Raw genomic sequence first — 56680 nt, 5'->3', positions numbered from 1 at the left:
GCCGCTTGCATCGCCGCTCCACACGCCGGTCACCACCAGGGTCAGGCCGGTCATGGTGCAGATGATGATGGTGTCGATGAAGGTACCTGTCATGGAGACCAGCCCCTGCTCCACACACGAATCGGTCTTGGCCGCCGCCGCCGCGATGGGTGCAGAGCCCAACCCTGACTCGTTGGAGAAGACCCCGCGCGCCACCCCGGACTGAATGGCCAGCATGATGCTGGCGCCGACGAAGCCGCCGGTCGCCGCATGGCCGGTGAAGGCACTCTCGATAACCAGCATGACGGCATCGGGCAGGGCGCTGGCGTTGTTCACCAGCACACCCAGACAGGCGACGATGTAGAAGATGGCCATGAAGGGCACCACCTTGCTCGACACGCTGGAGATGGATTTGATCCCTCCTAGGGTCACCAGCGCCACGATCAGGGTCAGCACCACGGCGGTCGCTTCACGGGGCACCGAGAAGGAGAGGCTCATGGCGTCGGAGATGGCATTGACCTGCGGGAAGGTACCGATCCCGAAGAAGGCGACGCCGATGCCAAACAAGGCAAACAGCTTGGCCAGCGGCTTGGAGCCAAGCCCCTTCTCCAGATAGTACATGGGGCCACCCGCCATCTGGCCGTTGGCATCCTGCTCGCGATACTTCACAGCCAGCAGACACTCGGCGTACTTGGTGGCCATGCCGAACAGCGCCGCCATCCACATCCAGAACAGGGCACCGGGGCCGCCGAGCTTGATGGCGGTAGCCACCCCGACGATGTTGCCGGTACCAATGGTGGCAGAGAGGGCGGTACAGAGGGCGCCGAAGCTGGAGACATCCCCCTGCTTGCCCTGCCCCTGATCGCGGCCAAAGACCAGCAGCAGAGCGAGCGGCAAGCGCACCACCTGAAGCAGACCCAGACGCAGGGTGAGATAGATACCGGTCCCGACCAGCAGGATCAGCAGGGGTGGACCCCAGATAAAACTATCGATGGCGGTTAACGCCGATTGAATTGATGACATGCATCCTCCTTAAGAAACAGAAATTAAGGAGGAGAAGGATGATCTTCCCATTGGTGTCGCGATCGGCCAGAGGCGATCGGATGCGGGCCAAGCCCAGGTACAACCATCCCATCCCCTCTGTCCTTTTGCCTGAGAGTTTCCGGCGCCAACCTGCCCTTGCGGGTAGTCATGGTGCCTTGCTCCTTCGGCGCCCGATTTAACGGGTCTCTCCAGAGTATCGTCCAGTAGCAGTCCACACCGGTTTCCCGGTACCTGAAAGATTCACTTCTTCGGTGGATGGTTGCCCATCGCTCTCCTGCTACCTTCATCCGAACTAGTTTGGATTAGGAAGTCGGCATGTTAATCCAAAAAATGTGAGCTGTCTCGCACTTGGCCGCCCCCATTTATATTTTTTTAGTGACCGCCAGAACCGCGGCAAGAATGTTAAATGTTAGTTAACTATCAACAAGTTAGGCTCTCACGAATCAAATGTGGCCCAAACGGGAAAAATGGCGGATAGAGAACAGTGATCCCTCTCGTTTCGCCAAGAAAATCTTGCCGACATATCCAATCAAAATGCTTGCACACAGAATCAATAAGCCGATAATCCGCTGCATAACCAAGCACTTTGCCATCAATTTATGCACTGTGTTCGGTTGGTCCCACCGGACCGCTCGCCTGACCCGGCCGTCGCCGGTTCAATCGCATATGGCTTGGGCATATCACGCCCCCTAAGGACTTTCAAAAGAGAATGAACGACGCCCTGGTTGCAAAAGATGTGGTCGCACAAGATTACCGTCAGCTGGTTGAACAATTCGGCTCCCCCCTGCTGCTGCTCGACAAGGCAGCCGTCCGCAAACAGTATCGGGCCCTGGCCGCCGCCCTGCCCGATGTACGATTGCACTATGCACTCAAACCCCTGCCCCATGAAGCGGTGGTCTCTGTCTTGAAGGAAGAGGGGGCCTGTTTCGATCTGGCCACCAACGGCGAAGTGGATCTGGTGCGCAGTCAGGGGGTTCGCCCGGGACGTTGCATTCATACCCATCCCATCAAGCGCGACAGCGATATCCGTTATGCGCTGGAGTTTGGCTGCACCGTGTTTGTCTATGACAACCCGCTGGAGCTGGAGAAGTTCATTCCCTACAAGGACGAAGTGAAACTGTTGCTGCGGGTCAGCTTCCCCAACCCCGAGACCAAGGTCGACCTCTCCAAGAAGTTCGGCTGCACTCCGGAGCAGGCGCTGCCGCTGCTGCAACTGGCCCACGCCAAGGGGATCAAGGTGATGGGGCTGTCGTTCCACGTCGGCTCGCAAGTGCCTCATGCCCGTCGCCATGTGCAGGCCATCGACGCCTGCCGCGAGATCATGGAGCAGGCCTGGGCGCTCGGGCTCAAGCCCTGGGTGCTGGATATCGGCGGCGGTTTCCCGGTCGATTATGAGGGGGGCGAGTTCGATATCGACGGCTTCTGCGCGCCGATCCGCGAAGCGCTGGCCAAGTTGCCCGCTACCGTGCAGAAAATTGCCGAACCGGGCCGCTTTATCAGCGCACCGGCCATGACTTCGGTATCCAGCGTAATGGGCAAGGCCCACCGCGGCGACAAGATCTGGTACTACCTGGATGACGGTCTCTACGGCAGCTACAACGGCCAGCTCTATGACCACGTTACCTATCCGGTGAGCACGCCTTATGCCAGCGGCGAGCAGCACAACTCGGTGCTCTCCGGCCCGACCTGCGACAGCGTGGATGTGATCCGCGATGGCATCATGCTGCCGGATCTGGCTATCGGCGAACTGGTGATTGGCAAGGTAATGGGCGCCTACACCTGGGCCTCCGCCTCCACCTTCAACTTTTTCCCCAAGGCCAGCATCCTCATTCTGGACAGCAGCCAGAAGGGGCAAAAGCTGGTGGCAGTAGCCTGAGCACACCGCTCGCTCGCCAACAGGTTCACTGGGCAAAAACAAGAGGGGGAAGCTTGAGCTTCCCCCTCTCTCATTTCACCAACCCCTATCAGATAAACTGACTGGTCAGCAGCCAGCCGGTGTAGGCAACGAAGCAGGTGAGCAGCACGCCCCCCTCCAGCCGGTTGATGCGGCCCTGCCCCTTGCGGCCCAGACACATCACCAGCAGCAGCAGGGTCAGCCCCATCATGATGCTCCAGTCACGGGTGAGCACTTCCGGCGCCACATCGAGCGGGTGGATGCCCGCCGCGATCCCCACCACCGCCAGGGTGTTGAACAGGTTGGAGCCGAGCACGTTGCCAAGGGCCAGATCATGCTCGTTCTTGCGAATGGCGATGAGGGACGAGGCCAGCTCCGGCAGGGAGGTTCCTACCGCAACTATGGTGAGACCAATCACCAGATCGCTGATACCGAGTGCCTGAGCGATGGTCACCGCCCCCCAGACCAACAGGCGGGAAGCGCCGATCAGCAGCACCAGCCCTACCACCAGCCAGAAGATGGCGCTCTTGAGGGACATCCCCTCGCTCTCGATATCCTCGGCGGTCTCGGTATCCAGCGCATCTCCCTTGCCATTCATGCCAGCCCAGATGGACCAGCCCATCAGGGCAACGAAGACAGCCCCCAGAATGACCGCATCCATCCGGCCCAGATGACCATCGATCAGCAGGGCGCCGGAGAGCAGGGTAATACCGAGCAGAATGGGGATCTCCTTGCGCACAACCTGAGAGGCCACCGCGATAGGGCTGATCAGTGCCGTCAGACCCAGGATCAGCGCGATATTGGTGATGTTGGAGCCATAGGCATTACCAAGCGCCAACCCGGGATTGCCCTGGGACGCCGCCAGCGCCGAGACCACCATCTCCGGGGCCGAGGTACCAAAACCGATGATCACCATGCCGATCAGCAGCGGCGGCATCCCCGCATAACGGGCAGTGGCGGCGGCACCGTCGACAAACTTGTCTGCACTCCAGACCAGCAGCGCCAGTCCGGCAATCAGGGCAACAAAAGCCAGGGTCATAGGATCTTCATCTCTTGTTATCAGCAACGAAGCGCCAGCCCAAACGGGCAGGCACCATGGGAAAGTGGCGCCAGTGTAGCTGTGCCACCTCCCATTTCAAGGGGAAATCAAACCGTGATTAACATTTCACAGTGCAGCCAGCAGGCTCGCGGCATCGGAGACCTCAAACTTGCCCGGCGCCTCCACAAACAGCTGCTCGACCACACCATCGTTGGCGATCAACGCAAAGCGCTGGGCACGGATGCCGCCAAAGGCGCCGGTATCCTTGGCCAGATCCAGCGCCCGGGTCCAGCTGCCATCGCCATCCGCCAGCATGGTGATCGCCTCGGCATTCTGGGCCGTCTGCCAGGCCCGCATCACGAAAGCATCGTTGACCGACAGACAACAGATGGCATCCACCCCTTTGGCCATAAACTGATCGGCCAGCACCACATAACCGGGCAGATGAGCATTGGAGCAGGTGGGAGTAAAGGCGCCGGGTACCGCAAACAGCACCACTTTTTTACCGGCGAACAGCGTCTGGCTATCCCGCAGCTGCTTGCCCTCGGCGGTGATAAAGGTAAATTCGCCCGCAGGCAGGGGGTGTCCTACAGCAATCATGATTTCTCGTCCTGAGTCGTGATGGGAAGTCGCCAGTTTATCCCAGAGTGACGATGCCGCCTAACAGCGGCTCTGAGCCTGACCATGGATAGCGGCAGGCATTTTCCCCTTGGGCAGACTACTCTTGAGCTGGTTTCACGGCGCCAGGAGGCCCCATGCAACACTATTACGATGGTCTGGAAATTCGTCCCCCCGCCATGCGCGAACAGCAGCAACTGGACCAGCTCAATCATCAGCTTACCCATGTCAGTCAATATTGCGCCGGTTACTCCAGCGCCTATCGCCAGTGCCGCCTCGAGGATCTGGCAGATCTGGCCACCCTGCCACTGCTCGACAGCAAAGAACTCTTTGCCGCCCAGCAGGCTCATCCCCCCTTTGCCGGTCTCACCGGCCGCCCCGCCAGTCAGGCGCTGCGGGTATTCTCCTGTCCGGGCCAGCTGACCATCCCCGAGTATGCGGGAGCAGACTGGTGGGGCGCCGCCCGGGCGCTGTTTGCCGCCGGTTTCAAGGCGGGGGAAGTGATGCTCAACGGCCACGACTATCATGCTGGCCCCACCGCCTTTATCTTCGATAACGGCGCCCGCCAGCTGGGGGCTCCAGTGGTACCCTGCGGGCCCCACGATACCCAGCGCCAGCTGGAGGCACTGCTGCGCTATCAACCCACCGGCTACGTCGGTCCGCTGGTGACCCTGCTCGACCTGCTGGAAGCGGCCGAAGCAGCGGAGATCCCGAGCGACTCGCTGCGCCGCGCCCTATTGTGCGAAGCCACCCATCCTGAAACCGCGCCACTGCGCGCCATTCACGGCATTGCGGCCCTCAACTGTCTGGTGTGGCAGGATGTGGGGGTGGTGGCCTACGAGAGTCAGCCCGGTCAGGGCTTTATCGTCAACGAGAGTTGCATCGTCGAAATCATCGATCCCGCCAGCGGCAATCCCGTGAGTGGAGATGAAACGGGCCAGCTGGTGGTGACCCGGCTCGATCTGGAGTATCCGCTGCTGCGGCTAGCCACCGACTGGCAAGGTCACTGGCTCGCCAAGCCGAGCGCTTGCGGGCGCACCAACCGACGCCTCAAGCTGGTGTAGCAGACCAACTAAATGCACAAAGGCAGACGGGCAGCCATCAGGCTGCCCGTCTTGTCTCTGAACTGGAAAAGAAAATATCTAAAGAGAGACGTTAGCGTCTCGCCTGCCAGGTGGCGATGGCGAGCAGGGAGTCAGGGGTAAATTCGCTGGCACGCTCGGCAATCTCGGCCAGGCTCATCCAGTGCACCGCGCTCACCTCTTCGGCCTGCAACTGCAGCGGCCCCTGATAACGGCAACTGAAGAGGCCACCCCAGACCCGGTAGCCCTCCCCTTCCGCATAAAAGCTGCCAAAGCCCTGCAGGGGAACATCCATAATCCCCAGCTCTTCGGCCAGCTCGCGGCGGGCGGAGCGCTCCATCTCCTCACCGGTGGTGACCACGCCACCGGCGCAGGCATCCAGCATGCCGGGGCAGAAATCCTTGCTGAGGGTGCGCCGCTGCACCAGGATCCGATCCGCGTCGTCGAGCACCAGAATATAGCTGGCACGATGGCAGAGATTCTCTCGCCGCACCTTGGCTCGCTCGGCCACGCCAATCACCCGGTTATTCCCGTCCACCACATCAACCCATTCCACGCACAGGCCCTTTCGTTTGTTCCATTCAAGCCCGCAGTATATCGGTGCGGTGGTTTGTCATGGCACAACTTTTTCGATGACGCCGTCAATTTGCCGAACTCACTGGCAAAATAAGGATTCATGCAAATCTTTATAAACCGTCATATCAGTGTCATCGACCGACACCATAGTGTGCCCTGTCCAGGCAATCAGGGAACCGTGTGATGAAGGTATTCAAGCAGTTATCCCCACGGCAGATCGCTCGCTACATCAAGAGCTTTCATCGAGGCTATTTTGCCATCGAGTCGCTGGGGACATTTGAATTCAACGCGGGCAGGATCAGCCTCCATGGCCTGACCTGCCGCCAGCGGCTAAGACTGGCTCGCCAGATCAATCTGGCGGTCAGACAACTTGGTCACCGCGACCCCTTGCCGGACATGTGAGTCAAAGGGTCTTGCCCTACTGTCTGTTGTGCATCCATGCTTTGCCCGCCGGCTACTGGCCGCGCGGGCCGTTTTCGATATCGGTAATGATGCCGTTGCGCACCGTCACAAAGCGCATGAACTCGTTCTTGCCGAAGTTGTAAGTCCAGCGTTCACCATATTTGACCTGCACCATGTTGCCAAACTGGTTCTCCTCGTTGCGGTTGAGCTCTTCACGCAACATCGGCTCACCGCACTTGAGCAGCATCTCGGCGGTGGTGTCTCCCTCGGTGATCAGGGCGTTCTTGCAGCGCATGGCATCAGCACTGGCCGGAATACTCAGCAGCAACAGAGCAAGCCCCGCTACTTTCTTCATCTTCTTGCTCATCGGGTTCTCCTTATCCTCTCTAATGAGTCGCAGTATGCCTGTTCCCGTTTCTGAAAAAACCAGTAAAAAGCGCAAAAGTGCCGCCCTTTTCTGCTCTCCAGCCCGCTGGTCGCGACAAATGCTGTCTATCACATAGCCCAAAAACAAACGGCGACCCGAGGGTCGCCGTTTGCATCAAGCCAGCAGGATCACAGGATGTCCAGCAGCTCGACTTCAAATACCAGTGCAGAGTAAGGCGGGATGGAGCCCGCGCCACGGGCACCGTAGGCCAGATCGTGGGGGATGTAGAGCTTCCACTTGGAACCAACCGGCATCAGCTGCAGCGCTTCAACCCAGCCAGCGATCACGCCGGTTACCGGGAATTCAGCCGGCTGGCCGCGAGCGACAGAGCTGTCGAATACGCCACCGTGGGTGAAGGTTCCGTGGTAGTGCACACGCACGGACTGACCGGCTACCGGAACGGCACCGTTGCCTTCTACCAGCACTTCGTACTGCAGACCGGAGTCGGTCACCTTCACTTCAGCGCGCTTGGCGTTATCAGCCAGGAAGGCTTCGCCGTCAGCAGCGGCGGCCTTGGCGGCGGCTTCCTGCTCTTCTTGCATACGCGCAGTGATCACCTGGAAGGCATCATTGATATCGTCACGGCTGACCGCGAACTCCAGACCATTCAGAGCATCTGCCAGACCTTGTTGCAGGGCCGGGATATCCAGACCGGCGAAGGCTTGCTGCGCCAGCTGATCACCCATGTTGCGGCCGATGCCATAGCTGGCCTTCTGTTCGATAGAGTCGTATTGGGACATTGAGATGTTGCTCCAGATCCATGTAGTAAAGAGGCGGGATAATATCAGACTTTTAGCCGGGGTGCTGCCGGGGGCGCCCCTGATTTCCCCGTCAGTGGGAGGAACTTCACACAAGATGCGGATAAACGCCGCCCAACGGCGGCGATCTGCTTAACCGCGATCCAGCAACGCTCTGACCGCAGCCACCTTGGCGCCATCGGTGATATTGACCCGGCCATCATCCGAAGTGCCCATATTCACTCCGTGCGGCACCATGCCGCCGCGCCAGCCCATACCGGACATATGCACTTCGCTCACCCCGGTGAACTCGATGATGGTCCGCACGTTGTCGGCATTGACCCCGGCGCCCGGCATCAGGCTGGCACGCCCCGCCAGCGCCTGCTGCATCTCCTGCAGGGTCTCCAGCCCCGCCAGCGCGGTCGGCGCATGGCCCGAGCTCAGAATGCGCTCGCAACCGGCCGCGACTATGGTCTCCAGATCGAGGCGCCAGTCGGAGGAGAGGTCGATGGCGCGATGGAAGGTGACCCCCAGGGTGCCAGCGGCATCCACCAGCTGTTTGAGCTTGGCGGCAGGCACCCGCCCCTCCTCATCCAGCAAACCGACCACCACCCCTTGCAGACCGGCAGCGCGGGCCGCCGCGATATCTTGCAGCATCATCTCGAACTCGCCGTCGTTGAAGCAAAAATCCCCGGCGCGCGGGCGGATCATGGCGTAAACCGGCACGCTGGCGTGGCGGGCTGCCTGCTGCATAAAACCGTAGGAGGGGGTCAGGCCGCCCAGACCCAGCGCAGAGCAGAGCTCGATGCGATCCGCCCCGGATTGCTGGGCGGTGAACAGGGATTCCAGGTTGTCGATACAGATTTCAAGATGGGTCATGAGGACTCCTTTTTCGGGGAGATCAGACCCCACATCTGATCTCATAGATTGAGCAAGGCTGCGCCGCGCACACCACCGGCACCGCCGAAGCGGGCCTGGCGGATCTCGGGCAGGGCGACCCCGGGCAGCAAGTGACCGGGCAGACGCAGCGGCAGCTGTTCATAGAGGGCCGGCAGGCCGCTCAGGCCGCCCCCCAACACCACCACTTCGGGATCAATCACCGAAATGGCGGTGGCAAGCCCGGCGGCCATGATCTCCAGCCAGCAGTCGACCGTCTCGACCGCATGGGGTTCATGGGCCTCGAAGCGTCCCACAATCTGGTGACCCGTGGCGCGCTGGCCATGGAAATGATGATAGAGACGCTCCAGACCGGTACCGGAGGCATAGGTTTCAAAACAGACCAGACGACCGCAACCGCAACGGGGACGGGGCAACTCGGGGTACTTCATCAGCATGGTCGCGGGCAGGGGGTAGTGACCAATCTCGCCAGCCAGCCAGTTGCGCCCCAGAATAAGCTTGCCCGCCAGATAGACGGCGCCGCCGATACCGGTGCCGATGGTGATGCCGAGCGCACTGCCTGCACCGTCGGCTGCCCCTTGATGCACTTCGGACCAGAGGAAGCAGTTGGCGTCGTTATCCACCTTGACCGGCCGCTCCAGCAGCTCGGCCAGATCGGCACCCAGATGGCGACCATTGATGGAGGGCAGATTGGCCGCCACTATGCTGTGATCGTGGCTGTTGATGACACCGGGAAAACCGATACCGACCGAGCCCCGAGCCCCGAAGCGGGCATCCGCCAGCTCGACCCGGGAGCGGATCAGCTGCTGCAGCCCCTCATAATCGTTGCCAGGGGTGCTCATGCGCTCCTCGTGGCATAGGTTCAATGCACCGTCATAGACCGCGAAGGCGATCTTGGTGCCACCGATATCAAAGCCGTAATACATGCCAGCACTCCCTTGTCAGCCCGTGTTTATCCAACTCTGTTTCAAGGGGGACATTGTATTAATTCGCAAAAAAAATAAAGTGACCGAAGGCGAAAAACGGGAGAGTGATCAGAGCAAACGGCTCATTTGTCGCTGCAGGCAGGGCTGCCCGAGGCTTATCAGGGTGCGCTCCTCGCCATCAAAGACGAAGCCACGGCGCAGGTAGAACCCCTCGCCGATGTGGTTGCCATCGAGCAGCCACAATTTGACGCTATGGCAGCCGGCGCGGCGCATCTGCATCGCCACCGCCTGCCACAGCCGTTTGCCATAGCCTTGTCGCCAATGGTCGGGATGGAGGTAAAAGGCGCGGATCAGGGCGCTGCTCTGCCCCGCTTCCTGCTGTGGTTGCCAGTAGAGCAGGCCAATCACCACCTCATCGAGACAAAGCAGCATGGGCCTTGGGCCCGGCTCGGCCAGACGGCTCTGCCAGATCTGCAGATGGGCGGTGACGTCCAGCTGCTCCAGCAGGTCGGCACCGAGCACCTTGCCATAGGCAGCGAGCCAGCTGGCTCGCTGCATCACCGTCATGGCGGCGGCATCGTCGCTGCGCGCCATGCGCAGGCTTATGCCTTGCATTGGGGCACCAGACCGTTGGCGCGGGCCTGCTCATAGAGCGGCAGCACTTGCGCCTGTTGCGCCTGCAACTCGGCGATCCGGTTCTCGTTGCTCGGGTGGGTGGAGAGCAGTTGCGGCGGCGTGTTGCCACCGGCGGCGGCACTCATGTTTTGCCACAGGGGGATTGCCTCGGCCGGCTTGAACCCGGCGCGCGCCATCAGCTCAAGTCCGAGCCGATCCGCTTCGCTCTCCTGAGTTCGGCCATAGGGCAACATCACCCCCACCTCGACCCCGAGGCCAAGGGCGGCCATGGTGGCGCCGCGATACTCGCTGGTGCCCATGGCAATGTCCGCAGCCGCCAGACCAATCCCCGCCAGCTGGCTGCGCGAGAGTCGTTCGTTGGAGTGCTGGGCCAGTACGTGAGTCAGCTCGTGACCGATGACGGTCGCCAGCTGATCCTGATTCTTGGCCACCTTGAGCAGACCGCTGTAGACACCAATCTTGCCGCCGGGCAGGGCGAAGGCGTTGACCTGTTTGGAGTCAAACACCACCACTTCCCAGTTGGTGATGCCATAGCTGGCCGGCACCTGAGCGGTCACCGCCTTGGCGACACAGGAGACATAGGCGTTGAGTTTGGCATCCTTGCTCACCTTCTCCTGCTTCTTCATCTGTTCGAAGGAGTCGGCGCCCAGCTGGTTCATCTGCTGGGGAGAGTAGAGCAGCATCTGGCTGCGGCCGGTCGGCGACTGGGCGCAGGCGACCAGCAGGGAACTACAGAGGGCTACCATGCCAAACTTGGTGAGGGACGCAATCATGAAGGGATCCTTTGCCATAACGTTGCCCTATTCTCGGAAATGCCGCCCGGCTACGCAAGGGAGCCAGCCCCCGGCTGGCGGAAAATTATCCATCCAGCGCTATTAACAAAACTGACAACCGCCAAAAACAAAACGAGCCCGCTTGGGGCTCGTTTTATCAGGGCATGCTGACTGCAGGCAGTTACATGATACCCAGCTTTTTCAGGTCAGCCTGTACCACCTTGGCCGGAACCGGCACGTAGCCATCTTTGGCAACGATGTTCTGGCCTGCTTTGGAGAGCATCATCTTGACGAACTCTTGCTCCATCGGGGAGAGCGGCTTGTTCGGATGCTTGTTCACGTAAACGTACAGGAAGCGTGACAGCGGATACTTGCCAGTGATAGCGTTATCGGAGGTCGCTTCGATGAAGGTCTTGCCATCTTTGGAGAGCGGTACGGCACGCACGCCGGAGGTGACATAACCGATACCGGAGTAGCCGATGCCGTTCAGGGAGGCAGAGACAGACTGCACCACGGAGGCAGAACCCGGCTGCTCGTTTACGCCACTCTTGAAGTCGCCGTTACACAGGGCGTGCTCCTTGAAGTAACCGTAGGTACCGGATACGGAGTTGCGACCGAACAGTTGCAGATCCTTAGAGGACCAGTTGCCATCCAGACCCAGATCAGACCATTTGGTGGCAGCCTTGGCTTCGCCGCACTTGAGGGTGCTGGAGAAGATGGCGTCGATCTGCGGCATGGTCAGCCCCTTGATGGGGTTGTCCTTGTTGACGAACACCGCCAGGGCATCGACTGCAACGCGGATGGCAGTCGGCTTGTAGCCGTAACGCTTCTCGAATGCTTCCTCTTCACCGGCCTTCATGGCACGGCTCATCGGGCCGAACTGGGCAACACCTTCGGTCAGGGCAGTCGGGGCGGTAGAAGAACCGGCGGCCTGGATCTGCACGTTGACATTGGGGTACAAACGCTTAAATTCTTCGGCCCACAGGGTCATCATGTTGGCCAGGGTGTCCGAGCCGACAGAGGACAGGTTGCCCGAAATGCCGCTGGTCGGTGTGTAATCCGGCAGGTCTTTATCCACACCGGCAGCCAGGGCGCTGACAGAAAACAGGGTTGCTGCGGTGAATCCGATTACACCAGCCAGTTTGTTGAGTTTCATCCAATCTCTCCAAAGTTACAGAAGGTCCGTTCTTAAGACGGCGCCAGTATCTGACCTGGCAGTGACAAATTTATGGATTTAATGTGACACTTTAATGACATGGCGACAGATTTGAACAAATGAAAAGAGGGTCCGTTCAAAGGCCCTCTTTTTGCAGCTAACCCATTGCCATAAAAGACTATTTAATCACCACCATGCGACTCGGAATGAGAAAGCTGAAGCGGCTGCCAAGGCCGACCCGGCTCTCGATATCGAGCTGGCAGTCGTGATGACTGAGGGCATGCTTGACGATGGCAAGGCCCAAGCCTGAACCGCCGGTGTGGCGCGAGCGTGCCTTGTCGACCCGATAGAACCGCTCGGTCAGCCGCGCCAGATGCTCGGGGGCAATCCCCTCCCCTTCATCGCTCACGGCAAACAACGCCATCGCCCCCTGCTTGCGCCACTCCACGGTAATTTTTCGCCCCGCCGGGGTGTAGTGGATGGCGTTATAGACCAGGTTGGAGACGGCACTGCGCAGCTGCTCCTGATCCCCGCGCACCAGCAAATTGGGCTGCACCACAAATTCGAGCTGGTGGGCCCGTTCGCCCGAGAGCGCTCGCGCCTCCTGCTCCAGCAGCCCCAGCATGGCAGGCATGTCCACCAGATGGGAGAGATCCACGGTCGGGGCCGCCTCGATACGGGAGAGGGTAAGCAGCTGATTGACCAGATTATCCATCCGGATGGTCTGCTCCATCATCACCCGATGCGCCTTGGCCCACATGGCGGGCGGGGGCGGCTCCTCGGTCATCTCCAGATAGCCCTTGAGCACGGTCAGCGGGGTACGCAGCTCGTGGGAGACGTTGGAGACGAAGTGCTTGCGGGTCTTCTCGAGACTGCGCAAGCGGGTGACATCCCGTACCACCAGCATCGCCTGATCCGAGGCGTAGGGCATGATGCGAAACTCGAGAAACTTCTCCTCGTTGACCGGGGAGTGCATCTCGAGGGGCTCGTCATATGCCCCCTTGCCCAGATAGGCGTTAAAGGCCGGATTGCGAATGAGGTTGCCGATATGCTGGCCGGCATCCTCCGGCCAGCGAAAACCGAGCAGTTGCTCCGCCAGCCGGTTGCACCAGAGGATGCTGCCATCGGTGCGAAACACCACGGCGGCATCGGGCAGCGCCTCGGCACCCTCCCGGAAGCGGCGGATCAGCCCCGCCAGCTCGCGGCGACGGGCGCGGTGACGCTGCTGCAGCTTGTAGATACCGTTGAATATGTACTCCCAGCTGCCATTGCCGCTGGGGGGCACCAGGCTGCGGTCGTGCCACAGCCAGTCAGAGAGCCGCTTCTGGAAGCGATAGTGCCAGCCCAGATGCAACACGGCCGCCACCAACAGGCAGAGGGCAAGATGATCAATCAACCAGCCAACCAATGCGAAGGGGGCGTAAAAAAACGCCATTCGCCACAACTGTCGCCGCCAGGCGTAAGGTTGCAACATAACTGCCTCTAGAGACGGGTTGAGAAGCGGTATCCGGCTCCACGCACCGTCTGGATCAATCTGTCGTGCCCTGTCTCTTCAATCGCCTTTCGCAGGCGACGAATATGCACATCCACGGTTCTGTCCTCGACGTACACATTGGTACCCCAGACATTATTGAGCAGCTGTTCACGGCTGTAGACCCGCTCGGGGTGAGTCATGAAGAAGTGAAGCAGCTTGAATTCGGTCGGCCCCATGTCGAGCGCCTTCTCTTCGGCACTGACCCGGTGGGAGACAGGATCGAGTTTCAGCCCCTGCACCTCGATCACCTCGTCTACCGAGGTGGGCGACACGCGGCGCATCACCGCATGGAGGCGAGCGGTCAGCTCCTTGGGCGAGAACGGCTTGGTGATATAGTCGTCGGCACCAGCCTCCAGACCACGCACCTTGTCCTCCTCTTCACCGCGAGCGGTGAGCATCACCACCGGGATCTGGCGCGTCACCTCATCCTGCTTGAGCTGCTTGATAAACTGGATGCCACTGCCGCCCGGCATCATCCAGTCGAGCACGATGAGTTCGGGGTAGGGTTCGCGCACCTTCGCCAGTCCATCGGCGTAATCTTCCGCTTCAATCGTCTCATATCCCTTCTGCTCCAACACGAAGCAGAGCATTTCGCGGATCGGTGCTTCGTCCTCGACCACCAGAATTCGCTTAGCCATTCCCTTCTCTCTCCTCTGTGAAGATGGGTGCGCCAATTATTAGAATTTTCTGTGACACTTTTATGACTTTATGACAGGCGGGATGATAAACGTTTTCAGATTCAGTTGGCAGCAGTACGTTGCAACAAGTCCCACCGGTTGCCGCTGATATCCTCAAACACCACCACGGTGCCATATGGTTCATCGCGGGGCTGTTCACAAAAATGAACACCGTACGCCTGCATACGCTGGTAATCCCCCCAGAAATCAGTGGTCTCGAGGAACAGGAATACCCGACCACCGCCCTGCTGGCCGATGGCGGCCTGCTGCTGCGCATTGGCCGCTTGTGACAGCAGCAACGCGGAACCGGGGGCGCCTTTGGGGGCAACCCGCACCCAGCGCTTGCCCGGTTTGCCCGGTTCATCGAGCCGAGTGTCCTCCAGGAGTACAAAGCCAAGTCCCTCGGTAAAAAAGCGAATAGCCTGATCGTAATCAGCCACCAGCAGGGTCAGCGCCCCTATGTGTTGTGACATGGCAGAAAATCCTCAACGGATGAGTCAACGGGCGCAATGCCCCGGCCAGGGCGCATCATAGCGGCTGGATGGGCAGGGCTCCAGCCGTCATGTGCGTCTTGAAAACAACCGGTGAGGGGGAGTGAGCACTCAGGGGGCTTCGCGCAGCGTCCGGTAGAGGGTGGTGCGGCTGATCCCCAGCTGGCGCGCGGCCTCGCTCACATTGCCGCCGCATGCCGCCAGCGTTTGCTGCACCTGCCGCCGGGTTTGTTCACGCAAGCTGGTCGCCTCCCCCATCGGCAAGGCGCCGGGCTCTGTGGCCACACTGGGCAGATGCAGGTGGGCGGGTTCTATCCAGCCCAACCCCTCTGCCAGCACACAGGCCACTTCCAGTGCCTGCTTGAGCTGGCGCACGTTGCCGGGCAGCGGATGGGCCAGCAGCTGTTGCTCCGCATCGCGGGTCAGACGCAGGGTCGGGTCCATCTCCGCCAACAGTCGCTGGATCAGCTCCAGACGCTCAGCGGCAGGCCAACGGCGCAGCGGCATCAGCTGCTGACGCCAGCCGCAGATCCGGTAATAGAGGTCTTCGCGAAATGCGCCACTCAGCACCATGGCCGCCAGATCCCGGTGGCTGGCACTGACCAGCCAGAAATCCACCGCCTCCGGCTTGTGACTGCCAACCGGCGTCACGCTGCGCTCCTGCAATACCCGCAGCAGTCGGGTTTGAGCCTGCAGCGGCAGTTCGCCAATTTCATCGAGCATCAGCATGCCGCCATGGGCTGCACGCAGATAACCCTGACTGCCCTGGCTGCGGGCACCGCTGAAGGCCCCGCCCACATACCCAAACAGCTCGGCTTCCACCAGATCTGCTGGTAACGCGCCACAGTTGACACACACCAGTGGCTGCTCCCGCCGACTGGACGCTCGGTGCAGGGCCCGCACCAGATGCTCTTTACCGCTGCCGGTCTCCCCCTCGATAAGCAGCGAAATGCCGCGCTCCAGCATCTTGAGCGGCACCTGCTGCGGATGTGGCACCGGGCTTGAGTGACCCGGCAGCGCGGTGCAGGAAGAGGTCACGTCCGCTGCTGGCACCAGCCGCAAGCCACGCCCCTCGCGCAGCAGTTGCCTGCCATCGAAAGGGTGCTGGCCGAGCCAGAGTCGGCCTGCCCGGTTGGCGCCGAGCAGTTCCCCCTCCTCTCCCAGCAACAGGCGAGCGGACCAGAGGCTCTGGGGATCGAGATCCACCAGCCAGCCCGGCTGACGCGCCAATAGTGCGTTTTCGAGGGTCATGGCCAGCAGCCGCACCGTGCCCAGCATGTCGCCATCGTGATGGGCCGCATCGGTGGAGATATCGAGCACCCCGAGCAATTGCCCATCCGGCCCGAGCAACGGACAAGCGCTGCAACTGAGGAAGCTGTGCTGGGCGAAGAAGTGCTGATTGCCGAGCACCTGTACTTCGCTCTGCTCGGCCAGCGCGGTACCGATGGCATTGGTGCCCTTGCTCGCCTCACCCCAGCGGGCGCCACTGCGCAAAAAGATACGCTCGGCATGGCGGGCGAACCCCTCATCACCGCTGGCGGCCAGAATGGCTCCCTCACCGTCATACAACAACAGGCGACAGGGGCGACCCGCCAGCAACTGGGCAAACAGCGGCAGCACGAAGCGCTGGAAGCAGGAAATCAGAGCCCTGTGCTGCTCCTGACGGGCCGACAGCTCCCCCTAGGGCAGCAAGTCCAGATCGGCACTCTGCTGGCGGCTCAGCCCCTGATGCAGGCAGCGCTGCCAGGAACGCTGGATCGGACCGGGACCGGGTTGAAGTGACTCACTCATCACGCCTCCTGTTCACAAACAGCACGACTGTCTCGGCCACTGTCCAGAAACGGTACAGTTTTATCGCAATAGCCGTGGTCATTGGTTAACCAAGATACGCCGCCACACCCCATTTGATAACGTTTTTGTAACCTTTTACCTGCTGGTCAGACCCTTTGGCACGCCCCTTGCGATATCAGCTGGCAACCGGTCTGTCTGCCAGCCCGGTCAGGATCACACACATAAAGGATGATGAGATGATTTATACCGCTCCCGGTCAGGCAGGTGCCCTGGTCAGCTTCAAGTCCCGTTACGACAACTTCATCGGTGGTGAGTGGGTGGCTCCTCGCGCCGGCCGCTACTTTGAAAACATCTCGCCGGTGGATGGCAAAGTATTCTGCGAGGTCGCTCGCTCCGACGCCGCCGATATCGAGCTGGCGCTGGATGCCGCCCACAAGGCGTTCACCAGCTGGAGCAAGACCAGCGTCACCGAGCGCAGCAACCTGCTGCTGCGCATCGCCGATCGCATCGAGCAGAACATCGAAAGGCTCGCCATCGCCGAAACCTGGGAGAACGGCAAGGCGGTGCGTGAAACCCTGGCGGCAGACCTGCCGCTGGTGGTGGATCACTTCCGCTACTTCGCTGGCTGCATTCGCGCTCAGGAGGGCTCGGCCGCCGAGCTGGATCAGAACACCGTCAGCTACCACTTCAAGGAGCCCATCGGCGTGGTCGGCCAGATCATCCCGTGGAACTTCCCGCTGCTGATGGCCGCCTGGAAGCTGGCTCCGGTGCTGGCGGCCGGTTGCTGCAGCGTGCTCAAACCCGCCGAGCAGACCCCGGTCACCATCATGCTGATGATGGATCTCATCAAGGACATCCTGCCCCCCGGCGTAGTCAACGTGGTCAACGGCTTCGGCGCCGAGGCAGGTCAGGCTCTGGCCACCAGCAACCGGATCCAGAAACTGGCCTTTACCGGTTCGACCGAAGTGGGCGCCCATATCCTGCGCTGCGCCGCCGACAAGCTGATCCCCTCCACCGTGGAGCTGGGGGGCAAGTCCCCCAATATCTACTTCGCCGACGTGATGCAGCACGAGAGCAGCTACATCGACAAGGCGGTAGAAGGGATGTTGATGACCTTCTTCAACCAGGGGGAAGTGTGTACCTGTCCCTCCCGCGCGCTGGTGCAGGCCAACATCTATGACGACTTCATGGACAGGGTGCTGGCCCGTGCCCGCACCATAGTGCAGGGCAACCCCCTCGATACCGCCACTCAGGTGGGAGCGCAGGCGTCTCGCGAGCAGTTCGACAAGATCCTGGGCTACATGGAGATCGGCCGCGGCGAAGGGGCCAAGATGCTGATCGGCGGCGGCCCGGCCAAGGTGAGCGGACTGGAGGGGGGGTTCTACATCCAGCCCACCATCTTCTCCGGTCAGAACAAGATGCGGGTGTTCCAGGAGGAGATCTTCGGGCCGGCGCTCGGGGTCACCACCTTCAAGGACGAGGCGGATGCTCTGGCCATTGCCAACGACACCCAGTACGGGTTGGGGGCAGGCCTGTGGACCCGCGACAGCAATCTGGCCTGGCGCATGGGGCGTGGCATTCAGGCTGGCCGGGTCTGGGTCAACTGCTACCACGCCTACCCGGCACACGCCGCCTTTGGCGGCTACAAAAAGTCGGGGATCGGCCGCGAGACCCACAAGATGATGCTGGACCACTACCAGAACACCAAGAACCTGTTGGTGAGTCACGACATCAACCCGCTCGGCTTCTTCTAACGCAAGCAGATGTCATAAGAAAGGGCGCCTGCGGGCGCCCTCCTTGTTTTGCTTCACCAGATGACATGTCCGGCGATTTGTTATCGACCTGACTGCTGGCGATAACGCTGGGGGGAGCAGCCCAGCTCCCGGTTGAACATGGCGATAAAGGCCGAGGTGGAGCCGTAACCGAGCCGCCAGCTGATCTCCTGAATGGGCATGTCCCCCTTGAGCCAGGCCAGCGCCTTGAGCAACCGCAGCCGCGCCCGCCACTGGCCGAAACTCATCCCCAACTCCCGCAGGCAGCGCCGCGCCAGGGTGCGCTCTGTGGTGTGCAGTTGTCCAGCCCACTGAGCCAGAGTACGGGGATCGGCAGGATCGCTGTGTAACGCCGCCAGCATGGGAGCCAGCAGCTTGTCCTGACTCATCGGCAGGTAGCTCTCCTGACAACGGGTGCGCGCCAGTCGCTCCACCAGCAACTCGGCCTGACGCTGATCCCACTCATCCACCATATGGCTTACCCGCCGTTCGCAAAAGTCGCTCAGCAGGGCGCGGATCAGCGGGGTGAGCAGCAGCAATCTGGGCTCTGGCGGCAGCTTGGCCGCCAACTCGTGGCTGACGTAGATGGAGGTGTAGTCGAGGGTCTGCTCGTTGTAAGAGGTGTGGTCGAGATCCGCCGGTACCCAGATAAGGTAGTCGGCAGGGGCCACCAGTCGCTGATCCCCCAACTCTATCTCCATGATCCCCAGGCTGATCATGTTGAGCTGGCCCCAGGGGTGGGAGTGCAGCACGGTCGCGCTGTCGGCCAGCATCTGCTGGTAACTGAAAAAGAGCGGATTGGGAGCGGGCAGAACGACATCTACCGGCTGAAAGTGGTGAGTGGCCATCAGCGCCCCTTGTCAGCGAGAGAGAGGAGCAGGCGTGATGCAACGCCCTGTTGGCTCGGTCTCCGGCACAGGCCAAAAGCCGCCATCAGTTGCGGACTGACGCAGCCCGTGTGGGCCGGAATAAGGTACATCAGAAAGAGTTGTCTTTTCTGCTGGGTCATCTGTCTGTTTTACGCTACTTGATAATATAAAGACAAGGGTAGACTTGGCCCCCTGTTAATAAGGAGCCTCTGATGCGAATCTTTTCCCCTCTTCTCTTTCCGCTGATGGCTGTGCTGATCTGGGCTACCAATACCGTGGTCTCCAAAGCGGCCGCCAGCGTGCTCGACCCCGCGGCTATCTCCTTCTATCGCTGGGTGATTGCCGCCCTGGCGCTGACCCCCTTCTGTCTGCCCACCCTCTGGCGGCGACGCAGTGAGGTTCGCCCCTGGCTCGGCAAGCTGCTGGTGCTGGCGGCGCTCGGTATGGTGCTCTACCAGTGCCTAGCCTATTACGCCGCCCACAGCACCTCGGCCACCAATATGGGGGTGATCGGCTCCCTCATTCCGCTGCTCACACTGCTGCAAGGGGCGCTCTTCTTCGGCCAGCGTCCCGGCAAACAGGCACTGCTCGGCATGAGTCTCTCCCTGTTCGGGGTGCTCTGGCTGCTTGGCAAGGGCGAGCCGCTCGCCCTGCTCCATAACGGCATCAACCCGGGGGATGGCATGATGTTGCTCGGCTCCGCCAGCTACGCCCTTTACGGCCTCTTGATCCGCCGCTGGCACCTGCCGTTTGGCCCCTGGCTAAACCTCTACATGCAGATCCTGCTGGCGGTACTGCTGCTGGTGCCGCTCGCCCTCAGTGCCGACTCGATGGCGGTGCCGGCAGAAGGGTGGGGACTGGTGCTCTTCGCCGGGCTCGCCTCCTCCCTGCTGGCAGCCTACTGCTGGATGCGCGGCCTCGCCTGCATGGGCGCCGAGCGCACCTCGGTCTTTATGAACCTGATGCCGCTCTGTACAGCACTGATCGCCGTCGTCGGTCTGGGTGAGCCGATCCACGGCTATCACCTGCTGGGTGGCGGGCTGATCCTGGGCGGGGTGATGGCCTCCCAGCTGAAGGGGCGTGTGCCGGTAGCCGAACGGGAAGCCGCCTGAGAACCAACATCGTCCGGAAACAACAAGGGAGCCCATGGCTCCCTTGTTGTTTCTGCAATACACGCCTGTGAGCATCTCAACCGGCCCGGCGCCAGCGGTAGCGCCGCTCCGGCCGCCCCCGCTGACCATAGTTAAGATCCACATCCACCCGGTCTTCCGACTCCAGATACTCCAGATAGCGGCGCGCCGTGGTGCGGCTGAGGGAGAGTCGCAGCGCCACCGTGTCGGTGGAGAAGACGTTCTCCGGCTCACCCGCCAGCAGATCCAGTACCTGACGCAGGGTGATGCTGTCGATCCCCTTGGGGGTGACGCGCATCTCCTTGATCTGGGAGCGCCCTCCCTTGCCCAGCAGCTTGTCGAGATCTTCCTGCTCCAGCCGACCCCGCTCGCAGAGGCGGCTGTGCAGTTGCAGGATCTCATCCAGACTCTGCTGGATGCGAAACAGCCGCAATGGTTTGATGACGTAGTCATGAACCCCCAGATTGAGGGCCTGCTGGATGGTCTCCACATCCCGCGAGGCGGTCACCATGATGACATAGGCTTCGCGGTTGTGGCTGCGCAGGCGGCTCACCCACTCAAGGCCGGAGCCATCGGGCAGGGAGACATCCACCAGCAGCAGTTGGGGCACCACACCGGCCATCATGGCATCGGCCTGGGCCAGGGTGCCGGCCCGCCCCAGCAGGGAGAAACCGGGGGTCGCCGCCACCAGTTCTGACAAGATGGCACCGATCCGATCGTCATCTTCAATAACAAGCGTGATTATTGGGTCCATGGCTCACATTAATTGGTTTTTATTCAAGTAGATACCAAACAGGGTGGTCTGCTCGGCGGTTCGCCGCCATTCTATCACACCCTCGTGCCGACCCACGGTCTCCTTGACCAGGAACAGACCCACCCCGTGATCGCCGCTCTGGCGACTCACCCCGTAATCGAACAGGTGATCGGCCAGCTCCTCATCGACCCCCTCGCCGCTATCCTCCACCTCGATCACCAACCGCCGCCCCACATCGCACAGAGACAGCAGCACCCGCGGCGGCCGCTGCTGGCGGTTGCGCCAGGCCGCCTGCAGGCCGTTATCCAGCAGGTTGCCAATGAGGGTGATGAGATCGGCCGAGACCGAGGCCGGATACTCCGCCAGCGCCGAGTCAGGATCGAGCTCCAGGGTCACCCCCAGCTCGCGAGCCCGGCTGAACTTACCGAGAATAAGCCCCGCCACCGGCTTGTTGTCGATCAGCCGCAGCAGCTCCTGCAGCATGGTCTGGCACGCTTCGTTCTCCTGCTGGATCAGCTCCACCGCCTGATCCACATGGCCCAGCTGCAACAGGCCGGAGAGGCTGCTCAGCTTGTTGGCGAACTCGTGGCTCTGCATCCGCAGCATCTCAGCATACTGACGCAGATGGGTCACTTGCACCCCCAGACTGGCGGCCACCTCCGGACGGCTGAAGATCAGCAGCCGCCCCGGCGCCTTGCCCTGCACCGCCTGCCAGCGACCGACAAAGGACTCCCCCTGAATGGTGAAGCTCACTTCCCCCCCCTCCTGCTCCAGACAGGGGGCAAGGGGCGGCACCAGCTCCGCCAGCGACTGCCCCTGCAGGGCGTGGCGCCCAGTGACCGGCAGCCGCAGCTGATAGCTGGCGGTGCTGTTGATCATGTTGATATTGCCGCGGCCATCGAGGGCGATGACCCCTTCGGTGATGTGCTCAAGTACCAGATCCTGCAGGGTAAAGCGGCGCACGATCGCCTCCGGCTCCAGATCGAGCAGGGTCTTGCGCAGCAGGTATTGCACCCAGAGCGCCAGCAACAGGCCGCACCCCAGCACCGCCACAATGGCGCTGATGAGCAGGGCCACCCGCTCCATATAGATGCCCTCCACCTGCTGCATCAGGTAGCCCACCACCACGGCCCCCATGACGCGCCCATCCCCGCCCACCACCGGGGAGAAGCAGCGGATCGCCGGCCCCATGGTGCCCCGATCCTTGGAGCAGTAGCTGCGTCGCTCCTGCAGCGCGGGCCAGATATCCTCGCCGCGAAACTTCTGTCCCACCAGCTCGGGGTTGGGGTGGCTGAGGCGGCGACCATGCTCATCGGTCACCACCATATAGGTGGCGTCGGTGCGGTTGCAGACCGCCTCCACGTAGTCGCGCAGGGTAGGATCACTCCCCTGACGCAGAGCTTCGACCACCCGGGTATCCGCCGCCATGACCCGTGCCAGATCGCTTCCCTTATCCTGCAAGTTGCTCTCCAGCAGATGACGGATAAATAGGGCCAGCAGGCTGCCTAAAATGAGGATCAGCAGCAGGGAGAGCCCGAGAGAAAGGGTGACCAACTGGTGGCGAAGTTTCATGCACATACCTTAAAACGTCAGGACGCTGCCCAATAGTGCGGATGCCACCAGGTCTGGTCAATCAAAGGAGCCGGATCGCCGACAAAATCGGCCAATCCTTCCTCGCGGGCGCAGAGCGCCACCGCTCTGGCGACGGCGCGGGCCACCTCTCCCACCTGCTCAATCGGGGGCAACAGCCGGCCCGCCACCAGCGGATAGGCGCCGACAGCCCGCACCGCGGCCAGCAACATGCCATCGCTGATGCGGCGCGCCTTGACCGCGCAGGCCCCGAGACCAATCCCCGGGAAGACATAGACGTTGTTGCACTGGGAGACTACCCGCCGCTCCCCGGCCACCGTTACCGGCGCAAAGGGGCTGCCGGTGGCCAGCAGGGCGCGGCCATCGGTGGCGGCCCACACCTGCTCGGGGGTAGCCTCGGCGCTGCGGGTCGGGTTGGAGAGTGGCAGGATCACCGGCTGATCGCACACCTCCCCCATCGCCTGCAACACCTCGCCAGTAAAGAGGCCGCCCTGACCGCTCACCCCGATCAGCACCGCCGGGCGCACCTGACGGATGGTCTCCAGCAGCGAACTGCTCCCCTCCTCCACGGATCGAGCAAACGGCTGTTGGGCGCGAGTCAGATTGGGACGATCGGCGCAGACCACCCCGTCCTGATCAAACAGCCAGACGCCGTCGTGACTCCCCGCCAGCTGGGCCAGCATGGCGGCAATGCCGCAACCGGCCGAGCCCGCCCCGACGATCAGCACCGGGGCATCGCACAGGGCCGTGCCCGCCTGTTGCAACCCGGCCAGCACGCAGGCGGAAGCCACAGCCGCCGTACCCTGAATGTCGTCGTTGAACATGCAGAGCTCGTCGCGATAGCGGGCCAGCAGGTTGGCGGCGTGCTTGCCGGCGAAATCCTCAAACTGCAACACCACCTGCGGCCAGCGCTTGCGAATGGCGGCCACCACCTTGTCCATGAAGTGGTAGTAGCTCTCGCCATCGATGCGCGGGGATTGCCAGCCGAGGTAGGAGTCATCCTCCAGCAGCTCGGGATTGTTGGTGCCCACATCGACGCAGAGCGGCAGGGTGCGGGCCGGATTGATGCCGCCGGCAGCGGAGTAAAGCGCCAGCTTGCCGATACAGATCCCCATGCCGCCGATACCGAGATCGCCGAGTCCCAGCACCCGCTCACCATCGGAGATGACGATCACGTCTACCTCCTGCTCCACCGACTCGAGGATGTCGTTGAGATCGTCCCTGTCATGCCAGGAGAGATAGAGACCGTGGCTGCGCAGATAGAGATCGCTGTGGCGCTGGCACGCCTCCCCCACCACCGGGGTGTAGATGATCGGCAGCAACTCCGGCAGGTGGTGACGCACCAGATCGTAGAACAGCACCGGGTTGTCCTCCTGCAGCTGGCGCAGCAGCAGATGCTGGTCAAACGGACTCTGCATGGCACTGACCAATCGGTAGATCCGGCGCCGCTGCTGCGAGAGGGACTCCTCCTTGTGGGGCATACGCCCCCGCACGCCCTGACGCTTGCGCTCGGCATAGGGCAGGCTGGTGCCCATCATGATGTCGTTCATCTTGTTTGTTCCTCAATCCGGTATCAGGCGAGCAGGGAGATAAGGGCGGTGGCCAAGATCAGCATCACGGCGCCGCCAAGGCGAGAGGAGATCTGGGCAAAGGGCATCAGCTTCATGCGCTGGGCCGCCGAGAGCACGGCCACATCTCCGGTCCCCCCCATGTTGGCCATGCAGAGCCCGCCGGTGATGGCCGCCTCGATGGGATAGAAGCCGATCAGCTTGCCGACCAGCGCCGCACCGAGAGCCCCGCCAATTACGGTGACCATGACCAGCACGAAGTAGCTGATGGAGAAGGCGCTGATGAGCTCGGGAATACTGGTATAGGCGACGCCGATCCCCACCAGCAGGGAGGGGGTCAGGTTGCTCACCACAAACTGATACCAGTCGGCTGCCGCCTGCTCATAACGGCGCGGCAGCAGGCCACTCACCTTGATAAAGGCAACCGCCAAAATCATCAGGGCGAAGGGGTGCATGGGGATAAAGTTGCCAAGCAGGGAGCCCAGCACAAACATGCTGGAACTGATAAAAAGACCCATGCCCAGACTCTGCAGGGTCGGCGATTCGGCCTGCTCGTCAGCAATGCTCTGGCTATTCTCTTTGACCATCAGCTTGCCGTTGCCAGTCAGGGAGGGGTAACGGCGACCGAGCCGCGCCAGCAGGGAGCCCACCAGAATGGCCAGGGTATTGGCGATCACCACCGCCGGTACCATGCGCGACAATAGATCCGCACTGGACATCTGCATCGGGCCGGAGAGGATCTCCACCAACGGCACCGCACCGGCGCCCATGCCACCGCCCATGATGGGCAGGCCGATCAGCAGCACGGCATTCTTGAAGCCATATCCCATCAGGGAGCCGACCAGCCCCACGCTCAGCAGCGCCAGTGCGACGCCGCCGAGAATGACCGGCAGGTAGCGCATGGCGGCATTTTTCAGCAGCGCGCCGCTCATGCCGAACACCGAACCGGTCACCAGACTGGCGATAAAGAAGTTGAGAAAGCCCCCCTCCTTCATGAAGTGGGTGATGACCTGCCCCGCCTGCACCGGCAGCAGCTGATATTCGAACAGGGCGGCGCCGCCAAAGATGGCGAGGATGGTGCCGCCCCCCAGGTATTCGCGGATCGGCATGATCCGCTCCCCCAGCTCGGTCAGCAGGGTGCCCAGCACGAACATCAGCGCCAGCGCACCGACCATGCCCAGCGGCAACGAGCCATTCCAGCCGGAAAAGAGAACGCAGGTCGCCAGCCCCAGAAATATAAAGAGCGGCATACCGGCAATTTGTTGGCCGCCCATAAAGGCGGCCTTTTCTTGTGTGGTTTGTAGGGGTGAGAGGTTTTTCATTGTTATGTACTCTGCGTGTGATTGTGGCCGCTACTTTATTGATCCCCCTCGCTTCTGTCGGTTAGCCAGACTGCAAAGCCATATAAAAACATTAAAAACTTAAACATCATGGTGCCGCCAACGTGCGCTGCACAATAGAACACCAGACCATCGATGCCCTGCTCGACCAGGAAATTGGGCGATAAAACGAGCGAGCCCAATGGCGGATATTTGGGTGATCAGCAGTAATAACGATGCGATGATCTCCCCCCCTTCGGGGAAATAACAGAGCCAGATGACAAGCTCTGCGACCATTTATCGCCACAGCTCCTGTGAGTGATAATCAGCGGGCAATGTAATCGCCATAACGCAAGTGCCACATCAGGGTTTGAGTCAGCGTGCAGGAAGCACGCACGATGGAAAATGGTGAGGAGAAAGATGCAAGAAGGGGAGATTGAAATAGTGATGAGTCAAGCCAGCGAATACCAGAGCGCTGGCTTGAACTCACAAGGAACACACACGGTCAGGTCTATTCTGCCAACAGCAATGGAATATTGGCGGGGTCAAAATCATGACTGATATCGGTACTTCTGATAGCGCCTTCCCGATTCACGCCATGGTGTGACTCTGCACCATATTCTCCATCACTCAACAGCGTTTCAATTGCCAGATACACACATCCACTGTCATATCTATCCACAACCCGTTTCCCCCTTGTTTTATAACCCCATCAATATTAGCGGATAAAAAAAGAGCTGCTCGCTGAAGCTGAAAATTTCATGAAAATAACCACCGGATATCCTCCATTCACGGTGCAATATCCGAATCGGCAAGAGAGCTTCGAGTGGATCAGCCCCGAGAATAATATCAGGGGCTCGAATGCTGCCAACTCGCACCAGCGAAAAATCCGACCAGAAACATGATCCGCATCACACTATTTACTTAGCCTGCTAAACAAGTATGATAGTTAGCAGGCTAAGTACATTGAGGATGAGAAGATGACGGATCTGGAAAGGTTGCGCGAGCTGTCGCTCGCCGAGCAGATAGCGCGGATGCACCGGCTATGGCGTACTGCCGCCGACCTGGAGCTGGCTCCCCTTGGCCTCACCCATCCCCGCTGGACCGCGCTGTGGAAACTCTCCCGCATGGGGAGCCATGTCAGCCAGAAGACCCTGGCCGAAGCCCTCGAGATAGAGCTCCCCTCCCTGATGCGCACCCTGGGCCAGCTGGAAGAGCAGGGTCTGATTGAGCGCCACTGCTGCAGTCAGGACAAGCGGGCCCGCATCGTCTGCGTGACCCCGGCTGGCCAGACCCTGCTCGACCAGATCGCCGACCGCATCATGAATATCCGCCGCGAGCTGCTGGGGGGCATCGACGAGCTGACCCTGCAACTGTTTGAAGTCACGGTGCAGCGGATCTCGGCCAACGCCCTCAGCAAAATTGAACAACACCACGACCGACAAGCCGGAGGCGATACAAGCCCTCCCGAGAGCGACACAGAGAGAGAATAAGATGACCCCGGATCAACAATTTACCCGCTGGATCAAATGGTCCATGGCGGGCTTTGCCACCCTGTTTGCCTATTTTCTGATAGCCGACCTGCTGATGCCCCTCACCCCTCAGGCGATGGCGACCCGGGTGGTCACCAAGCTGGCCCCCCAGGTGAGCGGCAAGGTGATCGAGGTCGCCGTTCACAACAACCAGCAGGTCAAGAAAGGGGATCTGCTGTTCAGGCTGGATCCGGCCCCTTTTGAACTGGCGGTGGAACAGGCCCGCCTTGCGCTGGCGCAGGCAGAGCAGCAGAACAGTGAACTGGATGCCGCCCTGACCGCCGCCGTTGCCGAGATCAACGCCAAGGAGACCCTGGCCAGCCAGAAGTGGCGCGAGGCTGAGCGCATCGATGCGCTCTACCAACGTCACATGGTTTCGCTGCAACAAAAAGATGAAGCTGACAGCGCCCTGCGCAGCGCCCAGGCCAACCTGCGCGCCAGTCAGGCCAAACTGGCCCAGATCAAGGCCAGTCGTGGCGTGACCGGTGAGGATAATCTGTTGCTGCGCCAGGCCCGCAACAAGCTGGCGCAAGCGCAGCTGGCCCTCTCTTACAGCCAGGTCCACGCGGATCAGGATGGCACCATCACCAACTTGCAGCTCAAGCCGGGCAGTATCGCCAGCGCCGGCAGCCCGCTGCTGGCACTGGTGTCGGAACAGGTCGATGTCATAGCCGATTTTCGGGAGAAGAGCCTGCGCCATGTCGGCGAGCAAACCCGCGCACTGGTCGCCTTCGATGGCGAGCCGGGTCAGCTCTATCCTGCTCGGGTAAGCAGCCTGGATGCCGGAGTGAGCGCCGGTCAGTTTGATGCCAATGGTCGACTGGCCGCACCGGTGGAGTCGGATCGCTGGGTACGGGATGCCCAGCGGATGCGGCTGCACCTCGAGCTGGAGCAGCTCCCCGACCATCTGCCAGCCGGGGCGCGGGCCACGGTACAACTGCTGCCAGACAATGCCCTGACCGCCATGCTGGCACGGGGCCAGATCCACCTGCTCAGCCTGCTCCATTATGTCTACTAACCACGCCACTCACCCGTCGGCCAATACCGCCCCAGCCCACCCCGTCGGTGGTGCTGCCACTCACCTCTGGTATCGGCCCCTCACCGGCAACGAGCTGCGCCAGTGCCTGCGCATCGCCTTTGGCTGCACCACGGGCTTTCTGCTCTGCAAGCTGTTTGGCTGGAATTACGGGGTCTTCTATACGGTCACGCCGGTGCTGCTGCTGGGGATGGTGCCGGTGATGAATGGCCATGCCGCGCGCCAGCTGATCGCGGCGGCGGTGGTCTGTGGGGTGGAGGTCGGGCTGCTGGGAGGGCTGTTTGGCAGCCATCCGGCGCTGATGACTCCCATCGCCTTTCTGCTGTTTCTCTACCGTTTCGCCGCCATGTCGCGGGGCAGCCTGTTTCTGTTCGGGGCCAACGGGGTGCTGAGCCTCAGCATCATGCTGCACTTTGCCAGCTATCCGCAGACCGACCTCAACGACCTGATCCTCAACAATATCTGGGCGAGCGTGCTGTCGGTGCTAATCGCCTACCTGATGACCATGCTGATCCCGGATGTGGAGGCCAGACCCAAGCCCGCCTCGGCCCCCAAGGCGCCGCACCGGATGCGCCATGAAGCCCTGCTGGGTGCCACTGTGGCCACCCTGTCGTTTCTGGTATTTCAGGTGTTTGACCTGCGCGACTCCATGTCTGCCCAGGCCACAACCCTGCTGGTGCTGTTCCCCATGCACTGGAACGGCGCCCTCAGTTATGCCCGCAAACGGGCGATGGGTACCTTGCTGGGTGTCACCTTCGGCTTGCTCGGCCAGCTGCTGCTCTATGACTGGTCAGGGCAACTGCTGCTTGTCGCCCCGTTACTGTGGCTCGGCGCCATGCTGTTCAGCCATGCCCACGTCAAGGAGGCTGGTGGCTCCGGGGTCGGCTTTGGCGCCCTCACCACCCTCGGCATCCTGTTTGGCCAGTACCTCACCCCGGGCAACGATCTGGTGTTCAGCGCCCTCTACCGTGTGAGCAGCATACTGTTTGCCATCGTGGTCACCCTGCTGGCCTGCTACCTCGTCCACCGGTTGCTCAACCGCTTCGAGGCGACCCGCTTCGGTTATTGATTTCCTGTTGTAAGCACTGTTGTCAGCCCATGGATGAGCTCTCTTTCGCCCCGTCGCCTGCCGGGGCGTTTTTTTCTCGCCCTCGTTTACCTCCCTCACCAATACTCCTGCCACTACAAGTCAGCGCAGAAGTGTGGCTATGCTTGTAAGGCTGCTGTCGATGAGGTGTACCTATGGTTCCGTTGTTAAAAAAATGGCTGGTTTGTTTGGTACTGTTGGCTACCAGCCCGCTCGGGGCCACCCCGCTCGTCATTGGTGCCGAAGATGACTGGGCCCCCTACTGCGAGCGCGACAAGGACAATGAGGATGACCAGCCCCACGGACTGGCGCCTGAGCTGGTCAAGGCGGTGTTCGCCGCCGAAGGGATCGAGATAGTCTTTCGCACCCTCCCCTTCGCCCGCTGCATGCACGATGCGAAAAGCGGCAAACTCGCGGGGTGCTTCAACGCCACCATCACCGAAGAGAACCGCTACCAGTACCACTGGCACGATACCCCGATGTTCGAGGAGGATCTTGCCATCTTCGCCCTTGCCAGCGACCCGCAACGGGATCTCAAGCTCACCTCGCTGGAGGGCAAGCGGGTGGGCATCACCCTCGGCTACACCTACCCTACCGATTTTATGGAGAACCCCAGGATCACTCGCTTTCAGGCCAAATCCGATGCCCAGATCCTCGAGATGCTGGTACGTGGCCGGGTCGACTACGTCCTGATGAACGGCATGCCGGGCTACCTCAAGATCCAGCAAAAACAGCTGACCGGCAAGGTGGTCAAGGTTGGCAAGCTCTCCACTGATGGCTTCTGGCTCGCCTTCTCCCGCCACCACCCGCAAGGGGAAGCGCTGGCCAAACAGTTCGAGCAGGGGCTGCAGAAGATCAAAAACAACGGCATCTATGAGACGCTGATCCGCCAGTTTGAAACCAGACTTGGCCTCTACTGATTGACGATGCCTTCCTGATTGCGCCCCCTCATACTCACGCGATATGCCGGACAGCCAGCGACGCACCGAATGGCCGTGCAGATTGCACAATAACGGCAACCTGTTAGGCTCACGCCCGTATGACACCAATGGAGCTGTAATCATGAATAAGGTACATATGATGGCCGCTGGTGCGCTGGCCCTCGGCCTGCTCGCTGGCTGCAATCAGGGCAATACCCTCTCAGTCACTGGTGGCGAACCGGTCAGTTATCAGTGCGAGCAAGGCAAGAAGGTGCAGGTGCGCTACTTCTCCCTCTCCGACGAGAGCCTCAGCTTTATCAAGCTGTCGCTGCCGGATGGCAAGGATTACACCCTGCCCCAGGCCATTTCGGCCTCCGGCGCCCGCTATACGGACGAACATGAGGCCGTCTGGTGGAACAAGGGGGATGAGGGCTTTGTGGAACTGCGGGATCAGGATGGCGAGTGGCAGACTGCCTACAACGACTGCAAACAGCAATAAACGTGACCCCGGCCTGGCCGGGGTCTCTCTTTCTCTGGCATCAAACTGATGGGGGATCAGTTGATCTCGATTTCGAAGCGGTTGGTCACCTCGACCGGAATGGCATCCGGGTTGCCCTCTGCCGGGCTGTAGCGGATCCGCGAGAGGGTCGCCAGCGCGCTCTGCTCCAGCTCGCCGGGAGGCTCGGCCGCCACCACTTCCGGCTTGACCGGCGTGCCGCTGGCGTCGATTTGATAGCGAACTTCCACATACCCTTTGACCGGTTTGGCCGGCAGGGCCGGCTCGTCATTGCCAAGCCATGACCACTGCTTCTCCTGAACCCAGTAGCTGGACAAGTGCTCGAGAGGGATAGCGATCGGAGCGCGCTCGTGCGCCACCTCCTGACGGGATGAGCACCCCAGCAACAGTGTCACTGCCAGACCTGACCATACTGCGACTTTCCACTTCATGTAACGCTCCTTGTTCTCTGCCGGTGCTTGTTGCCGGACTGCGGGGCGCTCAACGCGGCCCGCTTGGTCAGTCACCCATCCTAACGAAAAAGTATTCGTATGAACATGAACAAAAGGGCCAACCCCGAGAGGTTGGCCCTTTTATCGTCAATAAGCTCACTAACCAGCCTCTGGCATCAGCCGCGCTTGTCGCTCACCACCAGCCAGAGCGCATGGACCATGCCCGGCAGACCGCCCATCAGGGTCAGCACGATGTTGATTAAAAAGTGCAGGCTAAAGCCCACCTGGATAAACGCGCACACCGGGGGCAGGAAAATGGCAAGCAGGATCTTGAGCAGATTGTTCATCTCGGCTCTCCTTTTCAAAAATGTCGTCAGGATTGGAATGGGCTAACCATAAACATCCCGGGCTTCAACTGCAAACCAGACAGGGAATTCGCTCACCCGCATCACACCAGGCGTTGAGGTCATGGATCTTCTGATTGCTGCTGCCACGCCAGAGCAGGCCGGGGTCTGCCAACTCCTTTTCATACTTGCCATCCACCAGCACATCCAGCAAGGCCACCAGCTCACGCTGGGCCTCTGACAGCTCGCCGAGCCGGTAGCCGGTCCAGCACCAGATATCCTTGCCCGGACACTCGGCGCGCACCCGTTTCACCAGCGCCAGCACGTGGGGCACGTTGGCCGGGTGGAGCGGATCGCCGCCGGAGAGCGACAGACCTCGCCGTTTGATGCGGCTGTCGTTGAGGTCGCTAATGATGCGATCGCTCATCGCCTGATCGAACGGCTTGCCGCCATCGAGCCGCCAGGTGCTCTGGTTGTAGCAACCTGGGCACTGGTGCTCGCAGCCCGAGACAAACAGGGTGGCACGGGTGCCGGGGCCGTTGATCACATCGACCGGGTAGTATTGGTGGTAGTGCATCGCTTGTTTCCTGCCTCGTTCACGGGACAGCGGCATAACTGCCGCCCTCCAATGAAAATGGCCCCTTGAGTCAGGGGCCAGCTCTTCATCGCCTGTGCGCTTACATATGTTTGACGCGGCGCTTCACCTCTTCCTGCTTGCCCGCATTGAAGGGGCGCGCATCCGGGCTGCCGAGGTAGCCGCAGACACGGCGGGTCACCGACACCTTGGCCGGGTCATGGTTACCGCAGCGCGGGCAGGTGAAGCCCTTGGAGGTACATTCGAACTCACCGGTAAAGCCGCAGTCGTAGCACTCGTCGATGGGGGTGTTGGTACCGTAGTAGGGCACCTTGTCATAGCTGTAATCCCAGACGTTTTCGAGCGCTTCTAGGTTGTGCTGGATGTTGGGGTACTCGCCGTAGCAGATGAAGCCACCACTAGCGATGGGCGGATAGGGCGCCTCGAAGTCCAGCTTGTCGTACGGATTGACCTGCTTCTCCACATCGAGGTGGAAGCTGTTGGTGTAGTAACCCTTGTCGGTCACGCCGGATACCACGCCAAACTCCTTGGCGTCGATGCGGCAGAAACGGGTGCAGAGGTTCTCGCTCGGGGTGGAGTAGAGGCTGAAGCCGTAGCCAGTCTCCTCTTTCCACTCGTCAATGGCTGCCCTGAGACGGGCGATGATGGCGATGGCTTTCTGTTGCAGCTCGGCGCTGTCAAACAGGTGAACCTTGTCACCAAACAGGGCGTTGATGGTCTCGTGAACCCCGATATAACCGAGGGAAATGGAGGCACGACCGTTCTTGAAGATCTCGCTGACGTTGTCGTCCGCCTTCAGTCGCACGCCGCAAGCCCCTTCCATATAGAGGATCGGCGCAACCCGTGCTTTCACCCCGTCCAGACGGGTGATGCGGTACATCAGCGCCTTCTTGGCGACCCGCAGGGAGGCATCGAGACGATCCCAGAAGTCCGCTTCATCACGGGATTTCAGGGCGATGCGCGGCAGGTTGAGGCTCACCACCCCCAGGTTGTTGCGACCTTCGTGGATCAGCTCGCCATTCTCCTCGTAGGCACCGAGGAAGGAGCGGCAACCCATGGGGGTCTTGAAGGAGCCGGTCACCTTCACCACCTGGTCGTAGTTGAGGATGTCCGGATACATCCGCTTGGAGGCACACTCCAGCGCCAGCTGCTTGATGTCGTAGTTGGGATCGCCCTGCTTGTGGTTGAGGCCATCCTTGATAGCGAACACCAGTTTCGGGAACACGGCGGTCTTCTTGTTCTTGCCAAGACCGGCGATACGGTTGCTGAGGATGGCACGCTGGATCATCCGCGACTCCCAGCAGTCCCCCAAGCCAAAGCCGAAGGTGACGAACGGCGTCTGACCGTTGGCGGTGTGCAGGGTGTTGACCTCGTACTCCAGCGACTGGAAGGCGTCGTAGCACTCTTTCTCGGTGCGAGCCATGGCGTAGGCTTCCACATCGGCAATGCCCCACTCTTCGGCCACTTCACGGTGTTTCTGCCAGCTGATGGTCACATAGGGGGCCAGCACTTCGTCGATGCGGTTGATGGTGGTGCCGCCATAGATGTGGCTCGCCACCTGAGCGATGATCTGGGCGGTCACGGCAGTGGCGGTGCTGATGGATTTCGGGGTATCGATCTCTGCATTGCCCATCTTGAAGCCGTGGGTCAGCATCCCTTTCAGGTCGATCAACATGCAGTTGAACATCGGGAAGAAAGGTGAGTAGTCGAGATCGTGGAAGTGCAGATCACCGCTCTCATGAGCCTGAACCACATCACGGGGCAGCATGTGGCTGGTGGCATAGTGCTTGGCGACGATACCGGCCAGCAGGTCGCGCTGGGTCGGGATCACCTTGGAGTCTTTGTTGGCATTCTCGTTGAGCAGGGCGGCGTTGGTCTGCTCGACCAGACCGCGGATCTCCTGCGCCAGACGGCCGCGCGCCTCGCGAGCCTGATCCCTGTCGTGGCGATATTCGATATAGGCACGGGCAATGACCTTGTCGTCGGAAGCCATCAGGTGGTTTTCGACCCGGTTCTGGATCTCGTGGATATCAACTTCACCACGCCCTTCCAGCTCCTGACTCACTGCATTGGCAATGCGGGAGGCGAGTGCCGGATTGGCCTGATTGACCGCTTCCGCCGCTCGGCTGACCGCCTCTGCAATCAGCTGGGCATTGAATGGTGCGCGACATCCGTCACGTTTGATCACAACCGGTTTCATGAATTTTCCCCGTTAAAAGGCCAGGCATTTGCCTCTGGCTCCCCCTTGTTGGGCCCCCCTCCCGGCATCTCGTCCTGGACGCAAATAAATTCAGCCGAGGCTTGACAAGCCTGGGCTGAAGATAGGAGGGGAACAGCTTATACACAGCTTAATAACACAACATATAGGGATTAAAAACGAATGCGTCCCTATATGTGGTGTCTATTAGGCACCAAAGCGCAGCCTCATTTCTTGATCCAGAACAGGTTTTTCAGCGAGCGGGACAGTTCACGACCAACCAAAAAGAGCTCCACTCAAATCCAACCTCAAGCAGGGTGCGGGCTGGCGTCCGATCCGCCCCCCCGAAAAAATCGCCCCCCACCGCACCGGTTTCGAGATGACAGCGCCAACCAAAACCGCCCATACTGAACAAGAACTCTCTCCCCCTCGACAAGGGATAACCCATGCGCACCGCCCTGCTATTGTTACTGCTATCCACCCTCTCTCTGCCGCTCTGGGCCGCCAACATTCTGGTGATCAGCAGCTACCATCCCGAATACCTGTGGGACCAAAGCTACAACAAAGGGCTGCTAGATGGCTTGCAGGGGGAGCACAAGATCACTCACTTCTATATGGACACCAAACGCCATCCACGGGAGAAGTTCGACGAAATAGCCCAGCAAGCCATCGCCTTTTATCTGAAGAACAAACCGGATCTGGTGGTACTGGGGGATGACAACGCCATCAACTATCTGGCCAACGAGATCTCCTCGCTGGGCACCCCGGTGGTATTTCTCGGCATGAACGAGAATCCGCGCCTCAAAGGCTTTGTCGGCCACCCCAAGATCACCGGCGTGCTGGAGCGCCCCCTGCTCAAGCGCAACATCAGCGAAATAAGCCAGATGATGGGGGGGCTCGACAAGGCGCTGGTATTGTTTGATTCCAGCAATGTGGCCCTCACTGCCATTGAGGATGAATTCAAGACCCAGACCGAGCTGCGGGTCGGTCAGACCCGGATCAACAGCCAGCTGATGGGGGATTACAGCCTCTGGCAGGAGGCGGTGCTCAACGCCAAGAAGAACGGCTATCAGGCAATCTTCCTCGGCCTCTACCACACGCTGGTCGATGACAATGGCAAGCATGTGAGCGAAAAGACGGTGCTGGAGTGGACCAGCGCCAACACACCGGTGCCGCTCTTCTGTTTCTGGGAATTTACCGTCGGCAAGGGGATGGCCATCGGCGGACTGGTGCTGGACGGCCACGATCAGGGGATACAGGCAGCCAGCCTCATCAACACCATACTGGCGGGCACCCTGCCCCGAACCATCTCCCCGCGCGCAGCCCTGCGCGGCGAATATGTCTTCAGCAAGAGCGAGCTGGCCCGCTGGCAGCTCACAGTACCCGACAAATGGCGCCACAAGATCCTCTGGCGTGAGTGACCGCCGAAACAAAAAAGAGAACCCGGCCATGCCGGGTTCTCTTTTATCGGGTGCTGCGGTTAGCAGGCTTGGTGAGAGCTATCAGCCCTGCAACGCCTGTTGCAGCTCCTCTTCGGTCCAGATGGTAATGCCGAGCTCCTGCGCCTTGGTCAGCTTGGAACCGGCCGCTTCCCCCGCGACCAGCACATCGGTCTTGGCAGATACCGAACCCGCCACCTTGGCCCCCAGCGCCTGCAGCGCCGCCTTGGCGTCGTTGCGCGACAAGGTGGTCAGGGTGCCGGTCAGCACGAAGGTCTTGCCGGCAAAGGGTTGCTCCGCGGCCTCTTTCTTCTCGATGGCCGGCCACTGGATGCCCGCTGCCAGCATGGCCTCCAGCACCTCCACGTTGTGGGGCTGACGCAGGAAGTAGTAGACATGCTTGGCCACCACATCGCCCACATCGGCCACTTCGAGCAGTTGCTCCACCGAAGCTGCGCGCAGGGCTTCCAGCGTGAGGAAGTGGTTGGCAAGGTTGAGCGCAGTCGCCTCCCCCACTTCGCGGATCCCCAGAGCAAACAGGAAACGCGGCAGGGTGGTGCTGCGCGCCGCATCGATGGCAGCTACCAGATTGAGGGCCGATTTTTGCCCCATCCGCTCAAGACCGGCCAGCTGGATGGCATTGAGGCTGAACAGATCGGCGGGGGTCTTCACCAGCCCCTTGTCCACCAGCTGCTCGACAATCTTGTCGCCAAGGCCGTCCACATCCATGGCGCGACGGGCGGCGAAGTGCTTGATCGCCTCCTTGCGCTGCGCCTCGCAGAACAGGCCGCCGGAGCAGCGGGCAACCGCTTCCCCTTCCAGCCGCTCCACCGCAGAACCACAGACAGGACACTCGGTCGGGAAGAGGATCGCGCGGGCATCGCTTGGGCGCTGCGCCTCCACCACGGCGACGATCTGCGGGATCACATCCCCTGCCCGGCGCACGATCACGGTATCGCCAATCATCACGCCGAGACGCTCAATCTCGTCGGCGTTGTGCAAGGTGGCGTTGGAGACGGTCACGCCGCCGACAAACACCGGCTTGAGCTTGGCTACCGGGGTCACGGCGCCGGTGCGGCCGACCTGAAACTCGACGTTCTCAAGCTCTGTCATCTCTTCCTGCGCCGGGAACTTGTGGGCGGTCGCCCAGCGCGGGGCGCGGGCCACAAAGCCGAGCTCCTCTTGCAGGGGGATGGCATCCACCTTGTAGACCACACCGTCGATCTCGTAAGGGAGCTCGCCACGTCGGGCCAGAATGTCGTCGTGGAACGCCTGACAACCGGCGACCCCCTCTTTGAGCTTCACCTCGGGACTAAGCGGCAGCCCCCACGCTTTGAGCTGGTTGAGACGACCGAAGTGGGAGTCGCCCAACTGCTCGCCCCCAACCCCCACGCCATAGGCGTAAAAGCTCAGGGGACGGCTGGCGGTGATGCGTGAATCGAGTTGACGCAGGCTGCCGGCGGCGGCGTTGCGCGGGTTGACGAACACCTTCTCGCCCGCGGCCAGTGCCTTGGCGTTCATCGCCTCAAAACCTGCCTTGGGCATAAAGACTTCGCCACGCACCTCCAGCCGCTCTGGCCAGCCAGTGCCACGCAGCGCGAGCGGAATGGCCTTGATGGTGCGCACGTTCTCGGTAATCTCCTCACCGGTGGCGCCATCGCCCCGGGTGGCCGCCTGCACCAGCTGACCATCCACATAGAGCAGGCTCACCGCCAAGCCGTCGAGCTTGGGCTCGCAGCAGAAGGTGAAACGCACGTCACGCTTGAGGCGATCGCTCATCCGCTGTTCGAACGCCTGCAACTCTTCGCTGCTAAAGACGTTGTCCAGACTGAGCATGGGGATCTCGTGGCGCACCTGACTGAAGGCGGTCAGCGGCTGACCGCCGACCCGCACGCTGGGGGAAGCCGGGGTTTTCAGCTCGGGGTGGTTAGCCTCCAGCGCGATCAGTTCGCGCATCAGACGGTCGTATTCGGCATCCGGCACTGTGGGGTTATCCAGCACATAGTACTGGTGACCATATTCGGTAAGCAGTTCACACAATTGACGGTGGCGGGAGAGGATATCGCTCATGAAAAAGTCTCGAAGTGTGATTGAAAATCCGGCCGGGGTAGAAACAAAAATGCGGTACCAGGGTACCGCACTTTTTCTTCACTCGACCCGCATGGCGTATTAGTCGCGACTGGCCTCGTAGGCAGCCAGCTCGTGACGGTAACGGGCAATGGTCTCGTCGCTCAGCGGGCTGCGATCCATATCGGTCAGCATGGCATCGAGATCGCTGGCCAGCTGATCGGCAGCCTGCAGCATGTCCTCGAAGGCAAACGCGGCATTGCTGCGCAGCGGCAGTTGCATGAAGAGGGAGACACCCGGCGTGGTGAACTGTTCCATCCGGTACGGGTTGAAGGTACCCGGCTTGACCATGTTGATCATGGAGAAGAGCACTTCACCCTTACCGTTGGGATCTTCGTGACGGTGGAAAATATCCATCTCGCCAAACTTGAACCCCAGCGCCATCAGGGATGAGAGCAGGGTTGCACCTTGCAAGTCGTGACCCGGACGGCCCATCAGGTTGATGACATAGACATCCTGCCAGATCTTCTCGACCGGCTGGGGCGCCATGCGCGGCTCTTCCACCACAGGAGCCGGTGCCACATAGGCCGGCTCTTCATAAACAGGCTCGGGAGCCACATGACGTGGCTGCGGCTGATATTCCGGCTCGGGAGCTCGCACCGGCTCGGCACGCACGGTGTCAGCGGTACGGACTGTCTCTGCACGGGCACCGAAGGTCGGGGCAGTCGCGTAGGCGGGCTCGACCAGCGGCTCGTCGTCCAGCGACTGCATCATGGGCTCGCGCTGGGGACGGGAACGGTAGACCGGGGTACGACGATTGACCTGAGCAGGTTTGCGCACCGGCGCGGCGGGCGCCTCGTCGATCTCCTCGGGCAGCGGTTCGTCGAACGCTTCCTCTTCATAGACAGGAGGCGGCGGAACCGGGCGGGCAGCAGGCTTGCGCACTACGGGCGGCGGCAGATCGTCCTCGTCATCTTCATCATCAAAGGCGGGGACGGCAGGGCGACGACCGAGTTCCGGCTGGCGGCTCTCTTCACTGCGCAGCTTGGGCTCGGCACGACGGCCACCACTGACCACACGTACCTGGCCGATGCCATCGCTGTCGAAGGCGTCGTTATCACGATCCCGCGACTTGGAGTCCATCCGTCCAATCGGTTTCTCTTTGATCGGTGCCTGACGATTCTTTTTGTTGCTCCACAACCCGTGAATGAGCAATGCCGCAATAGCAATACCGCCCAGGGCAACCAAGATGTAACGCAATTCCTGCATTAGCTGCTTCTCTTTCTAGTTTTGCTCAGCCAAAGCGACGGCTTCACCGATATCGACCGACACAATGCGAGAAACCCCGGGCTCTTGCATCGTGACGCCAACCAGCTGCTCAGCCATCTCCATGGAGACCTTATTATGACTGATGTAAACGAACTGTACTGTGCTCGACATCTCTTTGACAAGAGAACAGAAGCGACCGACGTTCACTTCATCGAGCGGTGCATCCACCTCATCCAGCAGACAAAAAGGTGCTGGGTTGAGTCTGAAGATGGCAAAAACCAGCGCAAGCGCGGTTAACGCCTTCTCCCCCCCGGAAAGCAGGGCAATGGTAGCATTCTTCTTACCCGGAGGTCTCGCCATGATGCTCACTCCGGCCTCCAAAAGATCATCAGAGGTGAGTTCAAGCCAGGCACTGCCCCCACCGAACACTTTTGGAAACAGGGATTTTAAATCTTCGTTGACCTTATCGAAAGTGTCCCGGAACCGTATTTGTGTCTCTTTATCAATTCTTTTAATGGCTTGGCTCAAGGTTTCCAGCGCTTGCTCGAGATCCTGACACTGATTTTCAAGATAGGTTGCCCGGGTTTTCGCCTCTTCATACTCCTCCAGCGCCGCCAGGTTGATGGCGCCAAGCGCTTCCACTTGCGCCTCCAGCGTCTGGATCTCCTGCCGCAGCTTGCTGCGATCAGCGGCGATCAACACCGCCTGATCGAGATCTACCAGTCGAACCCCCAGCTCTTCGAACTGCTCGTGCAACCCCTGTCGACGGGTGAGGTTGCGTTCACGCTCAAGGCGCAGGGTTGCCAGCTTCTCCTGCAACGTCACCAGCTGCTTGTGATCGGCACTTCTGGCCTGCTCCAGCTCACCGAGCTGGCGCTCCAGCTCCGCAAGCCGTTGATGGCAGGCGAGTTGCTGTGCCTCCAGATTGCGCTGCTCGGCCAGCAGGGGCGCCAGATCCGGCACGGCCTCGCTATCCGGCCCTTTCAGCCCGGCCAGCTCCAGGCCGAGCCTCGCCAACTCCTCTTCGCCCAGGGTAATGAGTTGGCGCAGATTGCCCAACTCCAGTTGCAAACGCTGGCAGGTCGCTTGTTGCTGTTCGCGGCGCACACGGGCCTCGTCGACCGCCCGCTCGCAGCGGGTCAGCTGCTCCTGAGCGAGCTGCAACCCTTGCGTCAGCGGCTCCCCCTGCTCCTGCAACTCGGCAAGGCGCGCCTCATCGAGTTCCAGTTGTTCACGGGCGCTGGCCAGTCGCTCTGCCTCTTCGGCCTGCTCCTGATCGAGCCGGATCAGCTCTTCGCCGAGCTGACCGAGCCGCTGCAACCGCTCCTGCCGCTGACCCTGTTGCAGGCTCCAGGCTTCGCGCTGTTGTTGCCATTTCTGCTCTTGCTCGCGCAAGGTTCGCTGCGACAACTCCTGCGCACTGGCAAGCTGGGCACGCCGGGCATCGGCTGCCACAAGTTGCTCACTCTGCTGTGCCAGCCCCACGGCAACCTTCTCCTGCTCGGTATGCAACCGCTCACGCTCACCGAGCAGTGCCATGGTGCCGAGCGCCGCGCCCTGCCCCAGATCTGCCCAGTTTGGCCCCAGCCAGTCGCCAGCAGGAGTCAGTACCGACTCACCGGCCGCAAGGCTTGGCTGGCGGGCCAATGCGGCCTCCCGGCTCTCCACCAGCCAGATGGCATTGAGGAAGGCGGGAATGTGCTCGCCGCCCAGTTGCGCCGCCAAGGTACCGGCAACCGCCGGTTGCGCCGGGCCAATCCAGAGCCCCTCTTGCGCCAGATTGCACTCGTCCGCCGGCGTTGCGGTGAGCCAGCGACCCAGCACCTTGTCGAGTGCCTGTGCCCACTCGGGGGCAACCTGCAGTCGATCAGCCAGGGTCGCCCCCTCCATCTGTTCGCCGAGGATCTGATCCAGCGTCGCCAGCCGCGCCTCCAGCTCCCGTTGCAGGCTCAACTGCTGGCCATGCTGCTGCTTGAGTTGTTCATAGGCGTCGACCGCCTGCGCCAGCTGCTCGGTCAGCTCGCCATTGGCCGCCCGCGTCAGCTCCAGCTCACCACTTAGGGCATCGAGGGCCGGTTGCAGGTCATCGGCCTCAGCGCCGAGGGGGCCCGCGCGTTCATCTTCCAGCTTGAGGCGGGCCAGCCGGGTCTTGGCTTGCAACTCCTGCACCCCCCCCAACCGGGTACGGGTCTGGTTGAGCTGCCCCTGCAACCCGGCCAACTGTTGCTGCCACTGCTGCTGGCGCAAGCGAGCCTGTTCCAGCTGCTCGCTGGCCTTCTGGCGACCCTCCTGCTGCTCGGTGAGCAACAGCTCACACTGCTCCAGCCGGGCGCTCTCCTGCTCTGCGCGCAATACCCCTTCGGTCAGTTGATCCTGCTGGCTGGCAAGCTGCGCCTTGCGGGTAGCAATCCGCTCGCCCAGCGCCTCTGCACGGGCCTGCCAGTCGCGCCCCAGTTCACTCTGGTGCTGTTGCTGTTGTTCGAGACGGGCGATGGCCTGCCCGCCGAGGAAAATCTGTTGCTGACGGCTCGCCTGCTCGGCTTGCGCCTCTTGTCTGGCGACCGACAGGGTGACGTGGCGCCCCTCATCGGCGGTGCGCTTGGCATCGAGCGCCGCCAGCGCCTGCTCGGCCTGCACCAGTTCGGTTTTGGCCTCGCCAAGGCGCGTCTCCAGCGCCCACAACTCGGAGCCAATCAGCTCGGCGCGAGCTGCGCGCGAACGACTCTTGAGCTGTTTGTAGCGCTCGGCCGTTTCGGCCTGGGCTTTGAGGTGGTCAAGGCGCGAACCCAGCTCACCGCGAATATCGCCGAGGCGCTCCAGGTTCTCCTGAGTGTGGCGAATGCGCTGCTCGGTCTCGCGGCGCCGCTCCTTGTAGCGGGAAACCCCGGCCGCTTCTTCCATAAAGAGCTTGAGATCGGCCGGACGTGACTCCACCAGTCGGCTGACAGTGCCCTGCTCGATGATGGCGTAGCTGCGAGGGCCAAGACCGGTGCCGAGGAAGAGGTCTGTCACATCCTTGCGGCGGCACTTATGGCCGTTGATCTGATAGTGGTTGGAGCCGTCGCGCAGCACTTCGCGGCGCACCGAAATCTCGCTAAAGCGACCGAACTCGCCGGGCACCCGGTTGTGGGGATTGTCGAACACCAGCTCGACCGAGGCGCGCCCGTGCGCACTGCGATTGATAGAGCCGTTGAAGATAACATCGGTCATGTTCTCGCCGCGCAGATGGCGAGCGGAACTCTCCCCTAGCACCCAGCGCACCGCGTCGATGACGTTGGATTTGCCACAGCCATTGGGGCCCACCACGGCAGTCATGTCTGCCGACAGTTCGATGCGGGTCGGCTCGACGAACGACTTGAAGCCGGCGAGTTTGATCAGTTTCAGACGCATGGCGACCTGTATCAGTGGCTAAATAAAGAGGATGCGGGCAGGTGACTTTACCAAATCCAGACCCGGCTTTGTTTGTAATATGCAGGCATCATCCCCATTCATGCCCGATTTTTGGTCGCCACGGCACGAAGTAAGGAATAGTCGGCGACTTTACCAAATCAAAGGCTTGTTTGTAATATGCTGGCAGTTCTCCCATGCATAGATGGAGCTCACATGAGCCAATCACCCCATATGGTCAAAGATTCAATCAGCGGTGCAGACTACTTTCTGCGCGGGTTTTCCCTCATTCGCCAACCGGGCATCCGCACCTTTGTGCTGATCCCCCTGCTGGTCAACTTCGTGCTGTTTGCCGGGGCCTTCTATGCCCTGTTGCTGCAACTGGACGGCCTGTTCGCATGGCTCCATCAGCAGATCCCCGCTTGGCTCGACTGGCTGGACTACCTGCTGTGGCCCATCGCGCTCATCACCATACTGGTGGTCTTCTCCTTTATCTTCAGCTCGGTTGCCAACTGGGTAGCCGCCCCCTTCAACGGCCTGCTGGCGGAGAAGGTGGAGCAGATCCTCACCGGTCAGCCCGCCAATGACAGCGGCATGCTGGATATCGTCAAGGATGTGCCACGCACCTTCGGCCGCGAATGGACCAAGCTGAAGTATTACCTGCCCAAGGCCATCGGCTGCCTGATCCTGTTCCTGATCCCTGTGGTGGGCCAGACCCTGGCGCCGGTGCTCTGGTTCCTGTTCAGCGCCTGGATGATGGCGATCCAGTATGTGGATTATCCGTTCGACAACCACAAGATCGACTTCATCACCATGCGCGATGCCTTGAAGCAGCGCCGCGGCAAGTGCCTGAGCTTCGGCGCTTTGGTGACCCTCTTCTCCGCCATTCCGGTGGTGAACCTCTTCGTGATGCCAGTCGCCATCTGTGGCGCCACCGCCATGTGGGTCGATCACTACCGGCAAGAGCAGTTGGGGCGCTAACCCTTGAACATTTATTAGAAAAAGGCACCCGAAACGGTGCCTTTTTCGTATTTAGCATGAATTAAATTAATGCATGCATTCGATAGCTTGTCCCATATGACACGAGTTGGTAGGATTCTGGCCTTTCTCGTTCCCTGGGATATCTCATGTTACATGCACTCTTCTTGGTTGGCTTGGTGGCCGAAGGGATGACCGGCGCGCTGGCCGCGGGTCGGCGACGGATGGATCTGTTTGGTGTGGTGATCATCGCCTCGGCGACGGCCATCGGTGGTGGCACCATCCGCGATGTGCTGCTCGGCCACTATCCGCTGCTCTGGATTGAGCATCCGGAATATGTGCTGCTGGTTGCCGCAGCTGCGATGGCGGGTGTGGTCTCCGCCCCCCTGATGCGCTACCTCGGCAAGCTGTTCATGGCCCTTGATGCCCTGGGACTGGTGGTCTTCTCCATCTTCGGTGCGGCCCGGGCGCTGGATATGGGCCACGGCGCCGGTATTGCCTGCATCATGGCGGTGGTGACCGGGGTCTTTGGCGGTGTGCTGCGGGACCTGCTCTGCCAGCGGATTCCACTGGTATTTCGTCGCGAGCTCTATGCAGCCATTTCGCTGATCACCGCAGCCCTCTACTGTCTGGCGCTGGATCAGGGCTTGCCGACCAACTGGGCCGCGTTCGGTTCCATCGGGATCGGCTTTGTACTGCGGCTGCTGGCGGTTCGCTTCAAGTGGGGTCTGCCCACCTTCAACTACCAGTACGCGACCCACTGAGTACGCCAGCTTCTGGCGAGGCGGGTTGGATTGCGAGCAACAAAAAAGCGCCCGAGCGGCGCTTTTTTCATGGACGGTCTGCGACTCAGTTAATCCCTTCCGAGCTGAAGAAGGTCGCCTTGTCGGCGATAAAGCGGATCTTGATGTTCTTCCCTTCCCCGCCCCAGAGGCAGCTGGTAGTGCCCAAGGCATCATCACAACGCTCCGCCTTGCCCAGAATGGTGCTGGCCTCGGCGTAACTCATCCCCATCTTCAACTGGTCGTAATTTTCACGGTTGAGCTTGCTGCAACCGGTCAACAACAGGGCGATCAGGCCGCCAATCACTATCTTTTTCATCGCTATCTCCTCTCTGGTGGGAAGAGCTTGGCAGTTTGCCAACCCCTTTACCAGCTGCGCACCGGGCCGGTATCGAGGTGAACGAAGTTATCACGGGGATAGTAACCAACCCCACCTACCTTGAGCTGGAGCGCCGCCTTGCGCAGATGGGCCAGCTGTACGCCGGGGATCCGCACATCCACCGCCTGCCCCAAGGTGTGGTAGCTGTGCTTGGCCACGCCGCGGCTCTTGTGGCGCTTCTGACGATTGGTCGCCGGGGCGCGATAGCCGGAGATCAGCTGGATTTCGCTGCGCCGGCCCAGCTTGTGCTGCAACAGAAACAACTGATCAAACAGCTTCTTGTCGATGTTGAACACTTCATTTCGCCGGTAATCGCGGAAGATGTGGTTGAGCTCGGCCAACCCGTCGCTCAGATAGTGGCCATTTTCCCAATAGCTGGCACGCACCCGCTCGCCGGTATTGAGATTGAAAAAACTGAGTTCACGCCCGGTGGTACTGCGGCTGGCCAGTGCAGGGAAGGAGAGCAGCGAGCTGCCCAGCAGGCAACCGGCTCCCAACAACAGGCGACGTCGACTTATCTCTTGTTCCAGCATAAGGGGTTCGTCCATCGCAGATTCAAGCGAAAATAGTTGAATAAGATCACTGACTGAATGTGATACAGGCGCTTGAAACTACCCTCCGGCGGGGGGGCCTGTCAAACCTCAATCGCCCATAAAAAAGCCCGGCACAGGCCGGGCTTTTCACTCTGTGGCTGGGATCACAGCAGGCGGCTCTGGAAGCTGACCCGATCAAATCCGTAGATGTCGTTACGCAGTTGCTGGCGACCATTTTCGTCGATCCAGCTGCTCCAGTAGACGGTAAAGACCGGAATAGGCGTGGTGAGCGGCAACCATTTGGTCTGGCTCTCCTTGAGGATATTGGCCACCTTGTCCGGCTGATAGCGGGAGTCCGCCAACAACAGCTCGGCCAGATCGTCCGCATGTTCCACCCGGATGCAGCCCGAACTGAAGGCGCGCGCCCCCTGTTCGAACAGCGCCTTGCGCGGGGTGGAGTGCAGATAGATGGCGTCATTGTTGGGCAGGTAGAACTTGTAGCGCCCCAGAGCATTATGATCCCCCGGCTTTTGCCGCAGGCGATAGGGGAAACCGGCGGCCAGCGCCTGATGCCACCCCTCTTCGGTGAACTGGACCGGATTGCCCTCGCTGTCGATCACCTCGAACTGCTCGCGACTCAAGTACGCGGGATCGCGACCCAGCTTGGGCAGGATGTCCTTGCTCAGGATGGAGCGCGGCACATGCCAAGAAGGATTGAGCACGATGGAGCGAATTTCGCTGGCGAGGATGGGCGTGGCACGCTGCTCTTTGCCGACGATGACCCGGCTGGTGAATACCTCGTTACCGGACTCCACCACGCTCAGGCGGTAGTCAGGAATATTGACCAGCACGTAGCGGCCACCGGCGAGTTGATCCACCAGATCGCGACGCCACAGGTTGCGCAGCAGCAGGCTGGCGCGCACTTGCGGGCCGGTATTGAGCCAGGAGCGGGTCTGACGACCGATAATGCCGTCCGCGGTGAGACCGTGACGACGTTGGAACTGCTTGATGGCCTGCTCGGTATCACCATCGTAAATCTGATCACCATGGCTCGGGGCGCTATCGCCCAGCTCGTTGAGCATGGCGCGGATTTGGCCGAGCTCGGCGGAGCTCTCTCCGGCACGCAGGGTCGGCATATCGAGGGTTGGCCACTTGCTGGCCATCGGCATTGCCAGAAGTTTGTGCACTTTGGCCCGCACCGCCTCGTATTCCGCCACCTGAGGGCGCAGGGATTTCACCTGGGTGAGCAGGTCATCATCGCTGGGTTGGGTCACTACAGGGCGGTTCAAATCGAGCTTGAGGGTCTTCATCTGCTCGCGCGAGACCAGATCCATCCCCCGCCAGGCGTGCTGGAAACGACTCAGCTTGGCAAAAATGTCGTCATAGATGGCACCACGCTTGTCTGCAGGGGTGGCCTGCAGGCGCTTCCACAGCGTGAAAAAATCGGGATGCAGCTGGGCAAGCACAGCCTCTTGCAACTGCTGCTCCAGCTCGACACGGGCCTGTTCGGCCTGACTGCCCTGATACCAGTCGTGTCCGGTTTCACTGGCCGCCACCACAACTTGTGCTTCGGTTGCATGTACCGCGCCAGCGGGCAAACATCCCAGCCACACCAGATTGGCAAGGGTCAGCCAATACTTCATCCCCATGGGTACCTCAAAACGGTTTGTTCACTCTGTCAGGCCTGACAAGCAGACCCGATGCTCAGGCCGCTCATGATGCGTGAACGGCCAATACTTTGCTAGCGCCCGGGGGCATAACGCTGCCAGATAATGTCATACGCATCTGTCTCCTTGAACCGCGCCAACGCCTGATTAAATTGTTGCAAGAACTGCGGCGAAAAGCTGCGCTTGCCCAACATAAAGAAGCTCGGCGATTCAGATACCACCATGGGATGGCTGGTGAACAGACCGCTCATCCCCTCCTTGTTAAGGGCGCTGGGGGTAGCCAGCATGTCACCAAGGAAACCGTCGATCCGCCCGCGGGCCAGCTTCTCAAAATTTTGCTGGTCGCTCACCGCACTCACCTGTTTGGCATAGCGAGCGAGCAGCGACATCACTTCCTCACCATAGAAGTACTCTTTGGTAACGCCGAGGGAGTAACCACTGGCCAGCCAGCTCGTCAGATCCTGTTCGGGATAGTGGCTACCCTTGCGGATCCACAGCAAGGTGCGCCCCGGGTTGTAGGAGTCGGAAAACCAGGCATAACGGGCGCGCTCATCATTGATATTCGCCTCCATCGCCATGTCTATCTCGCCATGCTCCATTTCGTGCAGTACCCGCTTCCAGGGCAGCTCCACGTAGTTGACCTTGCAGTGCATGGAAGTGAGCACAGCCGTCAGCACCTCGGCGGCATAACCGCGCACCTCTTGCGGTGAGTCGGCTTCGTAATAATGGTAGGGGGGCCAGTTATCGTAACCGACTTGAATAGGCTCGGGACACAGGGCCCTGGCCAATGCCATTGGCGCCCATAATCCAAGCAACAGACAGCAAGAGATCCACTTCATATGTCATCCTTGACGAATAAGTGAGTCATCATAAATCGCCCCCTGCAAAATGGCGATAGAGGCCAGATGACTATCGCATCCGCTAGAAAATGACGCAGCAAAGCACGTCTATTTGCCAAATACCCTGCCGGAGCGCCACTGGCAACCTGCGCCCCGCCAGACCTGTTTAACCGGGAAACAGCAACGTTTGGAACAGGGGTAAAAAGGGGTTAATATGTGACCAAATATTTTTTTGTGATCCACTATGCTTTTTTTGCAATTGGATTAGCATATGCGCGACATCGGCCTACCCATTCTGTCAGGCATAGAGAGTGATATGACGTACAAAAAGTTCGGTTTTTTGACTGCCATTCTGGCGTTAAGCGGTTTTTATCTTTACACCCTCTATCTGGCTGCTCACCCCAACGTGAGCCTGGCCTACAAACTCTATTATCTGGAAGGCAAGACACGCTTCTGGGAACACAACTCCAGCATGACCTATCAGCCGGGTAACGAGCTCAATCTGACCAAGCCAAGCCGCTTCCTCTCCAGCGAAGGCTGGGCCAAGAAGCCGAGCGACGAAGGTACCCTGCTCAGCGGTCAGGGCGGTCTCTACTTTGTGCTGCCCAAGCAAGCAGCCAATCCGGATCAGTTGACCGTACAAGCCCGCATCAACAGCCCGGAAGCCGGTGCCCTGTTGAAAGTGGCGCTGGGTCACGACTTCACCACTACGGTGAAACTGGCCAAAGCGGGCATCAACGAAATTCGCCTCAGTCTGCCCGGTGACTCGCTCACGGCAGATCCCAAGCGCCCCAATTTTCTGGCGCTCTCGGCACCTACTCCCATCAATGTGCAGTCGGTACGTTTGACCGTAGCCCAGTGATCCTTGCCCCGAATACCATTTTATAAAAACAACTATCCCAAATAAGGACGTTCTTATGTCGCATCCAGATTTTCGACTCTCTCTGGTCGTTCCCGTTTACAACGAGGAAGAGAGCATCGATGCCTTCATCAACGCGATAGACAACGAACTGGCCCCGCTGAAAGACCAGCTTGAAATTGTATTCGTCAACGATGGCAGCCGTGACCGCACCCGTGAAGTGGTCGAGCAGGCCATCGCCCGTGATCCGCGCGTAACCCTGGTCAACCTGGCACGCAACTTCGGTAAAGAAGCCGCCTTGACAGCCGGTCTGCATCAAGCCAAAGGGGATGCCATCGTACCGATGGATGTGGATCTGCAAGACCCGCCCGCCCTGATCCTGGAGTTCGTAAAACTGTGGCAGACCGGTGACTATGACACCGTCTACGGCATCCGCGTCGATCGCAGCGCCGATACCCCGATGAAGCGCCTGACTGCCGGTGGCTTCTACCGCTTCTTCAATGCGCTCTCCACCAGCACCAAGCTACCGGAGAACGCCGGTGACTTCCGCCTGATCGACCGTCGCGTGGTCGAGGCGATCAAGCTGCTGCCAGAGCGCAACCGTTTCATGAAGGGTCTGTTTGCCTGGGCCGGTTTCCGTGCCGTTGGCGTCCCCTACGAGCGCCCGGCCCGTCACGCCGGTGAAACCAAATTCAACTACTGGAAACTGTGGAACTTCGCCCTCGACGGTCTGCTCAGCTTCTCCAGCTGGCCGCTGCGGGTCTGGAGCTATGTGGGTGTCGGCGTCTCCTTCGTCGCCTTCCTCTACATCCTAAAGATCGTGACCCAGGTGGTCTTCTTCGGCATCGACGTGCCCGGTTACGCCTCCCTGATGTCCGTAGTGCTGTTCCTCGGCGGTATCCAGCTGCTGTCGCTCGGCATCATCGGCGAGTACATCGGCCGCATGTTCGTGGAAGTGAAACAGCGCCCGGTCTACCTCATTGAAGGGGTCTATGGCCAGTATGCCAGGCAGGATGCGGCCAAACCGCAGAGCGCTGACAGCAACCCGCAAGAGCAGCAGGAGCAAGCGCCTCAATGATCTCCCGCGAGGAATTCTGGCGGCTGGTACGTTTCGGTTTTGTCGGCGGGGGGGCTACCCTCGTCGACCTTGGCACCTCCATCGCCCTGTTTCATACCTGGCCCACCATCTCGGAGCACCTGGTTACCACGTTGGCTTTTGCCATCGCGTTCTGGTTCTCCTTCTTTGGTCACCGCTACATCACCTTCCAGAAGCAGGGAGCCGCCAGCAAGTTTCTGCTGGTTGCCCTCTTCTCGCTGGCGGTGCGTAACCTGATCCTGAGCGGCCTGCTGTTTGCGGGGCTATCCGGTCTGCTGCCGGTGGTCATCGCCACCCTGACCGTTACCGTCCTCACTTACGTTCTCTCTCGCGTCTGGGTTTTTGCCTGATGAATGATATGACCAATACTGCCCCGCTAACCGGGGCTGCACTCCCCTATCGCCCGTCACTGCGCATCAGCGGCCGTGACTGGCTGATGATCATCGCCGCCTTCATGCTGAGCCGGGTGGCCCTTTATGGCATGGGCTACTTCGGTGTCCAGCTCTATGGCTCCCCCGACATTGGCCCGCTGCAGGCCTATTGTCAGTTTGACTGCGTCTGGTTCCAGCGCATCATCGAGAACGGCTACGATCTCTACCCGCGCTGGCTGAGCAAGGGCAATGCGGCCAACTGGGCCTTTATGCCGCTCTACCCGATGGTCTCCGGTGCCATCTCCAACCTGTTCAATGTCGAGAGCCTGATCGGCCTCATCATTGTTACCAACCTCTCCTTCTTCGCCAGCCTGCCGCTGATGCTGCTGGTGTTGCGTCAGCTCAAGCTGGGGGACGATACCGCCCGCTTCGGCGTCTGGCTGCTCGCCTTCTCCCCCTTCTCAGCCTACTTCGTCTCCGGTTATACCGAGTCGACCTTTATGGCGCTGATGCTGGGGATGTTCCTGTTCGCCTATCGGGAGCAGTGGCTGATGGTGGCCGTGCTGGGGGTCTGTATCTCCGCCACCCGCAACCTGGGGGTGATGATGGTCTTCCCGGTGCTGATCCTGGCGCTGCAGGCTTACGGCTGGCGGGAATTTTTCCGCTTTACCGAGCGCGCTTTCAAGGTGGTCTTCACCCTCTGGATGATCCCGTTTGGCCTGTTTGCCTACATGGTCTACCTCTATCACCTGACCGGCGATGCCTTTGCCTTCAAGCACATTCAGGTGGCGTGGGGTCGCTATATGGACAGCCCGCTGGACTGGTGGCTGAGCGGTTTCGAGCTGGGCGGCCGCAAGGCTTACCTCTCTATCATGGTGATCTTCGGCTGGTGCCTGAACGGCTACCTGTTCAGCCAGAAACGCTGGGCCGAAGCGACTCTGATGTTCATCTGCTGCACCATCCCGCTGATGACCGGCCTCAACGCCATGCCACGCTACATGTTCGGGCTCTACCCGACCCTGCTGGCCATCATTCTGCTGACCCATCGCTGGCCCGCCATCCGCCCGGCAGTGCTCTGCATCAGCGGCATGGTTGCTTCCTTCATCGCGGTGGCCTTCGTCAACTTCAAGTTCTTCACCGTCTGATGTGACGACAATGCCTGACACCCCGAATGCCGGTCACCTGACCGGCATTTTTTATGGCCACTATTTTTATCGACAGGGCGTCCCACCTCCTCTCCATCACACTTTCCTCGGCTTGAAAACGTAACCATTTGAACTGATGTCACAAATCGACGTTTTGCCGATCCAAGGCGCGCTTTGCTGCTCCTAGAATGGGCCCTTGTCCGAACTGCCCTGCTCAAGGAATGGCTTATGCGTCGTGCTCATCACTTATCCCCTCTCTGGCTTGCCCTGCTGGCCGCCCCTCTGTTCATCCAACAGGCGATGGCCGCCCCCGAGGTTCGCCTCTATGTGGATGGTCAACCGGTGGCGACCCCGATCGTGCTGGACAAGGGCACGGTGGAGCTGACCCACACCCTTGCCAAGGGGAGCCACCAGATCCGCATCAGCGACGCAGACAATAGTTGCGGTACCAGCTTTGGCCCGAGCGAGAGCAAGCCGCTCCCCTTCGGCACCGCCCAGCCCATGGACAAATGCAGCAAGGATCAGAGCTTTACCCTGCGGGTGATGCTGGCCGGGGAGTATCAGTTCACCTTCAACCCGGATACCCCCAGCCTCAAGGTGCTGCGGGCGACCAAGAAGAGCGAATTCAAACGCCAGCCACCAGAAGAGCCCTGCATCAGCTGGGATGGCGGCCCGGTCACGGTATCCCTGAAAGGGGTTTGGCCCGAGGGTACCCGACTGAGGGATGCCTACTCGAAACAGGAGGCGGTGGTCAAACAGGGCAAACTGACCCTGACCCCGAGCAAAGAGAGCGGCGGCCTGCTGCTGCTCGAGCCGGTCAAGGCAGCCAAGCCAGCACCATTCAGCTGGGATCAGGCGAACGTCTATTTTCTGCTGACCGATCGCTTCCACAATGGTGACCCCGCCAACGACCACAGCTTCGGCCGCCAGAAGGATGGTCAAGACGAGGTGGCCACCTGGCACGGCGGTGACTTCAAGGGGCTGACCGAGAAGCTCGACTACATCAAGAGCCTCGGCATGAACGCCATCTGGATCACCCCCATGGTGGAGCAGGTTCACGGCTTCATAGGCGGTGGTGAGCAGGGCAATTTTCCCTTCTACGCCTACCACGGCTACTGGGCGCTCGACTTCACCAAGATTGACCCCAACTACGGCGATGAAGAGAGCCTGAAAACCCTGGTGGACGAGGCCCACAAGCGCGGCATGCGGATCATCCTCGACGTGGTGATGAACCACGCCGGCTACGCCACCCTCGCCGACTTGCAGGATCTGGGGCTCACCGAACTGACCCAGAACACAGACAAGCTGCCGACCGTCTGGAACCAGTGGCGCCCGAGCGGCGGCCTCAACTGGCATGGCTACAACCAGTTCATCGACTATCAATCACCAACGTGGAACAAGTGGTGGAGTGGTGACTGGGTGCGCGCCGGTCTGCCCGGCTACCCGCAGCCCGGCGCCGACGATGTGACCGGTTCGGTGGCGGGGTTGCCGGACTTTCTGACCGAATCGGCCAAACCGGTAGGGCTGCCGCCATTGCTGGCGGCGAAAAAAGACACCCTCGCCAAGGCGCTACCCAACGCCACCGTAAGTGACTACCTGATCGCCTGGCACACCGACTGGGTGCGCCGCTTTGGCATCGACGGCTTCCGCGCCGACACCGTCAAGCATCTGGAGCCCGAAGTGTGGGCCAAGCTCAAGCAGGCGGGCACCGCTGCGCTCAAGGAGTGGAAGACTGCCAACCCGGGCAAGGCCCTCGACGATCTGCCCTTCTACATGGTGGGTGAGGTGTGGGATCACGGGGTGGCCAAGGATTTCTGGTATCAGAACGGTTTCGACTCCCTGATCAACTTCGACTATCAGCGCGAGTTCGCACTGTCACAGGCCCAGTGCATGGTCAGCGCCGAGCCCACCTATGCCAGCTACGCCAGTCGCATCAATCAGGATCCCGAGTTCAACGTGCTGAGCTACATCAGCTCCCACGACACCAAGCTGTTCTTTGGCGACTATCAGGATGTGCCGCTACAGCGCCGGGTCGCCAACAGCTTTATGCTGCTGCCGGGCGGCATCCAGATCTACTACGGCGACGAGTCCGGCCGGGAGCTGGCCAAGGATGGCGGGGTGTTCGATCAAGGCTTGCGCTCGGACATGAACTGGCAGGAGCTGGCCAGCGGCGACAAGGCCGAGCTGGTCAAGCACTGGCAGCAACTGGGCCAGTTCCGCGCCGCCCATCCGGCCATTGCGGCAGGCAGCCACCAGAAACTCTCGGATGCCCCTTACGCCTTCGTGCGGGAGAAGGGGGATGACAAGGTGGTGGTGGTCTTTGCTGGCCGGCAGAAGTAACCCTTAAGCCACATTGACCAGCAGCAGAGAGGGGAGCCACTGGCTCCCCTCTTTCGTTTATCTATCTGCCACGGTTCACTGTGACTGGCGCGCCGCCACCGGCCACTGCAGGCGCGCTTTGACCAACATCTCTTGCCACAGGGGCCAGGCCAGCAGCGCCTGCTGATAGGTTCCGGCCTGACCGGGCAACAGGATGCCGTAGCTGGCCAGCCGATAGGCCATCACCGCATAGAAGGCATCGACAATGCCCGCCTCGCCAAAGTAGAAGGGGCCCCGCGCCTGCGACCAGATCTCCTGCAAACGGGCCAGCTCACCGACCGCCTCCACCGGGGGATCGATACGGGTTGGCGCCCCAAGAAAGAAGGGGAGCAGAGAACGGATCTGCCGAAATCCCGCGTGCAACTCGGCGCAGAGGCTGCGAGCCAGTGCCCGCTCGGCCAGCAAAACCGGATAGAGCTGGCGCTCGGGACAGAGCTCGTGAACATATTCGGCGATGGCCAGCGAGTCGTGAACCCGCACGCTATCGTGTTCGAGCCAGGGCACCAGACCGGCCGGTGCCAGCCGCTTGAGCCGCGCCAGCGACTTGGCATCCTCCAGATCGAACACCTGCTCCTGCCACGTCAGCCCGCTCATGGCGAGCACCAGTGCCGCCCGCATCGCCCAGGTGGAGCCGGTGCCCACCGCCAATACCAAGGATCCCATCTGCTGCCTCCTGCATGAGTTGCCTGCGACCGGCCGATCTGCCCTGATGGCAAAACATCCGATGGTCGCTTCACATTTGCGCACCCGCGGGTTTGACCCTCTTGGTGAGCGATGCTAGTTTGATTTTTCAAAACAATCAGTTAGCAACAATGTGAGCCATTAACCGAAATATGGACAGCCAATTTACCATCGTCATCGCAGATGACCACCCCCTGTTTCGGGGCGCCCTATACCAAGCGGTGCACATGGCCATCAACGACGCTCAATTGCTGGAAGCGGACTCCATCGACAGCCTGACCAGCCTGCTCGGCGAGCACCCCGAAGTTGACCTGTTGCTGCTCGATCTCAAGATGCCGGGGGCCAACGGCTTCGAGGGGCTGGCCCACCTGCGCGGCCAGTATCCCGACCTGCCCATCGTGGTGGTCTCAGCCTCGGAAGATGCGGCCATCATCCAGCAGGTGTTGCGACTCGGGGCGCTCGGCTTTATTCCCAAATCGGTACCGATGAAGGAGCTGGTCAACGCCCTCAATACGGTGATCGGGGGGGATAACTGGGTGCCGGAAGGCATCTCGCTCCATCCCGAATCGGAAGATGGCCCCGATTTCGCCAGCAAGCTGGCCAGCCTCACACCCCAGCAATACAAGGTACTGATCATGCTGCGCGATGGCAGCCTCAACAAACAGATCGCCTGGGAGCTCAACGTCTCCGAGGCCACCATCAAGGCCCATATCACCGCCATCTTCAGAAAACTGGGGGTCAAGAACCGCACTCAGGCGGTTATCGCTCTGCAACAGCTCGATATCAAGGAGAGCTGAGCCCCGAACGCGGCGACACAGGCCAGATGAGATAGCCAGCCATGCTGGCTATTTGTTGCTCGACAATTAGCACGATCGTACTTTATGCTGCCAGCGCCAACGAGGAGAAAGTGATGAGCAAGGGGCGCCTGACCCGGGAAACCATTTTGCAGACTGCCTTTGAGCAGGCGAGCCAGCAAGGGCTGGAGAGCCTGACCATCGGCTCGCTGGCCAGCGCCTGCGAGATGTCGAAAAGCGGCCTGTTTGCCCACTTTCAATCCCGCGACAATCTGCAGATCGCCGTGCTGGAGTACGCCGCCGAGGTGTTCCGGCTGCGGGTGATCCAGCCGGTACGCCAGCAGGAGCACCATAGCCAGCACGACAAGCTGATCGCCCTGCTGCGTGCCTGGCAGGCGTGGAACCACTGCTTCGCCGGACGCTGCATGTTTCTCGACGCCTGGACCTCGGTGCAGGATGGCCATGAGCAAAAGAGCCAGGTGCAGCAAGCCGCCCGGCAACTGGTGCGCTTCTGGCTCGACTATCTGGCCCGTCAGGTGGTGCAGGGTCAAGCCGCAGGCGAGTGGCGACGGGAGATGGATCCCTGGCGCGCCGTTTACCGCCTCTATGGCCTCTATCTGGCGGATCAGGTGTTCAACGATCTCGAACTGTGTCAGGATCCGGCCCGCCACTTCTGGCCCGAGGTGGACGCTCTGCTGAGCAGCTGGCGCTGATGTTTTGGCATCCGTTCAACACTAATTTTTAAAAACCAACAAAAAAGCACGACCGTTCGCACATAAAAACCACAGGATGACCATGAGCAGCAAGATCTACTTCAACACCAGCCGCTTCAGCCCGAGCAAATGGCTGCTGGGGATCGGCACCCGGTTGCACCACAGACTCGCCCCTACCCATGCCAAGCGTACCGCCAGCAAGTTGTTGCTCACCCCCCAGCGCAACCAGCGGGATGACCACGAGCCTGCGGGTCTGGTGAAGCAGGCCGTCCATACCAGCGAAGGGGTATTGATGAGCTATCGGCTCGGTCAGGGGCCACTGTGGCTGCTGATGCATGGCTGGTCCGGCAGCGCCAGTCAGTTCTATCCGCTGATGAACCATATCGCCGCGCAGGGTTTCACCGCCATTGCCTACGATCATCCGGCCCACGGCCAGAGCGCAGGCAACACTGGCCACCTGCCCCGTTTCGTACGCGCCTTCGACGAGCTGGCGACCAAGCTGGCCAGCGAAGCAGGTCCGCTGCACGGCGTCATCGCCCACAGCATGGGGGGCGCAGTCACCCTCTCCAGCCGTCAGCCGGGTATCGATACCCTGCCGCTGCTGTTGATTTCGCCGGTGCTCGACTATGTGCCCCAGCTCTACGGCATGGTGGCGCGCTCCGGCTACTCCATCCGGTTGTTCGATGCGGTGGTCAAGGAGATTGAGCAGGAGTACCAGCACCCCTTGAGCACGGTCGATCCGCTGGGCCGACTCGCCAGTCGCAGCGGCGCGGCGATGATCGTGCACGACGAGGAGGACAGATTTGCCCCGCACGGCGATTCCTTGCGGGCCAGTCAGGATGGTCATACCCAGCTGGTGAGCACCCGGGGACTGGGCCACGGTCGCATCCTCGCCAGCGCTCCGGTATTCGCCGCCTTTGATCAGCTGGCACGGCCGGAAAATCCCCAGCGGGCCCTTTGAA

Annotated in this window: 53 protein-coding genes and 2 riboswitches (1 of these 55 cut by a window edge); of the genes, 21 read left to right on the top strand and 32 right to left on the bottom strand. The window is 60.8% G+C overall.

Going from position 1 to position 56680, the window contains the following annotated elements; all coding sequences use genetic code 11:
• A protein-coding gene (locus tag VF684_RS02015; protein ID WP_201914135.1) for an alanine/glycine:cation symporter family protein crosses the window boundary here: on the bottom strand, positions 1 to 1002 show its 5' portion. 375 nt of this gene lie to the left of the window's left edge; only the first 1002 of its 1377 coding nucleotides appear in the window; the start codon lies at positions 1000 to 1002; its stop codon lies off the left edge, out of view.
• A 107-nt stretch (positions 1003 to 1109) separates the two neighbouring features.
• A riboswitch (glycine riboswitch) is annotated at positions 1110 to 1225 on the bottom strand.
• An 11-nt stretch (positions 1226 to 1236) separates the two neighbouring features.
• Positions 1237 to 1310, bottom strand: a riboswitch (glycine riboswitch).
• A gap of 422 nt (positions 1311 to 1732) precedes the next feature.
• Between VF684_RS02015 and VF684_RS02010 the strand changes: the two genes are divergently transcribed.
• Positions 1733 to 2899: a type III PLP-dependent enzyme gene (locus VF684_RS02010; protein WP_127008138.1), complete on the top strand. Its 1167-nt coding sequence runs from the start codon at positions 1733 to 1735 to the stop codon at positions 2897 to 2899.
• 88 nt (positions 2900 to 2987) lie between these two features.
• Here the strand turns inward: VF684_RS02010 and VF684_RS02005 are convergent, their stop codons facing one another.
• Complete coding sequence (locus VF684_RS02005) at positions 2988 to 3956, bottom strand: calcium/sodium antiporter (RefSeq protein WP_005343920.1); 969 nt, start codon at positions 3954 to 3956, stop codon at positions 2988 to 2990.
• 126 nt (positions 3957 to 4082) lie between these two features.
• Complete coding sequence (locus VF684_RS02000; RefSeq protein WP_005358893.1) at positions 4083 to 4556, bottom strand: peroxiredoxin; 474 nt, start codon at positions 4554 to 4556, stop codon at positions 4083 to 4085.
• Positions 4557 to 4711: 155 nt separating this feature from the next.
• Between VF684_RS02000 and VF684_RS01995 the strand changes: the two genes are divergently transcribed.
• Entirely contained in the window at positions 4712 to 5638 is a 927-nt protein-coding gene (locus VF684_RS01995) for a phenylacetate--CoA ligase family protein (RefSeq protein WP_376898803.1), read from the top strand.
• Between the two features lie 91 nt (positions 5639 to 5729).
• On the opposite strand, the gene yfcD is transcribed toward VF684_RS01995, so the two are convergent.
• Positions 5730 to 6212 (bottom strand): NUDIX hydrolase YfcD, encoded by a 483-nt coding sequence (yfcD, locus tag VF684_RS01990; protein ID WP_021229132.1) that lies wholly within the window; start codon positions 6210 to 6212, stop codon positions 5730 to 5732.
• A gap of 203 nt (positions 6213 to 6415) precedes the next feature.
• Between yfcD and VF684_RS01985 the strand changes: the two genes are divergently transcribed.
• Positions 6416 to 6634, top strand: coding sequence for a DUF1107 family protein (locus VF684_RS01985; protein ID WP_005338403.1), 219 nt, complete (start codon positions 6416 to 6418; stop codon positions 6632 to 6634).
• A gap of 52 nt (positions 6635 to 6686) precedes the next feature.
• Here VF684_RS01985 and VF684_RS01980 read toward each other — a convergent pair whose 3' ends face one another.
• The 11 genes from VF684_RS01980 to VF684_RS01930 form a co-directional block, all read right to left on the bottom strand.
• On the bottom strand, positions 6687 to 7001 hold the full coding sequence (locus VF684_RS01980) for a DUF2845 domain-containing protein (protein ID WP_005338404.1): 315 nt from the start codon (positions 6999 to 7001) through the stop codon (positions 6687 to 6689).
• 188 nt (positions 7002 to 7189) lie between these two features.
• The gene (locus tag VF684_RS01975; RefSeq protein ID WP_005338405.1) at positions 7190 to 7801 is read right to left on the bottom strand and encodes an FKBP-type peptidyl-prolyl cis-trans isomerase; all 612 of its coding nucleotides are present in this window, start codon (positions 7799 to 7801) and stop codon (positions 7190 to 7192) included.
• Between the two features lie 150 nt (positions 7802 to 7951).
• A complete protein-coding gene (locus tag VF684_RS01970; protein ID WP_127008140.1) occupies positions 7952 to 8677 on the bottom strand; it encodes a copper homeostasis protein CutC in 726 nt (241 codons plus the stop codon).
• Between the two features lie 41 nt (positions 8678 to 8718).
• Positions 8719 to 9621: an ROK family protein gene (locus VF684_RS01965; protein ID WP_376898806.1), complete on the bottom strand. Its 903-nt coding sequence runs from the start codon at positions 9619 to 9621 to the stop codon at positions 8719 to 8721.
• Between the two features lie 108 nt (positions 9622 to 9729).
• Complete coding sequence (locus VF684_RS01960; RefSeq protein WP_058059158.1) at positions 9730 to 10236, bottom strand: GNAT family N-acetyltransferase; 507 nt, start codon at positions 10234 to 10236, stop codon at positions 9730 to 9732.
• Positions 10224 to 11030, bottom strand: coding sequence for a M48 family metallopeptidase (locus tag VF684_RS01955; RefSeq protein ID WP_374885441.1), 807 nt, complete (start codon positions 11028 to 11030; stop codon positions 10224 to 10226). Before VF684_RS01955 ends, VF684_RS01960 begins: the two co-directional genes overlap by 13 nt.
• A 181-nt stretch (positions 11031 to 11211) precedes the next feature.
• Positions 11212 to 12186, bottom strand: coding sequence for a PstS family phosphate ABC transporter substrate-binding protein (locus VF684_RS01950; protein WP_005338411.1), 975 nt, complete (start codon positions 12184 to 12186; stop codon positions 11212 to 11214).
• A gap of 178 nt (positions 12187 to 12364) precedes the next feature.
• Positions 12365 to 13660, bottom strand: a complete 1296-nt coding sequence (gene phoR, locus VF684_RS01945) for a phosphate regulon sensor histidine kinase PhoR (RefSeq protein WP_005338413.1) — start codon at positions 13658 to 13660, stop codon at positions 12365 to 12367.
• 8 nt (positions 13661 to 13668) lie between these two features.
• On the bottom strand, positions 13669 to 14358 hold the full coding sequence (gene phoB, locus VF684_RS01940; protein ID WP_005338414.1) for a phosphate regulon transcriptional regulator PhoB: 690 nt from the start codon (positions 14356 to 14358) through the stop codon (positions 13669 to 13671).
• A 101-nt stretch (positions 14359 to 14459) separates the two neighbouring features.
• Positions 14460 to 14870, bottom strand: coding sequence for a VOC family protein (locus tag VF684_RS01935; protein ID WP_139429311.1), 411 nt, complete (start codon positions 14868 to 14870; stop codon positions 14460 to 14462).
• A gap of 129 nt (positions 14871 to 14999) precedes the next feature.
• Positions 15000 to 16562: a sigma-54-dependent Fis family transcriptional regulator gene (locus VF684_RS01930; RefSeq protein ID WP_376900328.1), complete on the bottom strand. Its 1563-nt coding sequence runs from the start codon at positions 16560 to 16562 to the stop codon at positions 15000 to 15002.
• Positions 16563 to 16915: 353 nt separating this feature from the next.
• Here VF684_RS01930 and exaC point away from each other — a divergent pair, with 353 nt between their 5' ends.
• On the top strand, positions 16916 to 18433 hold the full coding sequence (gene exaC / locus VF684_RS01925) for an acetaldehyde dehydrogenase ExaC (RefSeq protein ID WP_118854184.1): 1518 nt from the start codon (positions 16916 to 16918) through the stop codon (positions 18431 to 18433).
• Between the two features lie 80 nt (positions 18434 to 18513).
• On the opposite strand, the gene VF684_RS01920 is transcribed toward exaC, so the two are convergent.
• Complete coding sequence (locus tag VF684_RS01920; RefSeq protein ID WP_106842430.1) at positions 18514 to 19299, bottom strand: helix-turn-helix transcriptional regulator; 786 nt, start codon at positions 19297 to 19299, stop codon at positions 18514 to 18516.
• Between the two features lie 233 nt (positions 19300 to 19532).
• Between VF684_RS01920 and VF684_RS01915 the strand changes: the two genes are divergently transcribed.
• Positions 19533 to 20432, top strand: coding sequence for a DMT family transporter (locus VF684_RS01915; protein WP_139441793.1), 900 nt, complete (start codon positions 19533 to 19535; stop codon positions 20430 to 20432).
• A 76-nt stretch (positions 20433 to 20508) separates the two neighbouring features.
• Here the strand turns inward: VF684_RS01915 and VF684_RS01910 are convergent, their stop codons facing one another.
• From VF684_RS01910 to VF684_RS01895, 4 genes are read right to left on the bottom strand one after another with little or no spacing between them, the layout of a single operon-like run.
• Complete coding sequence (locus tag VF684_RS01910; protein WP_005338420.1) at positions 20509 to 21204, bottom strand: response regulator; 696 nt, start codon at positions 21202 to 21204, stop codon at positions 20509 to 20511.
• Positions 21205 to 21207: 3 nt separating this feature from the next.
• Positions 21208 to 22776: an ATP-binding protein gene (locus VF684_RS01905; RefSeq protein WP_021229142.1), complete on the bottom strand. Its 1569-nt coding sequence runs from the start codon at positions 22774 to 22776 to the stop codon at positions 21208 to 21210.
• A gap of 17 nt (positions 22777 to 22793) precedes the next feature.
• A complete protein-coding gene (locus tag VF684_RS01900) occupies positions 22794 to 24344 on the bottom strand; it encodes an NAD-dependent malic enzyme (RefSeq protein ID WP_201990793.1) in 1551 nt (516 codons plus the stop codon).
• 23 nt (positions 24345 to 24367) lie between these two features.
• Positions 24368 to 25684: a 2-hydroxycarboxylate transporter family protein gene (locus VF684_RS01895; RefSeq protein WP_201990792.1), complete on the bottom strand. Its 1317-nt coding sequence runs from the start codon at positions 25682 to 25684 to the stop codon at positions 24368 to 24370.
• A 977-nt stretch (positions 25685 to 26661) separates the two neighbouring features.
• On the opposite strand from VF684_RS01895, the gene VF684_RS01890 reads away from it, so the two are divergent.
• The 5 genes from VF684_RS01890 (at position 26662) to VF684_RS01870 (ending at position 30755) form a co-directional block, all read left to right on the top strand.
• Positions 26662 to 27174: a MarR family transcriptional regulator gene (locus tag VF684_RS01890; RefSeq protein WP_257699354.1), complete on the top strand. Its 513-nt coding sequence runs from the start codon at positions 26662 to 26664 to the stop codon at positions 27172 to 27174.
• A 1-nt stretch (position 27175) separates the two neighbouring features.
• Positions 27176 to 28231, top strand: coding sequence for an HlyD family secretion protein (locus tag VF684_RS01885; protein WP_040066685.1), 1056 nt, complete (start codon positions 27176 to 27178; stop codon positions 28229 to 28231).
• Positions 28221 to 29318 carry a DUF2955 domain-containing protein gene (locus VF684_RS01880; protein ID WP_204797096.1) on the top strand — a complete coding sequence of 366 codons (1098 nt, stop codon included), beginning with the start codon at positions 28221 to 28223 and terminating at the stop codon, positions 29316 to 29318. Before VF684_RS01885 ends, VF684_RS01880 begins: the two co-directional genes overlap by 11 nt.
• 173 nt (positions 29319 to 29491) lie before the next feature.
• Positions 29492 to 30256, top strand: a complete 765-nt coding sequence (locus VF684_RS01875; protein WP_376898813.1) for a substrate-binding periplasmic protein — start codon at positions 29492 to 29494, stop codon at positions 30254 to 30256.
• A 142-nt stretch (positions 30257 to 30398) separates the two neighbouring features.
• Positions 30399 to 30755 carry an MliC family protein gene (locus VF684_RS01870; RefSeq protein WP_042058536.1) on the top strand — a complete coding sequence of 119 codons (357 nt, stop codon included), beginning with the start codon at positions 30399 to 30401 and terminating at the stop codon, positions 30753 to 30755.
• A gap of 56 nt (positions 30756 to 30811) precedes the next feature.
• On the opposite strand, the gene VF684_RS01865 is transcribed toward VF684_RS01870, so the two are convergent.
• From VF684_RS01865 to nrdD, 4 genes are all read right to left on the bottom strand, one after another.
• Positions 30812 to 31204 (bottom strand): TonB family protein, encoded by a 393-nt coding sequence (locus VF684_RS01865; RefSeq protein ID WP_139441803.1) that lies wholly within the window; start codon positions 31202 to 31204, stop codon positions 30812 to 30814.
• Positions 31205 to 31380: 176 nt separating this feature from the next.
• A complete protein-coding gene (locus tag VF684_RS01860; protein ID WP_005338440.1) occupies positions 31381 to 31551 on the bottom strand; it encodes a YqaE/Pmp3 family membrane protein in 171 nt (56 codons plus the stop codon).
• 64 nt (positions 31552 to 31615) lie between these two features.
• Positions 31616 to 32125 (bottom strand): anaerobic ribonucleoside-triphosphate reductase-activating protein, encoded by a 510-nt coding sequence (gene nrdG / locus VF684_RS01855; protein WP_376898816.1) that lies wholly within the window; start codon positions 32123 to 32125, stop codon positions 31616 to 31618.
• 100 nt (positions 32126 to 32225) lie between these two features.
• A complete protein-coding gene (gene nrdD / locus VF684_RS01850; RefSeq protein WP_201914169.1) occupies positions 32226 to 34343 on the bottom strand; it encodes an anaerobic ribonucleoside-triphosphate reductase in 2118 nt (705 codons plus the stop codon).
• A 443-nt stretch (positions 34344 to 34786) separates the two neighbouring features.
• Between nrdD and VF684_RS01845 the strand changes: the two genes are divergently transcribed.
• On the top strand, positions 34787 to 35761 hold the full coding sequence (locus VF684_RS01845) for an ABC transporter substrate-binding protein (RefSeq protein ID WP_201914172.1): 975 nt from the start codon (positions 34787 to 34789) through the stop codon (positions 35759 to 35761).
• Between the two features lie 81 nt (positions 35762 to 35842).
• Here the strand turns inward: VF684_RS01845 and ligA are convergent, their stop codons facing one another.
• The 3 genes from ligA to VF684_RS01830 form a co-directional block, all read right to left on the bottom strand.
• Positions 35843 to 37849, bottom strand: a complete 2007-nt coding sequence (gene ligA, locus VF684_RS01840; RefSeq protein ID WP_201914180.1) for an NAD-dependent DNA ligase LigA — start codon at positions 37847 to 37849, stop codon at positions 35843 to 35845.
• Positions 37850 to 37948: 99 nt separating this feature from the next.
• Entirely contained in the window at positions 37949 to 39115 is a 1167-nt protein-coding gene (zipA, locus tag VF684_RS01835) for a cell division protein ZipA (protein ID WP_201914182.1), read from the bottom strand.
• 15 nt (positions 39116 to 39130) lie between these two features.
• Positions 39131 to 42505: an AAA family ATPase gene (locus VF684_RS01830; protein ID WP_376898819.1), complete on the bottom strand. Its 3375-nt coding sequence runs from the start codon at positions 42503 to 42505 to the stop codon at positions 39131 to 39133.
• A 213-nt stretch (positions 42506 to 42718) separates the two neighbouring features.
• Here VF684_RS01830 and cysZ point away from each other — a divergent pair, with 213 nt between their 5' ends.
• Together cysZ and VF684_RS01820 are read left to right on the top strand one after the other, a co-directional pair.
• The gene (gene cysZ, locus VF684_RS01825) at positions 42719 to 43483 is read left to right on the top strand and encodes a sulfate transporter CysZ (RefSeq protein ID WP_005338455.1); all 765 of its coding nucleotides are present in this window, start codon (positions 42719 to 42721) and stop codon (positions 43481 to 43483) included.
• 146 nt (positions 43484 to 43629) lie between these two features.
• Positions 43630 to 44244, top strand: coding sequence for a trimeric intracellular cation channel family protein (locus tag VF684_RS01820; RefSeq protein ID WP_005338456.1), 615 nt, complete (start codon positions 43630 to 43632; stop codon positions 44242 to 44244).
• Between the two features lie 85 nt (positions 44245 to 44329).
• Here VF684_RS01820 and VF684_RS01815 read toward each other — a convergent pair whose 3' ends face one another.
• The 4 genes from VF684_RS01815 to VF684_RS01800 all read right to left on the bottom strand — a co-directional run bounded on the left by VF684_RS01815 (position 44330) and on the right by VF684_RS01800 (position 47680).
• Complete coding sequence (locus VF684_RS01815; RefSeq protein ID WP_005338457.1) at positions 44330 to 44581, bottom strand: lipoprotein; 252 nt, start codon at positions 44579 to 44581, stop codon at positions 44330 to 44332.
• Positions 44582 to 44628: 47 nt separating this feature from the next.
• Positions 44629 to 45174, bottom strand: coding sequence for a DUF882 domain-containing protein (locus VF684_RS01810; protein WP_139441822.1), 546 nt, complete (start codon positions 45172 to 45174; stop codon positions 44629 to 44631).
• A gap of 164 nt (positions 45175 to 45338) precedes the next feature.
• The gene (locus tag VF684_RS01805; RefSeq protein ID WP_139441815.1) at positions 45339 to 46823 is read right to left on the bottom strand and encodes a L,D-transpeptidase family protein; all 1485 of its coding nucleotides are present in this window, start codon (positions 46821 to 46823) and stop codon (positions 45339 to 45341) included.
• A gap of 92 nt (positions 46824 to 46915) precedes the next feature.
• Complete coding sequence (locus tag VF684_RS01800) at positions 46916 to 47680, bottom strand: substrate-binding periplasmic protein (RefSeq protein WP_129504524.1); 765 nt, start codon at positions 47678 to 47680, stop codon at positions 46916 to 46918.
• A gap of 316 nt (positions 47681 to 47996) precedes the next feature.
• Between VF684_RS01800 and VF684_RS01795 the strand changes: the two genes are divergently transcribed.
• The 5 genes from VF684_RS01795 to VF684_RS01775 all read left to right on the top strand — a co-directional run bounded on the left by VF684_RS01795 (position 47997) and on the right by VF684_RS01775 (position 53491).
• Complete coding sequence (locus VF684_RS01795; protein WP_041202288.1) at positions 47997 to 48542, top strand: hypothetical protein; 546 nt, start codon at positions 47997 to 47999, stop codon at positions 48540 to 48542.
• A gap of 55 nt (positions 48543 to 48597) precedes the next feature.
• The gene (locus tag VF684_RS01790; RefSeq protein WP_139441816.1) at positions 48598 to 49617 is read left to right on the top strand and encodes a glycosyltransferase family 2 protein; all 1020 of its coding nucleotides are present in this window, start codon (positions 48598 to 48600) and stop codon (positions 49615 to 49617) included.
• Positions 49614 to 49985, top strand: a complete 372-nt coding sequence (locus VF684_RS01785; RefSeq protein ID WP_005338463.1) for a GtrA family protein — start codon at positions 49614 to 49616, stop codon at positions 49983 to 49985. Before VF684_RS01790 ends, VF684_RS01785 begins: the two co-directional genes overlap by 4 nt.
• Entirely contained in the window at positions 49985 to 51151 is a 1167-nt protein-coding gene (locus VF684_RS01780; protein WP_040066657.1) for a hypothetical protein, read from the top strand. The genes VF684_RS01785 and VF684_RS01780 overlap by 1 nt, the downstream gene beginning before the upstream one ends.
• A gap of 228 nt (positions 51152 to 51379) precedes the next feature.
• The gene (locus VF684_RS01775; RefSeq protein ID WP_376898824.1) at positions 51380 to 53491 is read left to right on the top strand and encodes an alpha-amylase; all 2112 of its coding nucleotides are present in this window, start codon (positions 51380 to 51382) and stop codon (positions 53489 to 53491) included.
• 75 nt (positions 53492 to 53566) lie between these two features.
• Here VF684_RS01775 and VF684_RS01770 read toward each other — a convergent pair whose 3' ends face one another.
• Positions 53567 to 54193, bottom strand: a complete 627-nt coding sequence (locus VF684_RS01770) for a glutathione S-transferase (protein ID WP_376898826.1) — start codon at positions 54191 to 54193, stop codon at positions 53567 to 53569.
• Between the two features lie 170 nt (positions 54194 to 54363).
• Here VF684_RS01770 and VF684_RS01765 point away from each other — a divergent pair, with 170 nt between their 5' ends.
• The 3 genes from VF684_RS01765 to VF684_RS01755 all read left to right on the top strand — a co-directional run bounded on the left by VF684_RS01765 (position 54364) and on the right by VF684_RS01755 (position 56679).
• Entirely contained in the window at positions 54364 to 55008 is a 645-nt protein-coding gene (locus VF684_RS01765) for a response regulator (RefSeq protein WP_005338467.1), read from the top strand.
• A 113-nt stretch (positions 55009 to 55121) separates the two neighbouring features.
• On the top strand, positions 55122 to 55718 hold the full coding sequence (locus VF684_RS01760; protein WP_201994858.1) for a TetR/AcrR family transcriptional regulator: 597 nt from the start codon (positions 55122 to 55124) through the stop codon (positions 55716 to 55718).
• Positions 55719 to 55800: 82 nt separating this feature from the next.
• A complete protein-coding gene (locus VF684_RS01755) occupies positions 55801 to 56679 on the top strand; it encodes an alpha/beta hydrolase (RefSeq protein ID WP_376898828.1) in 879 nt (292 codons plus the stop codon).
• Position 56680 lies beyond the last annotated feature (1 nt).

Origin of the sequence: Aeromonas sp. Lyrl_2 (assembly GCF_051948815.1) — a bacterium.
GTDB classification, from domain to species: Bacteria; Pseudomonadota; Gammaproteobacteria; order Enterobacterales; family Aeromonadaceae; genus Aeromonas; species Aeromonas veronii.
This window is presented reverse-complemented; position numbering and strand designations above follow the sequence as displayed.

Bases quoted from the DNA above. Each gene is read 5' to 3' on its own strand.
- VF684_RS02010 (WP_127008138.1), top strand. From the start codon at position 1,733: ATGAACGACGCCCTGGTTGCAAAAGATGTGGTCGCACAAGATTACCGT.
- VF684_RS02005 (WP_005343920.1), bottom strand. From the start codon at position 3,956: ATGACCCTGGCTTTTGTTGCCCTGATTGCCGGACTGGCGCTGCTGGTC.
- VF684_RS02000 (WP_005358893.1), bottom strand. From the start codon at position 4,556: ATGATTGCTGTAGGACACCCCCTGCCTGCGGGCGAATTTACCTTTATC.
- VF684_RS01995 (WP_376898803.1), top strand. From the start codon at position 4,712: ATGCAACACTATTACGATGGTCTGGAAATTCGTCCCCCCGCCATGCGC.
- VF684_RS01985 (WP_005338403.1), top strand. From the start codon at position 6,416: ATGAAGGTATTCAAGCAGTTATCCCCACGGCAGATCGCTCGCTACATC.
- VF684_RS01980 (WP_005338404.1), bottom strand. From the start codon at position 7,001: ATGAGCAAGAAGATGAAGAAAGTAGCGGGGCTTGCTCTGTTGCTGCTG.
- VF684_RS01975 (WP_005338405.1), bottom strand. From the start codon at position 7,801: ATGTCCCAATACGACTCTATCGAACAGAAGGCCAGCTATGGCATCGGC.
- VF684_RS01970 (WP_127008140.1), bottom strand. From the start codon at position 8,677: ATGACCCATCTTGAAATCTGTATCGACAACCTGGAATCCCTGTTCACC.
- VF684_RS01965 (WP_376898806.1), bottom strand. From the start codon at position 9,621: ATGTATTACGGCTTTGATATCGGTGGCACCAAGATCGCCTTCGCGGTC.
- VF684_RS01960 (WP_058059158.1), bottom strand. From the start codon at position 10,236: ATGCAAGGCATAAGCCTGCGCATGGCGCGCAGCGACGATGCCGCCGCC.
- VF684_RS01955 (WP_374885441.1), bottom strand. From the start codon at position 11,030: ATGATTGCGTCCCTCACCAAGTTTGGCATGGTAGCCCTCTGTAGTTCC.
- VF684_RS01950 (WP_005338411.1), bottom strand. From the start codon at position 12,186: ATGAAACTCAACAAACTGGCTGGTGTAATCGGATTCACCGCAGCAACC.
- phoR (WP_005338413.1), bottom strand. From the start codon at position 13,660: ATGTTGCAACCTTACGCCTGGCGGCGACAGTTGTGGCGAATGGCGTTT.
- phoB (WP_005338414.1), bottom strand. From the start codon at position 14,358: ATGGCTAAGCGAATTCTGGTGGTCGAGGACGAAGCACCGATCCGCGAA.
- VF684_RS01935 (WP_139429311.1), bottom strand. From the start codon at position 14,870: ATGTCACAACACATAGGGGCGCTGACCCTGCTGGTGGCTGATTACGAT.
- exaC (WP_118854184.1), top strand. From the start codon at position 16,916: ATGATTTATACCGCTCCCGGTCAGGCAGGTGCCCTGGTCAGCTTCAAG.
- VF684_RS01920 (WP_106842430.1), bottom strand. From the start codon at position 19,299: ATGGCCACTCACCACTTTCAGCCGGTAGATGTCGTTCTGCCCGCTCCC.
- VF684_RS01915 (WP_139441793.1), top strand. From the start codon at position 19,533: ATGCGAATCTTTTCCCCTCTTCTCTTTCCGCTGATGGCTGTGCTGATC.
- VF684_RS01910 (WP_005338420.1), bottom strand. From the start codon at position 21,204: ATGGACCCAATAATCACGCTTGTTATTGAAGATGACGATCGGATCGGT.
- VF684_RS01905 (WP_021229142.1), bottom strand. From the start codon at position 22,776: ATGAAACTTCGCCACCAGTTGGTCACCCTTTCTCTCGGGCTCTCCCTG.
- VF684_RS01900 (WP_201990793.1), bottom strand. From the start codon at position 24,344: ATGAACGACATCATGATGGGCACCAGCCTGCCCTATGCCGAGCGCAAG.
- VF684_RS01895 (WP_201990792.1), bottom strand. From the start codon at position 25,684: ATGAAAAACCTCTCACCCCTACAAACCACACAAGAAAAGGCCGCCTTT.
- VF684_RS01890 (WP_257699354.1), top strand. From the start codon at position 26,662: ATGACGGATCTGGAAAGGTTGCGCGAGCTGTCGCTCGCCGAGCAGATA.
- VF684_RS01885 (WP_040066685.1), top strand. From the start codon at position 27,176: ATGACCCCGGATCAACAATTTACCCGCTGGATCAAATGGTCCATGGCG.
- VF684_RS01880 (WP_204797096.1), top strand. From the start codon at position 28,221: ATGTCTACTAACCACGCCACTCACCCGTCGGCCAATACCGCCCCAGCC.
- VF684_RS01875 (WP_376898813.1), top strand. From the start codon at position 29,492: ATGGTTCCGTTGTTAAAAAAATGGCTGGTTTGTTTGGTACTGTTGGCT.
- VF684_RS01870 (WP_042058536.1), top strand. From the start codon at position 30,399: ATGAATAAGGTACATATGATGGCCGCTGGTGCGCTGGCCCTCGGCCTG.
- VF684_RS01865 (WP_139441803.1), bottom strand. From the start codon at position 31,204: ATGAAGTGGAAAGTCGCAGTATGGTCAGGTCTGGCAGTGACACTGTTG.
- VF684_RS01860 (WP_005338440.1), bottom strand. From the start codon at position 31,551: ATGAACAATCTGCTCAAGATCCTGCTTGCCATTTTCCTGCCCCCGGTG.
- nrdG (WP_376898816.1), bottom strand. From the start codon at position 32,125: ATGCACTACCACCAATACTACCCGGTCGATGTGATCAACGGCCCCGGC.
- nrdD (WP_201914169.1), bottom strand. From the start codon at position 34,343: ATGAAACCGGTTGTGATCAAACGTGACGGATGTCGCGCACCATTCAAT.
- VF684_RS01845 (WP_201914172.1), top strand. From the start codon at position 34,787: ATGCGCACCGCCCTGCTATTGTTACTGCTATCCACCCTCTCTCTGCCG.
- ligA (WP_201914180.1), bottom strand. From the start codon at position 37,849: ATGAGCGATATCCTCTCCCGCCACCGTCAATTGTGTGAACTGCTTACC.
- zipA (WP_201914182.1), bottom strand. From the start codon at position 39,115: ATGCAGGAATTGCGTTACATCTTGGTTGCCCTGGGCGGTATTGCTATT.
- VF684_RS01830 (WP_376898819.1), bottom strand. From the start codon at position 42,505: ATGCGTCTGAAACTGATCAAACTCGCCGGCTTCAAGTCGTTCGTCGAG.
- cysZ (WP_005338455.1), top strand. From the start codon at position 42,719: ATGAGCCAATCACCCCATATGGTCAAAGATTCAATCAGCGGTGCAGAC.
- VF684_RS01820 (WP_005338456.1), top strand. From the start codon at position 43,630: ATGTTACATGCACTCTTCTTGGTTGGCTTGGTGGCCGAAGGGATGACC.
- VF684_RS01815 (WP_005338457.1), bottom strand. From the start codon at position 44,581: ATGAAAAAGATAGTGATTGGCGGCCTGATCGCCCTGTTGTTGACCGGT.
- VF684_RS01810 (WP_139441822.1), bottom strand. From the start codon at position 45,174: ATGCTGGAACAAGAGATAAGTCGACGTCGCCTGTTGTTGGGAGCCGGT.
- VF684_RS01805 (WP_139441815.1), bottom strand. From the start codon at position 46,823: ATGGGGATGAAGTATTGGCTGACCCTTGCCAATCTGGTGTGGCTGGGA.
- VF684_RS01800 (WP_129504524.1), bottom strand. From the start codon at position 47,680: ATGAAGTGGATCTCTTGCTGTCTGTTGCTTGGATTATGGGCGCCAATG.
- VF684_RS01795 (WP_041202288.1), top strand. From the start codon at position 47,997: ATGACGTACAAAAAGTTCGGTTTTTTGACTGCCATTCTGGCGTTAAGC.
- VF684_RS01790 (WP_139441816.1), top strand. From the start codon at position 48,598: ATGTCGCATCCAGATTTTCGACTCTCTCTGGTCGTTCCCGTTTACAAC.
- VF684_RS01785 (WP_005338463.1), top strand. From the start codon at position 49,614: ATGATCTCCCGCGAGGAATTCTGGCGGCTGGTACGTTTCGGTTTTGTC.
- VF684_RS01780 (WP_040066657.1), top strand. From the start codon at position 49,985: ATGAATGATATGACCAATACTGCCCCGCTAACCGGGGCTGCACTCCCC.
- VF684_RS01775 (WP_376898824.1), top strand. From the start codon at position 51,380: ATGCGTCGTGCTCATCACTTATCCCCTCTCTGGCTTGCCCTGCTGGCC.
- VF684_RS01770 (WP_376898826.1), bottom strand. From the start codon at position 54,193: ATGGGATCCTTGGTATTGGCGGTGGGCACCGGCTCCACCTGGGCGATG.
- VF684_RS01765 (WP_005338467.1), top strand. From the start codon at position 54,364: ATGGACAGCCAATTTACCATCGTCATCGCAGATGACCACCCCCTGTTT.
- VF684_RS01760 (WP_201994858.1), top strand. From the start codon at position 55,122: ATGAGCAAGGGGCGCCTGACCCGGGAAACCATTTTGCAGACTGCCTTT.
- VF684_RS01755 (WP_376898828.1), top strand. From the start codon at position 55,801: ATGAGCAGCAAGATCTACTTCAACACCAGCCGCTTCAGCCCGAGCAAA.